Below are 57,671 nucleotides of genomic sequence, written 5' to 3' on the forward strand. Positions count from 1 at the left end.
TCAAGGTGCCAAAGGAAAGGCCCTTGATCAATGCGTAATTTGGAGGAGCTGTGGCCAAAGTGACCGCAATACATAGGGCTACCGAAAATATGAACATAAAAATGGCCATGTGGGCAAAGTTCACGGTGGCGAACTGAAATAGGAAGCCTGATACTTCTTCACCCGAGTTGATTTGGGGCTGATAATAAATTTCGGACCCCAAACGGAGTACCAAAAGCACCAAACCTGCCAAAAGTGTAGTGATAGCCGCTTTTGAATTGACCCGTTTCCAGATGATTCCCAAAAGGAACACCGTGGTCACCGGGGGAGCAATATAGGATTGTACGTTCTGAAGGTATTGGTACATGACCCCACCCCCGATTTTGTCCATGATGGGAATCCAAACAATGCCGAGCACCACAATGATTCCCGTGGCAATTTTACCAATGGTGAGCAATTCCCGTTCAGATTTTTCGGGACGAAGTTTTTTATAGATATCGATGGTGAAAATGGTGGAACATGAATTGAACACAGAGGCCAGGGAGCTCATCAATGCGGCCATAAGTCCACCGGCTACCAAGCCCTTCAACCCAACGGGAAGAAGGGTCTTTACCAACATGGGGAAGGCCCTGTCGGCACGTTCCACGTTGAATACTTCAGGGTTTTGAATGGTCAGGGCAAAGGCAATGATACCGGGGATCAAGAAAATCAGGATGGGCATCAATTTTAGATAAGCGCCAAAAATGGCCCCACGTCTACCTATTTTAATGTTGTTGGCAGCTAAGGTTCGCTGTACAATATATTGGTCGGTACACCAATACCAGATTCCCACAATGGTTCCTCCTATCAAGAGACCGGTCCACGGAAAATCTGGATCGCTCATGGGGCGCCACATATTAAAATGGTCTGGGCTAACGGAGGTCACGGTTTCCCGTAGCTGTCCCCAGCCTCCAACTTCCTGAAGGCCCAGATAGGTGATGATCAAGGACCCCAAGATCAAGATCACGGTCTGTAGGGTTTCCGTATAGATTACCGCTTTCATTCCACCGACCACGGTATAGATTCCAGTAAAGACAACGACCCCAATGGCCCCATACCAAAACGGAATCCCAAGCAGTTCGGAAACCACAATCCCCCCTGCATAAATGGTCACGGAAACCTTGGTGAGCACGTAGGCGACCAAGGAAAATATGGATAGGAACCAGCGTGATCGGCTATCAAAACGTTTTTCGAGGAATTCGGGCATGGTAAAGGCCCCGCTTCGTATGTAAAATGGGAGAAACAACCATCCCAGCAGTAGAACGATCCAAGCATGAAGCTCGTAATGGGCCATGGGCGTGCCCGATTCAAATCCGGTTCCTGCCAAGCCTACAACGTGTTCCGAGCCTATATTTGATGCAAAAATGGAGGCTCCGATAACGAACCATCCCACATTTCTACCCGCCAAAAAATAGTCCTCGGTGTTTTTATTCTTCTGGGCCACCACCCAAACGGCCACTCCGATCAGGGCCAAGAAGTAAATGCCCAGAACGATCCAGTCGGGCCTTTCTAAAACTGATTCCATAATAAAATTGGTTTGTTTGCTTAGTTAGTTATATGTATTGATTGATTATGTTCTCAAACAATTCCTGTTTTCCACTACGCTTTTTGATCTCTGGGTTTTTTGAAGCGTGTGCATGTAGATCTAACAAGGAAAGCGTACCGTCTTCAAAGGCTTTTCCGGTGCCGGAATCAAACGAACTGTATCGGTCCCTCCTCATGCTAATATAATTGGAATTTTCCAATATAGCGTTGGCGGCCAGTAAGGCCCTGGCAAAAGCATCCATTCCGCCTATGTGGGCGTGGAAGATATCTTCAAGGTCGGAGGAGTTTCTTCGGATTTTAGCATCAAAGTTAATTCCACCTCCTTGAAATCCACCGGATTGCAAGATGACCAGCATGGCTTGGGCCAGCTCATACACATCCACAGGGAATTGATCGGTATCCCATCCGTTTTGATAATCGCCCCGGTTGGCATCGATGCTGCCCAGCATCCCATTGTCTGCCGCCACTTGAAGTTCATGTTCAAAAGTGTGCAGGGCCAAGGTGGCGTGGTTGACCTCGATGTTAAGTTTAAAATCATCCAAAAGATCATATTTGGTCAGGAAACCGATGACCGTGGCCGCATCAAAATCATATTGGTGTTTGGAAGGTTCCATGGGCTTTGGTTCAATAAAAAATGTTCCCTTGAACCCTTGTTTTCTGGCATAGTCCTTGGCCATGTGTAGAAATCGGGCCATGTGGTCCTGTTCACGGCCCATATCGGTGTTCAATAAGGACATATATCCTTCACGACCTCCCCAGAACACATAATTTTCCCCATTGAGTTTGATGGTGGCATCCAAGGCGTTTTTCACTTGTGCCCCGGCATGGGCCACTACATCAAAGTCGGGGTTGGTGGCCGCTCCGTTCATGTATTTGGGATTGCTAAAGCAATTTGCGGTTCCCCACAATAGCTTTACCCCGGAAGCCTTCATTTTTTCTTGGGCGTAATCGGTAATGATTTCCAATCGTTTTTCTGACTCGGCCAATGAATTCCCTTCGGCAATCAGGTCAAAATCGTGGAAACAATAGTAGGGAGCCCCAATTTTGGTAATGAATTCAAAAGCGGCATCCATTTTGTCCTTGGCCTGTTGAATGGGGTCTGCACTGGTCAACCAAGGGAATTCTTGGGTAGGCGCTCCGAAGGGATCGGCCCCTACACCGGTGAAGGTATGCCAATAGGCAATGGCAAACTTAAAATGGTCTTTCATGGTCTTGCCTCCCACTAATCTGTTCTCATCATAATATTTAAAGGCCATGGGATTGTGGGATTCCTTTCCTTCAAACTGTATTTTTCCAATTCCTTTGAAAAACTCTGTATCTCCTTTTGTGATCATAATTTTATATTGTTCAATGTTCTAGATATGTTTTTAGTTCCTTTTTCCAGTTCTGATAGGCTTCCTGATAGTTTTCAGTGTTAGCGTCCGGTTCGTAGGTCAATTGAACGACATCCGTTGCCGTGGCTTCCGTGATGCTGTCAAAATTCCCATGGGCATAAGCTGCCGCCCTAGCTGCGCCAACAGCTCCCGTGGTCTCTACAATATCTATGCGGCTACTGGTCAGTGAGGCAATGGTCTTGGAAAATATACCCGCCCGAAAGAGATTGTCATTGCCTGCTTTGATTGAGGTGATGTCTACCCCATCATTTTGTAGGATTTCCATGCCATACACAAAGGAGAATGCAATGCCCTCCAAGGCCGCCCTGAAAATATGGGGTGCTTTGTGCAGGTTAAACCGAAGGTTGAGGATTCGCGAGCCTTTCCCAAAATTGTTCAGCATACGTTCCGTGCCATTCCCGAAGGGAAGAATGCTCAATCCTTGGGCTCCAATGGGAATGGATTCCGCCATTTGGTTCATTTGGTGATACGAAAGACCTTGGGTCAGTTCGTTCCTGATCCAGCTATACTGAATTCCCGTACCGTTGATACAAAGTAATTTGCCAATCCTTTGGTCTTTGGATGTATGGTTCACATGGGCAAAGCTATTGATGCGGGTGTGCTCTTGGGTAGTTTCTTTATCGGATAGGGCGTAAACCACTCCTGAAGTGCCTCCGGTTGCGGCTATTTGTCCGGGTTCCATGACATTGAGGGAGAGGGCGTTGTTGGGTTGGTCCCCTGATCGGTAAAGAATGGGAATGCCCTCGGGAAGTCCGGATTCCAAAGCGCCTTGTTTGCTCACAAAACCCTGTTCCGAAAAAGTGGGACGTATTTCAGAGACCAGGGAAGGGTTGATGCCTGCTTCCTCCAATAGCCATGTGGCCACTTCATTGGTTTTGAAATCCCATAAAATTCCTTCGGAAAGCCCAGATGGGGTAGTAACGCAAGAGCCGGATAATTTTAGGGCAATGTAATCGCCGGGCAACATGAACTTATGGATCTTTTTAAAGATTTCAGGTTCGTGGTCCTTGACCCATTTTAGTTTGGAAAGTGTGAAATTTCCAGGGGAATTGAGGAGGTGTTCCACACATTTTTCCTTACCGGCCTTGTTGAAAAGCTCTTCTCCAGCTTCCACGGCCCTACTATCACACCAAATAATGGAAGGCCGGATAGGTTTGTGTGCTTTGTCCACTACCACCAAACCGTGCATTTGGTAGGATATCCCAATCCCTTTGATGTCTTCTTTGGAAATCCCATTTTTGGAAATCAGCTCACGTACCGCGGTACAAAGGTGTTTCCACCAAAGCTCGGGATCTTGCTCACCCCATCCGGGGTTGGTGGCCAGAATGGGCATTTCCTTTTCAGGTTGTTGTACAACATCCACCACACTTCCATCTTCATTTTGTATCAAGGCTGCCTTGATGGATGAACTTCCAATATCAAAACCTAACCAATATTTAACCATGTTGTTGTCGAGCGCTTCAATTATTCAATTAAAATAGCATTAAAAATTAAATGTCATTCAAGAATCGTGATCAAGGGTAATTTAGGATGGAACAGGAATAATTTTTTGCTAACGATTATTTAAACTAGAAAAGTGTATCATTTTCCAATAAAAGTGAGTAATTTGAAACTTTATTTTATTATTTGTAAACATTGTGACAGCTCAAAACACCTTTAAAAGAAAATCTTCCCTGGTCTTTGTCCTGCACGCTTCCCTAGCTGCTTTTGGCACCTACTTTTGTATGTATGCCTTTCGTAAGCCTTTCACCGTGGCAACGTTTGATGGGTTGGCTTACTTTGGGGTAGATTACAAAATATTGTTGATCATTGCCCAGGTTTTGGGATATGCCCTTTCCAAATTTATTGGAATCAAGGTAATTTCCGAATTGAAACCCAACCGAAGGTTGCTGCTTTTGATTTCCTTGATCTTTCTGGCCGAGATGGCATTGATTGGGTTTGCAACCCTACCGGCCCCCTATAATATTGTTTTTATGTTTTTGAACGGCATTCCCTTGGGAATGGTTTGGGGCATTGTGTTTTCCTATGTTGAAGGAAGAAGGTTCACCGATGTTTTAGGGGTGATCCTGTGTGCGAGTTTTATCGTCTCGAGCGGTGTGGTAAAATCCGTTGGGCTCTATGTAATGAATAATTGGGGGGTAAGTGAGCTATGGATGCCTTCGGTGACCGGGGCACTTTTTGTACTTCCCCTGTTGTTGTCTTCTTATTTTTTACAGCGGGTACCGCCACCCACAGCTTTGGATATGGAGCAGCGTACCGAACGTATTCCCATGACCAAGCAAGATCGGAAAGCCCTTGTGAAGAAATTCTTTTTCCCGCTTTTGTTGGTGGTCATCTTTTATACATTCCTGACCGCGTTTAGGGATTTCCGAGACAATTTTGCCCGGGAATTGTGGGACAGTATGGGGTATAAAGGGGATATTTCCGTCTTTTCCACATCGGAAATCATCATTGCCATTATTGTGCTCTTGATCATAGGCTCCATTTTTTATGTGAAGGATAACTTTAGGGCATTGTTGACGTATCATTTACTGTTGATATTGGGAACCGTGGTGCTGGGTATTTCCACCCTCATGTTTCAACTGGGCATGATGAACCCTTTTGTTTGGATGGTCTGTACCGGTTTTGGACTCTACATCTGCTATGTGCCGTTCAATTGCTTGTTCTTTGATCGTTTCATTGCGGCCTTCAAGATAAAGGGCAATTCAGGGTTCTTGATTTACATTGCCGATGCTTTTGGATATGTGGGCAGTGTTTTGGTGCTTCTCTATAAAAACTTTGGTCAGGCCAACCTTTCATGGCTTAACTTCTTTGTATACGGTACCTACGCCGTGGCCGTGATCGGTATTTGTATATCAGTGGTGCTTTTTGTCCATTTTGGGGCAAGGCATAAATCAGAAAAATTGAACCAGGAATTGGATTATGGACAATAAATATGATGTAGTTGTTGTAGGAGGTGGTATTTTGGGCACGTTTCATGCCTATCATGCCATGGAATTGGGGATGAAGGTCTGTTTGGTTGAAAAGGATAATTATCCCAAGGGCGCCACCACTCAAAATTTTGGACAGGTAGTTCCATCCGGGATGAACACCAAATGGCAAAAGTATGGGCGGGAAAGCCTTCGGATCTATAAAGAGATCCAGTCCCAGTTTGACATCAGCATTCGTCAAAATGGAACCGTGTACCTGGCATCCAATGAAGAAGAAGAGCAATTGTTGGTAGAGCTACGGGCCATCAACAACAACAATGAATATAGTTCCAAGATGTTGACGAAGAGCGAATGCTTGGGGCGGTATCCCGGATTGCGTAGGGATTATGTAAAAGCCGGACTTTTCTTTCCGGATGAGGTGACCGTTGAGCCAAGGACCATGATCCATAGGCTTCAGGAATATCTGGTGTCCCAAAAAGGATTGGAGATCAAAACAGGATTTTTGGTTTCTTCCTGCGAGAGAACGGGGAGCGGGATAGAAGTACAGAGCTCGTTGGGGCAAAGTATCTTTGGCAAAAAGGTTATCATTTGCAACGGCAGCGATTTTAAGAATCTTTATCCAGAATTGTTTGCCCAAAGCGACTTGGAAGTTTCCAAGCTTCAGATGATGCAGACCAAACCCCAAGAAAATTATACCTTGAAAGGGTCCATTTTGACCGGATGGTCCATCAGAAGGTATGAGGCATTTTACGAATGCCCATCCTATCACGAAATAAAGGCCAAGGAACTACCGGATACGCCGCAGAAAAATTGGGGCGTGCACATTTTGTTCAAACAAGCCTTGGATGGCTCGGTGATCTTGGGAGATTCACATCAATACGCCGATGCCGCACATGCGGACGATCTAGGCTATGACCTTGATATGGATATTGATAACTTTATGGTGGAGGAAGCCAAAAAAATCATTCAATTGCCCAACTATGAAATTCAGCGTAGGTGGTACGGAATGTATTCGCAATGCAAGACCAGTGACATTTTCAAAAAGACCATTGATGAAGATATCCACATTGTTACCGGTATTGGAGGTAAGGGGATGACAGGGAGTGCCGGCTTTTCAAAAAAGAATATTGCCAAAATTTTAAATCGATAGAAATTGCTTATGAAAGATATGAAACTTGTTGTGTTTGATATGGCCGGAACTACGGTGAACGAGGACAATGTTGTTTACAAAACAGTACAAAAGGCACTGAACAATGCCGGGGTGGATGTTACTTTGGACCAAGTGTTGGAACATGGGGCTGGGAAAGAGAAATATCAAGCCATTTTGGACATTGTTGAACAAGTAAATGCCACCGTGGATGCCAAGGAAGTACATGCGCGTTTCAAGGAAATGCTCAAACAAGCTTATGCCGAGTTGGAGGTGACTACTTATGAAGGGGTGGAACAGCTTTTTGAAACCTTGCGTTCCCATGGGATCAAAGTGGTGTTGAACACGGGGTACGACTCCAACACCGCACAATCATTGTTGCAAAAATTGGGTTGGATGCCTGGAAATCAAATAGATGCACTGATCACGGCCGATGATGTGGAAGTGGGAAGGCCTTCTTCGGAAATGATCGATAAGGCCATGGCCCTATTCAATATTACCGATCCGGAGCAGGTACTGAAAGCTGGCGATTCTGAAATTGACATTGAGGAAGGTAAAAATGCCAACTGCGGGATTACCGTTGGGGTCCTTACCGGGGCACAGACCCGGGAACAATTGGAGAAAGCCAACCCAACCTATATCCTGGACTCATTGAGTGATCTGCAAGAAATCCTGTTCAAGGATTAAATAAAGAAATAAACGACCAACATCTTTGAAGGTACTTTGCCCCTGTTGATGGGAACATGGGGGATTCTTCCATCGAAAAATATGGAGTCCCCTTCCTTTAAAAGTACTTCTTGGTCCCCAATGACGTAAGCACACTCACCGGTAAGAATGTATTTGAATTCAAAAGCATCTGTGATTACCTTTTCCCTTTCGGAGTTGGGCTGTACCTCCAAGAGTACACTTTCAAAACCAACGGAGTTCAATTGTTTGCCAAAGATGTAATTGTAGGTAAACCCAATGGCTTCGTCCTCTTTTTCAATAATGGTCTGTTCTTCTTTCCGTGATACCAAAAAGTTGTGCCCATTGACCTTGGGCATACCATCGAAGAAATCGATCATTTCGGTTTCCAAGGCGCCCACAATCTTTAAAAATACGGGCAAGGAAGGGATGGTCCTGCCATTTTCTATGCGTGAAATCAACCCAGCGGTAACTCCAGCTTGGATGGCAACATCACTGATCGTCTTTTTGTTGCCTCTCCGTATTTCCTTGATGCGTTTGCCAATGCCTATCAGATAATCATCCATGATAACTTAACCTCGTGTGTTTTAGTATTTATAATATTTTGGAAAAAGGAACAAATAAAAGTATGTTTCTTAACCTATTGTTAAACAGTAATATATTAAGATGTTCACTTGGTGCAAGATACCATAAAAATTGAATATTTGTAAATAATGTTTAGCTAACATTATGCCGATTCTTTTAACCTTTCCATATCTTTTTTTTAATCTGTTCAACTGCGTGCCTTAACGCTTGTGTTGGATATTTGTTGATAAATAATTAACCAAATTTTACAAATATTCAACAAATGAAAAAAGCATTCGTAGCGTTTATACTTGCCTTTACCGTAAGTATTGTCGGCTATTCCCAAACCACATTTTCAGGTACGGTTGTGGATGAAAACAGTGTACCGTTGCCTGGGGCATCGGTTGTTGTTAAAGGTAGCACCGTAGGGGTGGCTGCAGATTTTGATGGAAACTTTGAAATTGGAATTCCCCAGGAAGGTGGAATTTTGGTGGTTTCCTATATAGGGTATATTGCCCAAGAATTTGATCCTTCCGGAAAGACCATGGCAACCATTATGCTACAACCCGATTCGCAGCAATTGGATGAAGTAGTGGTTACGGCTTTGGGTATCAAAAGGGAAACCAAAAAATTGGCCTATGCCGTTCAAAAAGTTTCCGGGGAAGAGATTTCTGAAGCAAAGGAAACCAACGTGGTGAACTCACTTGCCGGTAAAATGGCGGGGGTTCAGGTCACTGGAGGGAATTCCGGTGTGGGGTCTTCCTCACAGATCATCATCCGTGGGGAAAATTCATTGAATCCCAGCCCCAATGCCAACTCTCCTTTATTTGTGGTGGATGGTATTCCTATTAATAATAATGTGAGCAGCCGTGGTTCCGAAGGTAACATGGAAGTGGATTACGGTAATGGCGCCATGGACATCAATCCCGATGACGTGGAGACCATGACCGTATTGAAAGGTCCCAATGCAACCGCACTTTACGGTTCAAGGGGTGCCAATGGGGTTGTCCTTATCACTACAAAATCAGGAAGAGGCGCAAGAGGTATCGGTGTTTCATATACCAATAACACCACCTTTGAGGATTTGTTGACCTTGCCTAAATATCAAAACAGATACGGACAGGGATCTGGTGGACAGTTTGCCTTTAATGATGGAGGTCAGAACCGTTCCTTGACCGGAGGAATCAATGACCATGTGGATGAAAGCTGGGGTCCTGCCTTGGATGGACAATTGATTCCACAGCACGATAGCCCAACCACTAGCGGATTGCGTGCTGGGGATGTGCATGTACGTCCTAGAAATCCTGATGGCACTTTTGCGGATGAAATCATTGCGACTCCTTTTTCACCGCATTCAAGCAATATTGATGACTTCTTCAGAACCGGCTTTACCATGAGCAACAACATTGCATTGACCGGCGGTAATGAAGATGGTAATTTCAGGGTGTCTTTCACCGATTTGCAGAGCGAGAGCGTTATTCCAAACTCCAACTTTAAAAGACGTTCCTACCAAGTGAACGGAACCTATAACCTGACTGATTGGTTGAAGGTGACGGGATCCATGAACTACATCAATTCCAATTCAAGGAACCGTCCCAACAACTCTTATGGAACGGAAAACGTAATGTACCTATGGATCTGGTTCGGTCGTCATATAGACATGAACGGACTAAGGGATTACTGGCAGCCCGGTTTGGAAAATGTACAACAGTACAACTACAACTATAACTACCATGACAACCCGTTCTTTACGGTTTTTGAAAACACAAACGCCTTTAACAAGGACCGTGTGATCACCAACTTGCGGGCCGATTTGAAGTTGACCAAGGATTTGAGCTTTATGTTGCGCTCCGGTTTTGATTATTCCAATGAACTGGATATGCGTAAAAGGGCTTTTTCAACCCAGCGATTCCCAAATGGGCAGTATCGTGAGGACTACATCTATGCTTACGAGCAGAACACGGATTTTCTATTGGCCTATAACAAGGAGTTGAACGAGGATTTTGACTTTGGAATCTCCATGGGGGCCAACCATCGTTCTGCAAAGAACAGGTATCAGCGTATCAGTGCCAACTCATTGTCCATTCCCGGCATCTACAATTTTGGTAACGCTGCCGAGCCTTTGACCCAGAGCGATTACGATAGCAAGTTTACGGTGAACAGTCTCTATGCCTTTTCGAACGTTTCCTATAAGGACTATGCCTTCTTGGATGTAACGGCCCGTAACGATTGGTCGTCCACTTTGCCTGATGGAAACAATAGCTATTTCTACCCTTCGGTCGGAATGAGTTTCATCCTTTCCGATATGTTTGAGATGCCAAAAGCCATCAGTTTTGCCAAAATCCGTGGAGGATGGGCCACAGTGGGGAACGATACCGATCCTTACAACTTGGCTGCCACCTATGGATTTGGAAATACCTTTAATGGATTTTCCAGGGCATATTCGCCTTCAGAATTGAAACTGTCAGACCTAAAACCGGAAAGAACCAACTCCTTTGAAGTGGGTGCCGATCTACGATTCTTCCAAAGTCGTCTAGGTCTTGATGTTGCGGCGTACAAATCGGTTACCGATAACCAGATTCTTTCCCTTCCAGTTTCCAATACTTCAGGATATGGATCAAGGATCATCAACGCCGGTGAGGTGGAGAATAAAGGTATTGAGGTTACATTGAGCGCAACTCCTGTAAAGACCAATAGCTTTAGCTGGGATACCAACATCAACTTTACCGCCAACCGTGGTGAGGTAAAGGAACTTACCGATGGACTTACCAGTTATTTGGTAAAAGAGAACTACCTACAAGTGGTGGCCGAAGTTGGTGAGCGAATGGGCGATTTATACGGAACCGGATTTGAGCAGGTTACCGACAAGAGCAGCCCATACTACGGGCAGTGGATCATAGATGAGAGTTCTGGTTTGCCCATCCGAAGCAATGAACTACGGAATCTTGGAAACTACAATCCAGATTTCATGGTAGGTTTCCAAAACAGCTTCCAGTATAAAAACTTCAGGTTCGGATTCCTTTTCGATTGGAGACAAGGTGGGGTGTACCACTCTAGGACCGTTGCCATTGGAGGAACAACAGGAATGTTGGATTTTACAGTGCCAGGACGTGAGACAGGAATCGTTGCGCAAGGTGTGATTGACAATGGGGATGGAAGCTATACGCCCAATACGCAGAGTGTGGCCGCATCCAATTACTATTCCCATGTCTACAACAGAAGCAATGAGCAAAGCTCAATGTTCGATGCAACCTATGTGAAACTTCGCGAAGTGAAATTGGGATATACCTTCCCAAGTAAATTATTGGAAAGAACACCGATTAGGTCAGCTACCATTTCACTGGTTGGCCGTAACCTCGCTTTGTGGACAGAAAACGACCACGTAGATCCTGAGACCATTTCTTTCTCCGGAGGCAATATTGTGCCCGGTGTAGAAGACATGGCCCTGCCCAGCACCAGAAGTTTTGGACTGAACCTTAATGTAGAATTTTAAATAGTCAAGACGAAAAAAAGATGAAGACATCAAACATCATAGCGTCAATATTTCTAGCGGGAACCTTAATGGTGTCCTGTACCGAAAACTTTGAAGAAATCAATATGAACCCTAATGCCCCGGAGCAGGTAAGTGCCAACTTGTTGGTATCCACCGTGACCTCGGAAATTACCAGAACACTTACAGAAGAGGGCTACAGCGATGGAAACACCATTACCCAATTGATGGCCAAGAACAACTTTCCTGGGTTTAGCCAATTTGATTGGGGAGATCAAGGCATGTGGAATTTCTTCTACAATTACCTGCCGGAAATCAACGATATTTTGGAAATATCAAGGGCAGAGGGCACACAAAATGCAACATATGAAGGGATAGCCCTTACCATGAGGGCCCTTAGTTTTGCCAACCTGACCGATTTGTATGGATATGTTCCTTACTCTGAAGCCATGTCTGGTAAGTCAGATGGAATATTTACTCCGGTATATGATGATCAAGAGACCGTTTATAATGGGGTGTTGCAAGATTTGGCCGATGCAGATGCTGCACTGGCCAAAGGAGAGGCAATTGCAGGTTCTTCAGGAGATGTCATCTTCAACGGGGATGCTACCAAATGGAGAAGATTGGCAAACTCATTGAGACTGCGCTATTTAATGCGGATTTCAAAACGTAGGGATGTTTCTGCTGACATGCAGTCCATTGTCAATGCAGGAAACTATATCGATTCCAATGAGGACAATGCCACATTGGTGTACAGCGGAACTTCCAACACCGATTCTTGGCCCCAAAGCACGGGCCGTATTGGAGGCTTTGATGAGAAAAGCTTGTGCACCACCTTGTTGGACTATTTTGAACGCTTCAATGACCCACGTTTGGACATTTGGTTCGATAGAAACAGTGATGGTGATTGGGTAGGTATCCCTATTGGCCTGAATCAGGACAACGCCCGTGCCTATGATGACGAGTTCAGTCCAAGTAGATTGGATGTGGAGTTGTTTTACTTTTCTGCCACTCAAGCTGAAGCTTTCATCATGAAAAACTCAGAAGTACAATTTATTTTGGCGGAAGCTGCCGAAAGAGGCATAATTTCCGGAAGTGCGGAGAGCTATTATAATGAAGGTATTAGGGCAAGCCTTTCCTATTGGGGTGTTGATGATGCCGACATTGAAGCCTATTTATTGGAATCCGAAGTGCAATATGATGGTACCTTGGAACTTCTGTTGACCCAAAAGACCATTGCCCTTTGGAATGTGGACTATCAAGGTTGGATGGATTACAGAAGAACAGGCATGCCTGCATTGGAAACAGGTCAAGACGATTTGAACGGAGGATTGTATCCCGTTCGTTTCCTTTATCCTTCATCGGAACAAACCCTGAACAAGGCCAATTATGACGGTGCCGTAAGTGCCATGGGCGGAGCGGGAGACAACATAAATACCAAAGGCTGGTGGGAAACCGGAACCCGATATTAGTAGAAAAATTCATTCATTTCAGCGAGCAAACGGTTGCCCCTTGAACGGGGCAGCCTTTGCTATTTAAGAGTTATGACCATGATAAAAAAAGCACTTTGTTTGGTTCTGTTGGCCGTCTTGGTTTTTGCCTGTGACAAAACGGATAAAAAAGGATTCACTATAGATCACGTGGTTGTGATTGGAGTGGATGGGATGAGTCCGGATGGCATCCAAAACGCAAATACCCCCATGTTGGATTCCATGGTTCAAAATGGAGCCGCAACCATGCAGGCAAGGTCGGTTCTCCCTTCGAGTTCCAGTCCCAATTGGGCCAGTATGATTATGGGTGCCGATACGGAGCAGCATGGGATCACTTCCAACGGATGGGAAAAATTTGACCATCAATTGCCCCCGGTCGTGGCCACCAAGAACGGTACTTTCCCTACCATTTTCACTTTGTTCAAGGACCAACAACCAGAAGCCCATGTGGGTGCCATTTACGATTGGGACGGTTTTGGACGATTGTTTGAAAAGGACGATGTTGACTTTGATATCAATGGCGACCACGAAGACGGGACTACCACAGATGCAATAACCTACATCAAGGAACACACGCCCAAGTTTACGTTTGTACATCTGGACCATGTGGATCATGCTGGGCATAGTATGGGCCATGGCAGTGCGGAGTACTACACTTCTGTTGCAAAAGCAGATTCCCTGATCACTGAAATTGTAAAGGCCACCAAAGATGCCGGGATGTTTGAAAAGACCCTTTTCATTGTATCTGCCGATCATGGAGGATTGGGTTACGGACATGGTGGGGAGAGTTTGGCCGAAATGACCATTCCCTTTATCATGTATGGAGCCGGGGTGAAGAAAGGCTATGAAATTGAAGAAACCGTATACCAATACGACAATGCCCCCACGGTGGCCTACGCCATGGGACTGCAAACACCACAAGCATGGATTGGCAGACCTGTAAAAGGGGCTTTTATAGGAAATAAAAAACCCAAACTGACCTACAAGCGAAAAGAGCAGATTACCCAACCAAAGATTCTTCCCGATGCGGGCCATTATGAGCCGGCAGGCGGAGTTTTCAAAGCCGATTCCGTAGCAGTGGTGATACAAAACCCGAACAATGGTGGGGAAATTCGCTATGTGCTGGGGGGTGAGGTGCCAACGGCAACCAATAGCTCGGTGTACCAAGACACCTTTTATCTGAAGGAAACGACTGTCCTGAAAGCTGCTGTTTTTCAAAATGGAGCCATGGCAAGCACCATGGCCGAGGCCAATTTTAGAATTGTCCCAAAAAGCAAGGAAGACCCCGTAAAGTTTCAGATATTCTATGGGGGAAAAATGGAGAAGCTTCCGGATTTCTCAACCCTAAAACCGGTTAAAGAGGGGTATGCAACGGAGTTCTCCCATAAGCAAGCCTTGAGTCCGGATATCCAACAAGATCAGGTGGCCTTGGTGTTGATAAGCTATTTGGAAATCGAAGAGGAAGGAAAGTATCGCTTCTTTACCAATAGTGATGATGGTAGCAAGCTTTACGTGGATGGAATATTGGTAGTGGACAACGATGGGGACCATGGCGTTATGGAACGTAGCGGAACCATGGAATTGACCAAGGCACGTCATGAAGTGCGTGTGGAGTTCTTCAATGGCGGTGGCGGCTACCATTTGGATGTAAAGTATCAAGGGAAAGATGTTCCCAAGCAGATTATTCCTGCAAATAAATTATACAGAGTCGAGTAATAGATGTTCCACAACCTTAAAAAGTTAGGTTTTTTGATGTTTGCCCTGTCCGTTTGGATTTCACATGGACAGGACACGCAATTACCTGATTGGAAGCCCGGTTTTTTGGATATCCACCACATCAACACGGGTAGGGGAGACGCCGCTTTTATGGTATTTCCGGATGGCACAACATTCTTGGTGGATGCCGGCGATATGTCCGAAACCCACCCAAGGACCACATCCCGTAGAAATGCCAAGTTGGTTCCCAACCGGTCAAAAACTGCCCCTGAATGGATTGTGGATTATGTGGACCAATTCATACCTAAAAACCAAAATCGGCAGTTGGATTATGCCTTGATTACCCATTACCACGATGATCATTTTGGGGAGGTGGATTCTTTGCGAAAAGTGGCAGCCGGCGGGTATCAGTTGACCGGGATTATGGCAGTGGGTTCGTTGTTGCCCATCAAAAAACTGATTGATCGCGGATTTGATTTCCCCTTGGATTTAAAGGATGCCAAGGTGCAATCCAGGGAGCGTTTCTCCAAGGATACATACGGCATGGTTCCAACCTTGAAGGAATACTGGAAGTATATTGCCCATCAATCCAAAGAAAACGGATTGGAAAATGAAGCCTTGAAAGTGGGAGCCGTGGACCAAATCGTTTTGAAGTACAATCCAAAGGATTATCCTGATTTTTCCGTTCAAAATATTGCTTCCAATGGAGTAATCTGGACTGGAGAGGATACTAAAACCCATTCTCTTTTTAAGGTAGGTGAGTACCCCGGCGAAAACCCCTTGAGCAATTGCATCAGGATAGATTATGGGAAATTCAACTATTTTACCGGAGGGGATATTGCGGGAATCGATGGGTTTGGGCAAACGGACCTCAACGCCCTTGAATCACACGTGGCACCCGTCATTGGCCCGGTGGATGTGGCCACGTTGAACCATCATGGCAACCGGGATTCCCAAAATCCCTATTATGTCCGTACCATTAGGCCGCGGATTTGGATCCAACAAAATTGGACAGCGGACCATCCGGGGGAGGAGGTGCTGCGAAGAATCACCTCAAAACAACTTTACCCTGGTGAGCGGGATATTTTCTCCACCATTATGCTTCAGGGCACCAAGGATGTCATAGGAGGCAGGGTAGATCAATACAAGAGTCAGGAAGGACACATTGTGGTTCGGGTGTATGATAACGGAAACATGTACGATATTTATGTGTTGGACGACACATCCGAAGAACGTAAAATACGAGCAAAATATGGACCATACAAAGCAAGATAAACACAGCGGGGAATATGTTGTGGAAGGAGACATCAACCTAACCTCGGCAAGGGGAGAATGGATAGAAGGGGATGTGAACGAACAGACCAAGGAACTTTTGGAAAAGGATGCCAAGTACTTTTTGCATCAATCCATGTCCACGCCCTGTTTGGATGTCTTGAAAAACTGTGAAGGCTCATATATTGAAAGCATTTCAGGTAAAAAATACCTCGACTTCCACGGAAACAATGTGCATCAAATTGGGTTTTCCAACCCCAAATTGGTGGGTCGGTTGACGGAACAATTACAAGGATTGACCTTTTCTACCCGAAGATATACCAATGAGGTGGCCATACAATTTGCCGAAAAGTTGACCTCGGTCTGTCCAAAAGGCCTCAACAGGGTGTTGCTCACCCCAAACGGAAGCTCTGCCATTGGCATTGCCTTGAAATTGGCACGGGCCGTTACGGGAAAGCACAAGGTGGTTTCGTTTTGGGATTCCTTCCATGGGGCTTCACTGGATGCCATCAGCGTAGGGGGCGAATCGGTTTTTAGGGAGCACATGGGGCCTTTGATGCCCGGTGTGGAACGCATTCCACCCCCCATAACTTATCGGGGTATTTTTGAGGGGAATGAGGACAAGGCTTTGGAGTATTTGGAGTATGTCCTTTCCAAAGACAACCAGATAGGGGCCTTGTTGGCGGAGACCATCAGGAACACCGATGTGCAGATTCCTTCGGAAAAATTTTGGAAAGGGGCCCGAGGGCTCTGTACCAAGCATGGGGTGTTATTGATTTTGGATGAAATCCCAATCGCCTTGGGAAGGACCGGAAAAATGTTTGCTTTTGAACACTATGGCATCGAACCCGATATCCTTTGTCTTGGCAAGGGATTGGGAGGAGGGATCATCCCCCAGGCTGCCATTGTAACCCGGGATGAATACAACACTTTTGGACATATCTCCTTGGGGCATTATACCCACGAGAAAAGTCCGCTGGGGGCTATGGCCGGCCTAACGGTTCTTGATATTATCGAAGAAGAGAACCTTTTGGATAAGGTAAAGACCCACGAAGTCTTTCTGAAGAATGCACTCTACAAACTGCACCGAAAATATTCCCTGATCGGGGACGTAAGGGGCATGGGCCTACTTTGGGGCATAGAATTGGTAACGAACAGGACCACCAAGGAAAAAGCCGTTGCGGAAGCCGAGGAGATCATGTACGAATGTTTAAAAATGGGATTGAGCTTTAAGGTTTCCAAAGGAAACGTACTGCAATTATCCCCCCCATTGACCATATCACAAGAAGAACTGGAAAAAGCCTTGGAAATATTGAACGAGGCCTTCCTTAAAACCAACGCAATCGTCTAATGAAAAAAATCAACCAACTTTTATTCTACTTTTTTGTGGGTACGGTCATGGCCGTGGCCCAGGAACAACCCCAAATTTTGGTGCAGCCTTATTTGCAGGATGCACAACCCAACTCCATCATCATCAAATGGGAGACCAGTAGCGGAGAGGAAAGTATTGTGGAATGGGGAACCACGGAAAAATTGGGTAAGAAGGCCCAAGGGATAGCCTATGACATCAACTTTTCGGATACGAGGATCCATGAGGTGAAGTTAACCGGTCTGCAACGGTTCACCGAATACTACTACAGAGTAAGGACGGGCAAAACAAAATCGGATATTTTTCAATTTAAGACCCCACCTTTTGCCAGTGATGAGGAATCGTTCAACATTGTGGCCATGAGCGATATGCAATACGACAGTCAAAATCCCAACAAGTTTTCCGAAATGGTGAATGAAGGGGTGATACAGTACTTGGAACAGGAATTTGAAGGCAAGTTGCCCGAAAATTTGGCCTTGGTGATGATTCCCGGAGATTTGGTGGCCACAGGAAGCAACTACAGCCAGTGGAAGAACCACTTCTTTGATCCGGCCCAAAAACTTTTTGCGCAGGTTCCCGTATATCCTGTTTTGGGCAACCATGAGCGGAACTCCGTTTTCTATTTCAAATACTTTAGTCTTCCCGAGAATGGCACTCCGGCCTATGCCGAACATTGGTGGTATAAAGACTACGGCAATACCCGGGTGATTGGTTTGAATTCCAATGAGGGTTATCGGGATTTAAGGGAACAATACGAATGGTTGGAAAATCTCTTGGCCGAAACCGAGAAGAATGATGCCATTGACTTTGTTTTTGCCCAATTGCACCATCCCCATAAATCGGAACTTTGGATTCCCGGAGAGGAAGAGTCAACCGGAAAAGTAGTGAAGATGTTGGAAGCGTTTTCAACTAAGACCGGAAAACCCAGTATCCACTTTTTTGGCCATACACACGGCTATTCCAGGGGACAGTCACGCGACCATAAGCATTTGTGGGTCAATGTAGCCTCAGCAGGTGGAGCCATAGACAACTGGGGTGAGTTTGAAGGTAGGGATTATGACGAGTTTACCGTGACCCAGGACGAGTATGGATTTGTAATGGTTGAAGTGGATGGTAACCGGGAAGACCCCAAATTTACCATTAAACGCATCAGTAGGGGGAATGAAGAAGATTTTAGGGACAACGAACTTCGTGATAGCATTACCATCTGGAGAAAGGAACGAAAACCAGTTGCACCCATGCCTTTGACCCCAAAAGAAGATCAAGAGGTAAGTATTGAAGGGACCACACTTAAAGCCGGAGCGTTTGAAAGTAGTCATCAGGGAACCTTCCATGCGGCATCGCATTGGCAGGTTTCAGAAGCCAAGGACTTTGAAAAGTTGGCCTTTGAAAGCTGGAAGCAGAATGAAAACTGGTACTACAAGGAAAACAGACAAAGGGATGATGACCTTACGGATGAAAAGACCAGACGTCTAAAACCAAATACCACGTATTTTTGGCGAGTAAGATACCGGGACCAAAACCTGAATTGGAGCGACTGGTCCGAAATAACATCCTTTAAAACCAAATAAAACATGAAGAACAGGATTTTGCTTTTGATCACGGCATTGATGGCCATGCATATGGGGAATGCCCAAGATTCAAACAACACCAAAGTAATTTTGATTACGTTGGACGGTTTCCGTTGGCAGGAGCTCTTTACGGGAGCAGACTCCCTTTTGGTAGCGAACAAAGAATATGTACATAATCCGGACATGCTGAAAGAAACTTACTGGAGGGACACCCCAAAGGAGCGAAGAGAAGTGCTTTTGCCATTTGTATGGGGTCAGGTGTCCAAAATGGGCCAATTGCACGGCAACCGGAATTTGGATAGTAAAGTGAACCTTACCAATACCATGTGGTTCTCCTACCCAGGCTATAACGAGATACTTTCTGGAACTGCCGATGATGCCCGAATCACCAGTAACGATAAGATAAACAACCCCAATACCACCATTTTGGAACGGTACAATAATTCGCCCAAAGGGAAGGGCAAGGTTGCCGCATTTGGGAGTTGGGATGTGTTTCCGTACATCATTAACGAAGAGCGATCAGGGATTCCAGTAAATGCCGGTTTTGAGTCGGCCACCGAAAACCTGAATGAACGCGAGAAATTCCTTAACCAATTGCAACAGCAGATTCCCAGTCCTTGGGGCAGTGTTCGGTTGGATGCCTTTACCCATCATTATGCCTTGGAGCACATGAAGAAGGAACATCCTAATCTGGTCTATATTTCCTACGGGGAAACCGACGATTTTGCGCATGATGGGGACTATCAGTCCTACTTGAAATCGGCCCACAACACCGATGCCTTGATCAAGGAACTTTGGGAGTTTGCCCAAGAAGACGAATTCTATAAGGGCCAAACCGTCTTTTTGATCACCACCGATCATGGTAGGGGTACCCAACCCTTGGATACTTGGAGAAGTCATGGAAGTAAGATCAATGGGGCAGGTCAAGTTTGGTTGATTGCCTTTGGAAAAGATGTCAGAGCATTGGGAGAGATGGAAAATGAACAGTTATACTCCAATCAGATTGCCCCCACGGTGCTACAGCTCTTGGATACTCCCATTACAAAGGATGTAAAAGGAAATCCTTTAAAATTATAAGAACGTCAGTTTTATTTTCAGTTAATTAGTTTGAGTTAGTTTGTCAGGGCCCGCACAAAGTGCGGGCCCTTGCTTTTTATGGATTTTCATCTTGGCCACGGTCATGGGTGTTTTTACCTAAAATGGTTACCTTAGAGGGGTATAACTATCATATGAAAGAAGAACTTTTAGGAATATTCAGTTCCCATTTTGAGCAACCCCTTATTGATGAGATTATTGAAGTGGGCAAGTGCATGGAAGTCCCTGCTGGCGAGACCATCATGGATATCGGAAACTATATCAGAAGTATTCCATTGCTGCTTTCCGGAGCCATTAAAGTATTGCGGGAAGATGATGAGGGAGATGAATTGTTGCTCTACTATCTGGAACAAGGGGAGACCTGTTCCGTGACCATGGCCTGTTGTATGGGTCACACCCAAAGTGAAATTAGGGCCATTGCCGAAACCGATGCCAAAATTATGATGGTGCCCGTCCAAAAAATGGAAGAATGGATGGCCAAGTACAAAGGATGGCGCAATTATGTGTTCGAAAGCTATCATAACCGATTGAATGAACTGTTGCAGACGGTGGACAGTATTGCCTTTAAAAATTTAGATCAACGTTTGGTGGACTATCTCAAAAAGAAGATTGAGGTGACCAACGACAATCAGATACGAAGTACCCATCAAGAGATTGCCTATGACCTGCACACCTCTAGGGTAGTGATATCACGCTTGTTGAAAAAGCTCGAGAAAATGAAGAAATTGGTCCTTCACCGGAACTATATCCAGATTTTGGATCTATAGGTCTGTGCCTTTGGTTACTGTAAAGCAATACACGGAACCGTATTTTTGTTCAAAACCAACCCTATGCTTAAACGGTTTTTTCCCTTTTTATCGTGGTTGAAGACCTATAATCGTTCTCTTCTTTATGGGGATCTCATTGCGGGACTCACCTTGGGGGTCATGTTGGTGCCCCAGGGAATGGCTTATGCCATGATTGCCGGAATGCCACCCATTTATGGACTTTATGCAGCATTGGTGCCGCAGATTGTCTATGCGTTGACAGGTACATCACGCCAACTGGCGGTGGGTCCGGTGGCCATGGATTCCTTGTTGGTAGCGGCTGGCATAGGGGCGTTGCAACTGGTAAATATTGAAGACTACATTGCTGCGGTACTTTTCTTGACGCTTCTTATTGGTTGTATACAGTTGCTTTTGGGCTTTTTGCGAATGGGCTTTTTTATCAATTTTCTGTCCAAACCCGTTATTAGCGGATTTACTTCCGCTGCGGCCATTCTCATTGGATTGGGGCAACTGAAGCATATTTTTGGGGTTCAGATTTCGCAATCCAGTAAAATACACCAGCTGTTGGGAAATATTTTTGGCAGTTTGGGGCAAATCAACCTTTATGCATTGGGATTGGGGGTTGCCGCCATTCTCCTTATCCTTTTCATGAACCGCATCAGCAAAAAAATACCCACGCCCTTGATCATCGTTATTGTGGGGATCTTGGCCGTTTTGTTTTTGCATTTGGACACCAAGGGAATCCAAGTGGTTGGGGAGATTCCAAAAGGATTGCCCAAATTCCAAAGTCCGGAATTCCAATGGGAAAAAATGGGGCAATTGTTGCCCATTGCCATTACCGTGGCCCTGTTTGGGTTTATGGAATCCATTTCCATAGCCAAAACCGTTGAAGAGAAACACCACGAGTATGAGTTGGATGCCAATCAGGAGCTTCGGGCCTTGGGCCTTTCCAATCTTTTGGGATCTTTTTTTCAATCGTTCTCCGTATCGGGAAGTTTTTCAAGAACCGCGGTCAATGATCAGGCGGGGGCAAAGACGGGCATGTCGCTTATATTTAGTGCTTTGCTGATTGGGGCGGTGCTTTTGTTTTTGACTCCCTTGTTCCACGATTTGCCCGCTGCGGTGTTGGGGGCGATTATATTGGTATCGGTTTTTGGATTGATCGATATTAAATATCCCGCCATGCTTTTCAAGAGCAGAAAGGATGAATTCATGTTGTTGGTCGCTACTTTTTTATTGACCCTTTTCATAGGATTGATCGAAGGAATTCTTTTGGGGGTGTTGCTTTCCCTTTTGTTGTTGGTGTACCGCATTTCCAACCCCCATATAGCCATTTTAGGTCGAATCAAAGGGACCAATTATTTCAAGAATGTGGACCGATTTGCCCAAGAGGTCGAAGTGGATGCTGACAAGCTCATCATTCGGTTTGATGCCCAACTCTATTTCGGGAACAAGGATTATTTCAAAAAACAACTCTATCAACAAATAGCAAGAAAGGGAGATGCACTACGGTATATCATCCTCAATGCGGAGGCCATCAATTATATTGATAGTAGTGCGACGACCCTTTTGGAACGCATTATTTTGGATTTGCGCGAAAGTGGTATCCAATTGTTGATAACGGGCGCCATTGGTCCAACGAGGGATATTTTGTACCACAGCGGACTTATCGATATTATTGGGGAGGAAAACCTTTTCGTCCAGACGTTTGAAGCCGTGGACTATTGCTCCGATCAAAAGGAACGAACGGGAATTCAGAAAAGGATCTCACTCCAATCCAAGACAAAGAGTTTGTAACTTTGGTAACTGTAGGGGTAAAAGTAGTCATGTATTTTTGACAAAAACCAAGAAAAAATGAAAATAGAACAGATATACACCGGATGTTTGGCCCAAGGGGCGTACTACATAGAAAGCGAAGGCGAAGTGGCCATTGTGGATCCCCTTCGGGAAGTAAAGCCATATATTAAAAGAGCCAAGGAAAGCGGTGCTACCATAAAATATATTTTTGAGACCCATTTCCATGCCGATTTTGTAAGCGGGCATGTAACCCTTTCCAAGGAAACCGGTGCGCCCATTGTATATGGTCCTACGGCAAAACCATCGTTCGATGCCATCATAGCCGAAGATGGGCAGGAATTTAAACTGGGCAAAGTCACCATCAAAGTGTTGCACACTCCGGGGCATACCATGGAGAGCACCACCTATTTGTTGAAGGATGAAAACGGAAAGGACCATGCCATTTTTAGCGGGGATACTTTGTTCTTGGGTGATGTAGGACGTCCGGATTTGGCCCAAAAAGCGGCACATATGACGCAGGAAGAACTGGCAGGCACCTTGTACGACAGTCTTCGAAACAAAATTATGCCCTTGGCCGATGATGTCATTGTATACCCGGCACATGGAGCGGGTTCTGCCTGTGGTAAGAATATGATGAAGGAAACCGTGGACACCTTGGGCAATCAGAAAAAAATGAATTATGCCCTACGGGCAGATATGACCAAAGAGGAATTCGTTAAGGAAGTCACTGACGGGTTGTTACCTCCTCCCCAATATTTCCCGTTGAACGTGAAAATGAACAAGGAAGGATATGAAGATATCGATACCGTATTGGAACGGGGAACACAGAGTTTGAGTCCGGATGCCTTTGAGGTGGCGGCCAACGAAACAGGCGCCGTGGTCTTGGATGTTAGGAATCAAGCTGATTTTGCCAAAGGCCATGTGCCACGATCTATTTTCATTGGATTGGACGGGAGTTTTGCCCCATGGGTAGGTGCTTTGATCGCCGACGTGGAACAGCCCATTCTTTTGGTAGCTCCCGAAGGACGTGAGGAAGAAACCATAACCCGACTTTCAAGGGTTGGGTTCGATGGTACCTTGGGATATTTGAAAGGCGGATTGAAAGCCTGGGAAGCAGCGGGTAAGGAAGTGGATACCGTTACAAGTGTTTCTGCCGATGAGTTGAAGAAAGCCATAGAGGAAAATGCACCTGTATTCGATGTTAGAAAAGAATCGGAATACAAAGCAGAACATGCCGAGAATGCTATTTTGACCCCCTTGGACTATATCAACGATCACCTATCCGAGTATCCAGACAAGGAAACCTTCTACATCCACTGTGCGGGAGGATATAGAAGTATGATAGCGGCCTCTATCCTGAAGAGTAGGGGAATACATAACCTTATTGATGTAGCTGGTGGTTTTGCTGCCATGAAGACAGCGGGGATTCCCGTAACGGATTACGTTTGTCCAACTACTTTAAAATAACAATATGCGAAAAGCACTAAAATTTACCCTCTTTACTTTTAGTTTTTTATGGATGATGTCCTGTCTTCCACAACAAGAAGAAGTGGTAAAAAAAATAGATAAAGCCACCGTCCAGACTGAAGTAATAGGTAAGGATGTTCAGTTGGTGGATGTAAGGACTCCAATGGAATACCAAGAGGGTCACATAGATGATGCGGTCAACTTCGATATTAGCAATGCGGAAACCTTTGCTTTCCAATTGGAAGGACTGGACAAGGAAAAACCTGTTTATGTCTATTGCAAAAAAGGGGCGCGGAGCAACAAGGCCGTGGAAATTCTCAAGACCAAAGGGTTCACTCAGATTTATGACTATTCCGGCGGGTATGACGATTGGGAGAAAGAGGACTAATTGCCTTTTTCGTTGTGTAACCCGCGTTACTGACCATAGCTTTTATCCCCTGTATTTTTGAGGACATAAAATCAGGATAAAATGTCAATATTTAGTTTTTTGTTCCCAAAGGGAAATCAATCCGATGCCATCCAAATTTTGGATAGGGATACTTATAAAAGTGCCATAGCCAAAGCCAAAGTACAATTGGTGGATGTGAGAACGGCTGGGGAGTTTAGGGCAGGACATATTAAAGGAGCTCGCAATGTGGACTATTTTCAATCTTCGGCATTTGGTGAAGCCTTTTCAAAAATGAAGAAGGATGAACCCGTATACCTCTACTGCCAGTCAGGAAATAGAAGTCAAAAAGCGGCCCGGAAACTTGTGGACATGGGCTTCAGTGAGGTCTATGATCTAAGAGGGGGGTATCGTATGTGGTAATTTAAATTGACTAAAATGAAACCAACGGCTATCGTCTTATTTGTTCTTGTAGGGATACTTTCCTGTAAACAGCAACCAAAAACATCGGTTGATGGGGAATCCAATCACCCAGATTATATGGAAATAGGAAGGGAATATGCCCAAGAGACCCAAAAGGTTTTGGGCAAGAACTTAAAGACCACCATTCAGAACGAAGGCGTGGCCCAAGCCGTTGTTTTTTGCAATGAACAGGCCTATCCATTGACCGATAGCATGGCCACCCACTACAAGGCCAAGATCAAAAGAGTTTCGGACAAACCCCGTAATCCGTCCAATAAGGCCAATCCAGCGGAATTGGCCCATATCAATACCTTTAAGGAAAAAGTGGCGAAAGGTGATTCCATTATTCCCATTGTGGAGCAGGAGAATGGAAAAGTTCATTTTTACGCTCCCATTATCACCCAGAGTCTGTGTTTAAATTGCCACGGAACTCCTGAAAAGAACATTGCGCCGGATGTTGTTGGGCATCTTTCCGAGCTTTATCCGCAAGATGAAGCGATAGGATATGATGTGGATCAGGTTCGGGGAATCTGGAGTATTGTCTTTGAAGCAGAAAAACGTTCTGAATAAATCAGCCGTTTCTTTTTGATTTGGTAAACCCATGGACCAACTGTCCCCAAAATCCCTTGGGTAGGGTTTCATCACCTGGGAACCCCAACCGTATCTTTCCACCACTTTCCGGAACATAACTGGTACGGAAAATATAATCCCAAAGACTGAGGCTTATTCCAAAATTCATCCCATAGGGATGCTCTTTGGGAAGATCATAGGCATGATGGTATAAATGCATCACGGGATTGTTCAAAATGTATTTCAACGGTCCCCAGGTCAGTTTTATGTTGGAATGGTTAAAATGTCCAATGGCAATGGCCGCAAAATGTACTAGATACGCTTGTTCGGGTTCAAATCCGCCAAGTATCATGACCCCCAAGGTCTTTAAGGGTTTGTAGAGGATGTTTTCCATCCAATGGTATCGCAGATGCGCGGCAAACCCCATTTCCTTTACGCTGTGGTGCACCTTGTGAAATTCCCAAAATGCCGGCACTCTATGGAGTAGCACATGGGTGAACCACTGCACAAAATCGAGCACAACAAAGAAAACCAGCAATTGGACCCATTGGGGCCATAGGGTCACATCCACTAGGGCCAGACTTTTGGAGCTGATTCCCATATCCAAAAAGAGTACCCCGAGCACTTTGTACACCCCACTGATGACGATGGCAAAAATGAAAAAGTTGAAGAACATGTAAAAGGCGTCCAACCAAAAGTCCTTTCTGAAAATGGACTGTTCTTTCCGCCATGGGAAAAGGATTTCCAGTGCCCATACCAAAAGTGAAATGGCGATGAGCCCCCAAAAATAGTTGGTGTACCACGGCACTTGGAACAAAATGGATTTCCATGTCCATTGAGCCGTCCCCAAAAATCCGTTCAGCAAAGCATCTAGATATTCTCCCATGATCAATTTAGTTCATACCATTCGGCAACTTCCAAATTCTGCCGCCTTCCCTTGTCGGTAGGGGCGTAGTTTTTGGACAGATAATTTAAAATAAGCTCTTCATTTACACCCAAATCCCATAGGTTTTGGGTTTCTTGCATCCATACAATGGTGGCTTTCCAGCCCTCCCGGCTCATTCGATTTTGGGTGACCAATTTTGCGGAATGACAGGCAGTACAATTCTGTATGGTAGCCTGCATCCCTTCATCATCAATAAAACCAGTGGCCACATGGATGCCGTTCTCCACTTTGTCGAAATCCTCAACGGAATCTTCCACCGGGATTTCTTCCACATGCGATTTTGGTTTGCTATTGGCAAAATAGAACAGCCCTCCGAACAAGACCAACATCAGTAATAAGAAAGAAGCGAGGATTTTGGTCAGTGCCTTGATCTGCTTTTTAAAGTTGTCTTTCATCCTCAAACAATTTTTACCGCTATTCTATGACAGGCATTGTTGAGGTATCCCTTGGGGTTCCAACCGGGCAGTACCATGGGTTGCGATTTCCCTTGGGAATCCGTGGCTCTGGCCCAAACTTCATAATATCCTTTTTGGGGAAATGGAATGGTAACGTTGAAATGCTGCCAGGCCAACCGGTTGGTTGGTTTTTTCAAGCTGCAGTGGTGCCATGTGCTCCCAAAATCTATGGAATACTCCATTTTGGAAACCTCCAGTTCCCCGGCCCAAGCGTGGCCATTCATCTTCAGGGTCTGTCCTTGTTTGATTAGGGCACCGCTTTTGGGATACGTGATCAAGGACTTTATGGGCATGGATTCAATGATGCACATATTTTCATCATCCACTTTAGTGCCAGGGGCAACCGTTTCGCAAGGCACGCGATACGAACTTCCTCCCATTTTTTCCCCATCATGTACTTGGTTGCGTACACTGATACGGGTCAGCCATTTCCCCGATGTGGAAGCCGGCCATCCACCGCATACCAACCGAAGCGGGTAACCGTGCGCCAATGGAATATCCTGGCCATTCATGGAGAAGGCCAACAGGGTTTCATCTTGTAAGGCCTTTGCCAAGGGAACACCTCTGGAAATGGGTTCTTTTTTAGGGTCACCGCTCAAATGGGTGTCGGCCGCATGATACCCAATGTATACTGCATCAGGATTTACACCCACGTCTTCAAGAACATCACGGAGCCGTACCCCGGTCCATTCGGCACAAGAGACTGCTCCAATGGTCCATTGGTTTCCTTTTGCGGGCGGATTGAACTCACTTCGTCCATTCCCACCGCATTCCAGCGTAAGTTGATAGGTGTGCTGTGTAAATCTGCGTTTGAGTTCATCCAGGGTATACGTTTTTGGATTTTTTACCGATTCCCCGTCTATGGTCAAAGTCCATTTGGAAACATCAATATTCTGAGGGATTTTTCCATTGTTCCGGATGAACATGTATTGGTTGGGCGTAATGTCGTCATTCAACAAATGGGCCTTGGCCTCCATGTTCCAGGGCTTGTCGTTCAAGACCACCATTTCCTTGTCCTTGTGGAACAATTCAAAAGGGTCAGGGTCCTGTAGGCCCAACGGGAGGTAGTTTTTTGGCATGTTATGGCCAAAAACAATGTCGGCTCCCAAAATGCTGGACATGGTGACCAGTGATAATCGATACGTAAAATCCCTTCTATCCATAAAAAAACGAAACTTAAATCTAGCATAAAAATAAATAGAACTGTGTAACCCAGGTTACCGAATGTCCTACGGATTTGGTTTAAATTTGAGAGATGGAGCTGGAATAATGTGAAAATAGGTCTTGGACCTAGAATTACTTAGGTATTTGAAAACATAATACAGATTCATATGAAAAAAAACATGGGCGGTCTGGACCGCATAATTAGATTGATAATAGCCTTGGTGGTGGTTGCCCTATATTATTTTGGGGTCATTACGGGTACTTTGGCCTATGTACTACTGGCCTTGGCTGCCATATTTGTTTTGACAAGCTTTGTTAGTTTTTGTCCTTTGTATGTGCCCTTTGGAATTAAGACATGTAAAGCCAAGGACTAGGTTTTTTCTTGATTGGTTGATGACAAAAACCACCCATTTATGGGTGGTTTTTTTATGGGTTTTGGCGAGGATTTCATAAACAGGTTCTAGGTGTTTTATGGATAATGTAACTTTTGTTACACTTTTTTTAGGATATCCATAATATTTTACAGGATAAAATGAAAATAGTGTAAGGTATGAAATCACATTATCAAGTCTTGATCATAGGGGGAGGCACGGCAGGAATCATGACGGCGGCCCAGCTTTTGGCGAAGGACAAAAAATTGGACGTAGCCATTATAGAACCCAGCGAAACGCATTATTATCAACCGGCATGGACCTTGGTGGGTGCCGGGGCCTATGACTTCAACAAAACAGCAAAACGTATGGCCGATGTAATGCCCAGCGGAGTAGATTGGGTCAAGGACAAGGCCATGGGATTTGATCCCATGCAAAATAGTGTATCCACCGAAAGCAATGGGGACATTACTTATGACTTTTTGGTCGTTGCCCCAGGATTAGTCATGGAACCCGGTATGATCAAAGGCCTGCCAGAGGCCTTGGAACTCGGTGTGGCCTGCAGCAACTATACGGACCCGGAACATACATGGAACACCATTAAAAACTTCAAAGGGGGCAATGCGCTCTTTACGCAGCCCACTACGCCCATCAAGTGCGGGGGAGCACCTCAAAAAATTGCTTACTTGGCGGCCGATTATTTTAGGAAAAACGGACTTAAGAACAAGGCCAATGTCATATTTGCCACCCCGGGAACCGTAATATTTGGGGTAAAGGAAATCCGGGAGACCTTGATGAAGGTTATCGATCGCTACGGTATTCATTTTAAACCATTTTATTCGCCCAAGGAGATTGATGTGGAGAACAGAATAGTACACTTTAGCCATACTGCACCCGAAGAAAACCGATGTGTCATTAACGAGGATAATGAATTGGGGGAACAAATGGTAGGTGATGTGGATATCAGTGTCCCGTTTGATATGTTGCACCTGGCCCCTCCCCAAGCTGCCCCTAGATTTGTAAGGGATTCTGTTTTGTCCAATGATGCGGGTTGGTTGGATGTGGACCATCATTCCATGCAGCACAACACATATCCCAATATTTTTGGATTGGGCGATGTAGCCGCCTTGCCAACGGCCAAAACTGGTGCCGCCGTTCGAAAGCAAGTGCCTGTGGTGGTTGAGAACATCATGAAGTTGATGAACCATAAACCTGCAGACAACCATTCCTATAATGGGTATTCATCCTGCCCGTTGGTAACGGGTTATGGTAAAATGACCTTGGCAGAGTTTGACTATAACAACAACTTCATCCCTGATCCCAAATTAAAACGCATGTTGGTATTTAATAGCGATAAGGAACATTGGAGGTTATGGATGCTTAAAAAACACGGTCTTCCTTATTTGTATTGGAACAAAATGCTCAAAGGGAAGAATGTATAGCCTCGTGCAAAGAATGTTCCCTTTTATGAGAATTGTCATAATTTATAGAAGATAAAGCCATTACATTTGGTGGTATTAAATGCACACCTATGAAAACTTTTTTGGCACTTCCCTTGGTTTCTTGGGACAACGGTATAATCATGATCGCTGTATTTGGTGCAGTGGTAGTGGGTTTGGTTCTTGCTGTTCTAATGATGATGAATAGCGGAAAAAAATAGAAAAACCTTTAATGATTCACAGTTTTAACGCAATGATTTCTGCTATTGTGTTAAAACTGTTTTTTTGTAACATGGGTAACTTAGAAAGATAGTTTTCATGGGTATTTTTGAAATACAAAACCATATCCATGGAAACCGAAATTCTCGCCCGGATTCAATTTGCCTTCACCGTTGCCTTTCATTATATCTATCCGCCTTTGAGCATAGGCATCGGCCTGTTGTTGGTCATTTTTGAAAGCATTTATATTAGGACCAAAAATGAGACCTATCATAAATTGGCCCGTTTTTGGACCAAGATTTTTGCATTGACCTTCGGTATTGGTGTTGTCACCGGGATTGTAATGGAATTTGAATTCGGCACCAATTGGGCCGTGTATTCTCGCTATGTAGGTGATGTGTTCGGTAGCGCCCTGGCTGCGGAAGGAATATTTGCCTTTGCCTTGGAAAGCGGTTTTTTGGGGATATTGTTGTTTGGCTGGAACAGGGTGAAACCTTGGGTGCACTTGGTGTCCACCATAGGGGTTTTTCTAGGTTCCATGTTCTCCGCTATATGGATTGTGGTGGCCAACAGCTGGCAACAGACCCCTGCCGGATTTCACATTGTGGGTGAAGGGCTGGAAGCCCGTGCAGAAATAACCGATTTTTGGGCCATGGTATTTAACCCATCCAGTGTGGACAGACTTACCCATGTTTGGCTCGGTGCTTTTTTGGCCGGCGCCTTTTTAGTGTTGAGCGTACATGCCTATTACCTCATTAAGGGGAAGTATGTGGAAATCTCCCAAAAAGCCTTTAAGATAGCTTTGGTAGTGGCCACCGTATTTTCGTTGGGACAACTGTTTACGGGGCATCAGTCAGCAGATGGAGTGGCCAAGAACCAACCCGCTAAATTGGCCGCACTCGAAGGCCACTTTGAGGCATCCGCTCCTGCAGACATGTACATAATGGGTTGGGTGGATAAGGAAAAACAAGAGGTTAAGGGAATAAAAGTACCGGGGGGGCTATCTTTTTTACTGGAGTATGATTTTGAAGCCCCAGTGACAGGCCTTAACGCATTTCCAGAAGATGAACGTCCCTCGCAGATCAATGCCGTTTTTCAATTTTATCACATCATGGTGGCCATAGGTATGGCTTTGATTTTCCTTACGGTATTGGCTACTGTAATGTGGTGGCAAGGTAAACTCTTTACTAAAAAATGGCTACTCTGGATTTTTGTTTTTGCAGTTTTTCTCCCCCAGATTGCCAATCAGGTAGGTTGGTTTGCAGCCGAAATGGGAAGACAGCCTTGGGTGGTGTATGGCCTTCTGAGGACCAATGAAGCATTCTCCCAAGCCGTTTCGGAAAATCAGATTTTGTTCTCTTTGGTTTTGTTCTTTTTGGTCTATGCCCTGTTGTTTGTGCTGTTTATTTACCTATTGCACAAAAAAATCAAACATGGTCCCTATGAAGAAGCAGAAACTGATGATACACCCTTTGGGGGAACACTAACCCATATAATGAATTGATATGGAAACGTTTTTAGGATTGGATTATCCCACATGGTGGTTTTTGGTAGTAGGTGGACTTTTTTCGGGGTATGCCATATTGGATGGTTTTGATTTTGGTGCAGGTGCCTGGCATCTCTTTTTAAAGAAAGAGAACAGCCGCAGAATTGCGTTGAATGCCGTTGGCCCGGTTTGGGATGGCAACGAGGTTTGGTTGGTAATCGGTGGTGGGGCGCTGTTTGCAGGGTTTCCCGTAATGTATGCCACCATGTTCTCTTCTTTATATATTCCTTTTATGTTGTTCTTGTTGTTCATCATATTTAGGGCCATTTCCATTGAGTTTAGGGGCAAGGAGCCCATGCTTTGGTGGAGAAGACTTTGGGATGTTTGCTATAGCATCTCCAGTATTATGCTGGCTTTTTTGTTGGGAGTGGTGCTTGGAAATGTCTTGCAAGGAATAGCCATCGGGGAGAATTATCAATATCAGGGTGGGGTTCTTTTCGAGTTTTTAAACCCCTATGCCTTGATGACAGGGTTTACCACCTTATTTCTTTTTATGACCCACGGGGCCATATTCCTTCTTTTAAAAACCGAGGGAAGGTTGTTTGCCAAATTGACAAGGCTATTGAAAACGGGAATGATTTTCTTTATTGTGAGTTTTTCCATAACAACTTTGTACACGTTGATTTATATCCCACATCTCTCCGATGATTTTAAGAGCAATCCAACCTTGTTCGTAGTGCCTCTGCTCACTTTTCTGAGTATCGCCAACGTACCCCGACTTGCTGAAAAGCGAAAATATAAATTGGCGTTTCTTTTTTCCTCTTTGACCATTGCATTTTTGTTGGTTTTGGTGGCTGTGGAGCTGTATCCTGTTTTGTTGCGTTCCACCATAGACCCACAGTATAATATTGATATCTACAATGCGGCCTCTTCCACAAAATCCTTACAGATAATGCTTACCATTGTGGCCATAGGTACTCCACTGGTTCTTTTCTACACCATATTTGTGTATAAGACTTTCTGGGGAAAAGTAAAACTGGACGAAACAAGTTATTGAACAGAGAACATTTTCAAAGTACAGGTCCTGCATTCGTGGGACCTTTTTTAGTTAATGTTTTGTTTAAAGAAGAGACAGGGTAACCAATGTTACTGATTTTGATGAGTACTATGCTGACTTTTAGAGGAAAAAGCTATGAAAGCACGTATAATAGTACTTGGTCCCGTTTTGTTCTCCATCCTATTGGTTTTTGGGATGCTATCAGGGTGTTCAGATTCAAGTGATGAGCCCATTGATACACAAATCAATAATGATGATACAACCCTAATTTCTGAAGAAGATGAACAAGCCCTATTGTTCATGTTGGAAGAAGAAAAGTTGGCAAGGGACACCTATCAGTTTTTGAACGACTATTGGGACATGGTCCAGTTTGAAAATATAATGCAGAGCGAACAGTCCCATATGAACGCCGTGGAAACTTTATTGAAGGCCTATCATATTCCATATGAAATTTTGGAAAACGGCAAATTCACTAATGAAGATTTACAGGCATGGTACGACAAGTTTGTGGAAGAAGGAGTGGTTGATGAGGTAGCAGCCCTTACCATTGGTGCCACCATTGAGGATTTGGACATTGTAGATCTGGACGACCATATCCAAGCGACTTCCAACCCCTACATTATCGAAGTGTTTTCAAGTTTGCAATGTGGTTCACGAAACCACTTGCGAAGCTTTGTCCAAAGCATTGAAAATCTTGGTTCCACGTATGAACCGCAATTCCTTTCCCAGGAAGCATACGATGCTATTTTGGAAGGGTCGCATGAACAGTGTAACTAAAACCCTTACAATTATTTAGCGTCTATTTTTCCAATGTGACCTAGGTCACTTTATATCTGAAAACCTAAAGGTAACTTTGGGTAAATCGTAAAGAAAATGGCCAAAATAGTTGTTTTGGGAGCTGGTATTGCGGGTCATGTGGCAGCCTCCCATCTTAGAAGAAAGCTCAATAAGGAGCATGAGGTTGTGGTGGTTTCCCCCAATAGCAATTACCAATGGATTCCCTCCAATATTTGGGTGGGGATCGGTAGAATGAAACCACAGGATATCCTATTTCCATTGGCGCCTTTATATGCCAAAAAGCATATCGATTACAAACAGGCAAAAGCCGTTAGTTTTCATCCTGAAGGAGATCAAGATCAGAATAGGCCCTATGTATTGGTTGAATACGTGTCTGAAGGGAACAAAGGGAACAAGGAAAAAGTAACCTATGATTACTTGGTCAATGCCACGGGGCCAAAGCTCAATTTTGAAGCTACGGAAGGACTCTCCCCCGGGAAGAACAAAGCACATTCCGTTTGCACCTATACCCACGCCCAAGAAGCGTGGAATGCATTGGAGGAGGTCATAGAACAAATGAAGCAAGGTAAGAAAATCAAAATATTGATTGGTACAGGCCATGCCAAATCCACCTGCCAGGGCGCTGCATTTGAGTATATCTTAAATGTGGAGCAGGAACTTAGAAGACACAACGTAAGGGATAAGGCAGAAATCACATGGATTTCCAATGAGTTCAACCTAGGGGATTTTGGAATGGATGGTATGTTGATGAGCTACGGAAGCAACATCATGAAATCCAGCGAAATGGTGGGAATGGTCTTTGAAGATAGAAACATCTCGTGGATTTTGGGTGCCGGGGTCAATAAGGTCGAAGATGGGGTGGCCCATTACGAAAATTTGGACGGGGAGCAGAAACAGGAAAGTTATGACTTTGCCATGCTCATTCCCTCTTTTTCGGGCCATGGGTTTAAAGCCTATGATAGAACTGGGATGGATATCACGGATAAACTTTTTAAGGGATTTATGATCGTGGATGCGGACTATACCCCCAAACCCTATGAGGAATGGAGTGTACAAGACTGGCCGGAGACCTATCAAAATCCATTATATCCCAACATTTTTGCTCCCGGCATTGCCTTTGCGCCACCCCATAGCATTTCAAAACCCAGAAAGAGCAAAAATGGCACGGATATTACCCCTGCTCCGCCAAGAACAGGAATGCCATCCGGAATTACGGCAAAATTAGTGGCCGATAACATTATAGAAATGATCAAACAATCCAATAAGGAACTTCACCATAAAGGATCCATGGGCAATATGGGAGCCGCATGTATTGCATCGGCAGGGTTTGGAATGACCACGGGAAGTGGTATAAGCATTACTACCTATCCTATCGTCCCCGATTATCAGAAGTATCCGGATACCCATGGAAGAAAACTGGGGAAAACCTTTGGTTCCATTGGATTGGCAGGACACTGGTTGAAATTGGCCCTGCACTATGCCTTTATATACAAAGCAAAAATGAAACCCCTTTGGTGGTTGATCCCAGAATAGAAAATTATGACACGAAGAATATCTAAATACAAGCGATTTATGATGATGAACCCCATTGTCCAGTTTTTTAAGTTCATCTATTTGAGCATTAAAGTATTGCTGGTGGTCGCAGGCGGACATGGGGGAACCCGAAGCGCTTAGCATATAACCGTTTCTTTTTTATGGGCCTTGGTGCAATCCTATGCTAATGGAGTAAGGATGTGTCAGGGCTTTTTTATGGTGTGGAAACGGCACATTTTTTCTTGGTAACCAAGGTTACTGTGTAGGGATTTTAACGAATCTATTTTTGACACAAATTAATTACGCATATGAAACGATTATTTGTTCTAATACTATTCTTTTCTGCACAGCTACAGATTCTTGCCCAAGATCATGTGCGGATTTCTTTGGAGGATGTCCAGATGAGGGTGCAAGAATCCAACGCCAACATTAAAGTATCCGAACAGGAGGCCAAGATGGCCAAGTATGATTATAGGTTCTCCAATTCCATCTTTTTGCCACAGATTGCGGTATCACACACGGGAATGGCAACCACGAATCCATTGATGGCTTTTGGCTCTAAATTGAACCAAGAGGTTTTGACCCAGGCAGATTTCAATCCAGCCTTATTGAACGACCCCGATGAGATCAAAAACTATGCAACAGTGGTGTCGGTGCAACAACCCTTGATCAACCTGGATGGGTTTTACCAGCGTAAAGCGGCCAAAACTACCATGGAGGCCAAAGAACTCCAGGCGATGAGAACCCGGGATTATTTGGATTTTGAGGCCCAGAAAGCCTATGGACAACTGCAATTGGCCCATCGTGCCGTGGCGGTGTTGCAAAAAGCACATGAAGCGGCAAATGCCAACCTGAATATGGCACAGAACAGCTATGACCAAGGATTACTTCAAAAAGCAGATCTACTGGAAGTGAAAGTGCGGGTGACCGAAGTTTCCGATCAGTTGAAAACAGCCAAGAGCAATGTCCAAAATGTATCGGACTATTTGGCTTTCTTGATGAACGAACAGGGAAATGTGGTCTATGAACCCTCCGAAGAACTGGTTCCGGATAATCTTGATGAAAACATGGATGTTTCCTTGGAAAACAGGGCCGATGTGAAAGCCATGGACCTAGTGTCCGAAGCCTACAAAGCGAACATGAGGGCAGATAACATGACCTTTTTGCCTAGGCTCAATGCCTTTGCCAGTTACGAAATGTACGACGACCAGATTTTTCAGGCAGACGCCAAAGGATATATAGTCGGGGCAAGTTTGAGCTGGGACGTGTTCAAAGGCTCCCAACGATTTGCCAAAGCAGGAAAAAGCAAAACAAACTATGAAAAAGCAAAACAAGAATACGAACAGTACGTCGCCAAAAGCACTATGGAGTTACAACGCACCAAACGGATGGTCGAAGATGCGCAAAGCAGGCTCCAGACCTCAAAATTGGTTATGGAACAGTCCGAAGAATCATTGAGGATACGTACCAACCGATTTGGGGAAGGCTTGGAAAAAACAACCGATTTATTAATGGCCGAGGCCACCTATGCCGAAAAGCAATTGGCCTACTATCAGACCATTTTTGAATACAATCAAGCCCAATCCCTACTCACATTTTTAACCAAAGAATAATTGTAACATGAAAAACACTACGATATATAAAAGTTTCATTTTAACTGCATCCTTGGGTCTTACCCTAATGGGCTGTGGAAGTGATAAAAAACAAACTGCGGATACAACCGTAGCAGTACCGGTAACCGTTGCCGATGTGGATACAGGAAATAGCTCCACCATTTTGGCCGGAAGTGGTCAAATTACAGCCGTAAACAGTGCCACCTTGAGTACCCGAATGATGGGCTATGTAGAGTCCCTTCCTGTGAAGATAGGTCAGAAAGTAAACAAGGGAGACCTGCTTATTTCTATCAACAATGTGGATCTACGGGCCAAAAAAGCGCAAGTGGAAGCTTCCATTACCGAAGCTACGGTAGCCTTCAACAATGCGAAAAAAGACTACGAAAGATTCCAGAACCTTTTTAAAGAGAGCAGTGCCTCACAAAAGGAGCTGGATGATATGACTGCCCGTTACGAAATGGCCAAAGCCAGATTGGAAGCGGCCAATCAAATGAAGAACGAGGTGAATTCCCAGTTCGCCTATGCCAACATTAGGGCGCCTTTCAATGGGGTGGTCACCAACACCTATATCGATGAGGGAGACATGGCTAACCCCGGGGTTCCCTTAGTATCGGTGGAATCCCCAGGAACAGGATTTGAGGTGGAGGCCAAGGTGGCCGAAAACAATATTTCTTCCATTGAAGTCGGAACTAAGGCGCAGATTTTAGTGAAAGCGTTGGATACCACCCTTACAGGTGAAGTATCCGAATTGAGTGCTTCGGCACAAAATACAGGAGGACAATATATAATGAAGGTGGCATTGGACAAGACAGAAGCCAAGATTTTGTCAGGCATGTATGCAACCATAAGGCTGGAGACGGAACAAAAAGGTTATGGGAATGACTTGGTTGTGGTTCCGTCGAAGGCCCTGGTGCATAAAGGTCAATTGACTGGGGTATATACCTTGGGTCAAGATAATGTGGCCTTGCTTCGCTGGTTGCGTTTGGGCGAAAATTATGGTGATGAAGTAGAAGTGTTATCCGGATTGTCCAAAGGAGACCAATACATCGTATCAGCCGAAGGAAAGCTGTACAATGGCGTTAAAGTAAGCATTCAATAACCCTAAAAAGCTAACAATGAAAGACGGACTAGCAGGAAAAATAGCCAAAGGGTTTATCAGCTCCAAACTAACGGTGCTCTTAATGATCGTTTTCATGGTCATTGGAGTGTACAGTTCTTTTTTGATCCCAAGGGAAGAGGAGCCACAGATTGATGTACCCATGGCGGATATTTTTGTGGGATACCCTGGCGCCAGCCCAACTGAGGTGGAATCCAGGATCACAAAACCGCTTGAAAAAATTATATCGAACATTAAAGGCGTAGAGTACGTGTACACCACTTCCATGCAGGAGCAGGGGATGGCCATTGTGCAGTTCTACGTTGGGGAAGATATCGAAAGATCATTGGTGCGCTTGTATGACGAAATCAACAAGCACATGGATCAAATGCCAAACGGGGTTACCATGCCTTTGGTGAAAACCCGTGCGATTGACGATGTGCCCATGCTTGCTCTAACCCTTTGGAGTGATGAATACGATGATTTTCAGCTACGAGAGATTTCTGGAGAACTGATCAATGAGGTTGAAAAAGTAAACGGGGTTTCCATCACTAAAAAGATTGGTGGAAGAAACCGTCAGCTTCGTGTGGTGGTGGATAAGGATAAAATGGCCGAATCAGGTATCGATATGTTGGCCGTGGCCCAAATGATCCAAGCTAACAACCAACAAATGGATGCTGGGAATTTCCTGTCCAACGATACCGAGTTCCACATCAGCACAGGCAACTTTTTGGAAAGCAAGGAAGATCTGGAAAACTTGATCGTGGGCACCAAACAAAATCAACCTATTTATCTAAAACAGGTGGCAACAGTTTTGGATGGTCCAGAATTGCCCAAAAATTATGTTTCCCTAGGATTTGGAGCTGCAAGCGAGAAGTCAGAAACTTTCAAATCTGAATATCCAGCGGTAACCATTTCCATTGCCAAAAGAAAAGGCGCCGATGCCATGAAGATTGCCGATGTGGTGTTGGACAAGGTGGAGCATTTAAAATCAAATTTGATTCCCGATGATGTACATGTAGAGGTAACCCGTAACTACGGTCAAACAGCATCGCAAAAAGTATCTGAATTGTTGATGCACTTGATTGGTGCAATCATTGCCGTGACCTTTGTGGTGATGTTGGCCATGGGTTGGAGAGGTGGATTGGTAGTGTTCCTTTCTGTACCAATAACATTCGCTTTGACCTTGCTCAGCTATTACATGCTCGATTACACTTTGAACCGAATCACTTTGTTTGCTTTGGTGTTTGTAACGGGTATTGTAGTGGACGACTCCATCATTATCGCGGAGAACATGCACCGCCACTTTAAGATGAAACGTTTGCCGTTCAAAGATGCAGCACTCTATGCCATCAATGAGGTAGGAAACCCGACCATTCTGGCCACCTTTACGGTAATCGCATCCGTATTACCCATGGCATTTGTATCGGGATTGATGGGGCCTTATATGTCCCCAATGCCCATCGGAGCATCCATTGCTATGTTGTTGTCCCTGTTTGTGGCCTTGACCATAACCCCTTATTTGGGATTCATCTTCTTGAGAGAAAAGGACAAAAAGAAGAACACAAAAGAAAAAGAGGCGGTCGAAATTCAAGACACCTTTATTTATAAAGCCTACGAACGTTTCGAAAAACCACTGATTGAAAGTAGAAAGAAGCGATGGGTATTTATTGGTATTACTGTGGTCTTGTTATTTGCTTCTGTGGGGATGTTCTTCACGAAATCGGTAGCCGTAAAAATGCTTCCTTTTGATAATAAGAACGAATTCCAAGTGGTGATTGACCTCCCTGAGGGATCTACTTTGGAACGTACTTCAGCAGTTGCCAAAGAAGTAGGGGCATATTTGTCCACTAGGCCCGAAGTGGTGAACTATCAAACCTATGTGGGTACTTCTGCACCCATAACATTCAACGGATTGGTGAGACATTATGATTTACGAGGAGGAAGCAATATGGCCGATATTCAGGTAAATCTTACCGATAAGCATGATCGAAGCGAGCAAAGTCACGATATCGCCAAGTTATTGCGACCTAAAATCCAAGAGTTGGGCAAAAAGTACAATGCCAACATCAAGATTGTTGAGGTGCCACCAGGACCTCCTGTGCTTTCAACTATTGTTGCTGAGGTGTACGGGCCCGATTACGATAAGCAGATTGCATTGGCCGATGATGTAAAAGGCATTTTGAACAATACCACCGATGTTGTGGATGTGGATTGGATGGTTGAGGACGACCAAGTGGAATACGATTTTGTGGTAGATAAAGAGAAAGCGATGCTTTATGGTGTAACGCCACAACAAATTGTTCAGGTGATGGCCATGGCTTTCCGTGAGCAGCCCGTTTCCCACATTTATCGCGAAGAAGCATTCGACCAAATCGGAATTGTGTTATCCGTTAGTGAAAAAGACAAATCGAGCTTGGATCAAATTCAACAATTAAAAATAACATCCCAACAAGGGAATATGGTGTCCGTGGGTGATTTGGTTTCCATAAAAGAGGGAACCAAAGCCAAGAGCATCTATAGAAAAAACCAAAAGCGAGTGGTTTATGTGATGTCCGATATGGCTGGTGAACTGGAAAGCCCAGTGTATGCCATTTTGGGCATGACGGATAAGTTAAATCAATTGGAGCTACCTCAAGGCTATTCCATTAACGAGCTCTATATGGAGCAACCCCAGTATGAGGATGACTATACGGTGAAGTGGGATGGGGAATGGCAAATAACCCTTGAGGTGTTCCGTGATTTGGGAATTGCATTCCTTGGTGTAATTGTGATCATTTATATGTTGATCGTAGGATGGTTCCAAAACTTTAAAGCGCCAATGGTGATGATGGTGGCCATTCCACTTTCCTTGATCGGAATTGTGTTGGGTCACTGGATGTTGGGCGCATTTTTTACCGCAACCTCCTTTATCGGGATGATTGCCCTGGCGGGAATCATGGTGCGGAACTCGGTATTGCTTATCGACTTCATCAACCTTAGGTTGAATGAGGGAGTTCCCCTAAAGCAAGCCGTAATTGAAGCAGGTGCCGTGCGTACCACACCTATTTTGTTAACGGCAGGAACCGTTGTTATTGGAGCTTTTGTGATCTTGTTCGACCCAATTTTCCAAGGGTTGGCCATATCACTCATGGGAGGAACCATAGTGTCTACCGTATTGACGCTGTTGGTGGTGCCATTGGTGTATTATATGATTGAACGTAAAAATTATAGTTAACATGAAAATGATCATTGTTACCACGGTAGAGGAATACAAAAAGGATGTCCTGAAGATTTTTAAAAAGGCAGGTGTTGAAAGTTTTAGCGGTTCCGATATCGATGGATACAAAGGAGCCGCCCCATTGATGTATACCAGCAGTTGGTTCCCCAGTGAAAAAGGTGGGGCCGCTTCCAATATGTTTTTCTCGTTCACCGAAGGGGAAAAAGTGACCGAACTGTTCAAACTCTTGAAACAGTTTAATGAGGAGAGTGAGACCACCAACCCCATAAAGGCGGTGGAAATCCCTATTGAAAGAACCGTTTAAAATACTTAAAATGAGAAATAGAATTGTAAGAGGAGTAGCAGGAACATTTATATTGATCAGTTTGATTTTGGCCATTTATGTGAACATCAATTGGCTTTGGTTTACTGCGTTTGTTGGTGCCAATTTGTTGCAATCATCATTAACCAAATGGTGCTTGTTGGAAGATATCCTGAAAAAGTTCGGCGTTTCCGACTCGGACAAGAGTTGCTGTTGAAACCGTAGGTTTGATATTTAAGGCATTTTCTCCACCTTTGTCATAAATTGGAGAAAATGCTTTATCAAACATGGCCTTGGTATGTATCGGGCCCCCTTATAGCCCTGATCATGGCACTGCTCATTTTAATGGGCAAACGTTTCGGAATGTCTTCCAACCTAGAGACGTTTTGTTCTATTGGTGGGGCGGGAAAGTTTTCGGATTACTTCAAAGTGGATATTAAATCCAAACGCTGGAACCTATTGGTGGTTCTGGGCTCCGTTATAGGAGGATTTTTGGGAGCACATTGGTTGTCGCCCAACCCCACAGTGGATATTTCACCCAAAACCGTAACCAAACTTCAAGAATTGGGGTTTGATAGCGCCGGAAAAGCCTATTTGCCCCCGGAGCTTTTTAGTTTGGAATCGTTGTCCGACCCAAAAATTTGGATCATTCTGTTGATTGCAGGTTTTTTGGTGGGCTTCGGAACCCGTTATGCCGGTGGGTGTACTTCTGGACATGCCATCTCCGGTCTCAGTAATCTGCAACGACCTTCGCTCATAGCGGTCATCGGATTTTTTATTGGTGGACTGATCATGGTTCACTTGTTGTTCCCCTTAATTTTCGCATCATGAAGAACTTGGCATATATTTTAATCGGTACTTTTTTGGGAATTGTCCTTTACAAATCGGAAGCGGCCTCTTGGTTTAGGATTTATGAAATGTTCCAATTCGATTCTTTTCACATGTATGGCATAATCGGTTCTGCTTTGGCCGTAGGGGTTATTTTGGTCTTATGGATCAAAAAATCAAAAGTGAAATCCTTTTCAGGAGAACCCATTAGCATACCCGACAAAGAGAAATCCTTTACCCGATATATTGTGGGAGGAACGCTCTTTGGATTGGGTTGGGCGTTGGCAGGGGCATGCCCTGGACCGATGTATGTTTTGGCGGGTGCCGGTTTTTGGCCCATACTTATAGTTATAGTTGGGGCGTTGTTCGGAGCCTTTATCTATGGTGTTTTGAGTGATAAATTGCCACATTGAGGTTGATTTAACGGAATATTTGGGCAAAACAACGAGTTTGGATGGCATCTCAGAAGTAGGGCTTTAGCTTTGGAGCACCCAAACCTACTTATAGTCCCAAGATGAAGCTTACCGTTTGTATCATAGACGATGATTTAGTGTCCCAGTTTGCGACGCGTTACTGCATACAGCAATCCCAAGGAGATTTTGATATTATTACCTGTGCCAGTGGAGAGGAAGGCCTTTCCGTGTTTCTGGACTTGGTAGAGAATAATGGAAGTCTGCCAGATGTGGTCTTTTTGGACTTGGTCATGGAAGGAATGAATGGGTGGACTTTTTTGGAGAATATTCAAAATCTCTTTAAAGGACATGTACTTCCCAGGGTCTACATACTGTCAGCCTTTTCCAATACGTTGGACAGGACCATTGCCAAGGGGAATCAACTCATTTCAGGGTATATAGACAAGCCACTTTCCCGTTCTTTTTTGGATAAAATCTTACAACAGGAACGAAAGAGGGCCGGTTTTTCCTCCTAGAAACTGTTTGTGCGCTCTTCATATACTAAGACTTTATGTTGAGTAAAGGCCAATTGGTAGTGCAAAGTTTTTCAAAAAAACATATTTTTGCAGTCCATTTTCAGGAATGGCCCCGTAGTTCAATGGATAGAATAGAAGTTTCCTAAACTTTAGATGCAAGTTCGATTCTTGCCGGGGCTACAAAGTAGCCGCGCAAACATCCAAAGTGTGCAAAGCGAAGCTTTGGAATCGAAGTTTATGCCGTACCCTGATATGGTGATTCTTGCCGGGGCTACTTTTTGACTTCCGAATGATTCAATTCATCATTGAAAATTAAATATTTTTTGATTTTAATTGAATTCCTTTGTAAATAGCAGATGTTTCTTTTTACATGAACCTTAGAACAGAACAAAAGGTCAAGTTTTGGTTGTTCATAATAGCCAAGACCCTGGCGATTATACTAGTTGGCTATAAGTTGATTGATCTGTTCATGAACAAACAAGAACAAGAAACAAGTCCAATTGAGGAAATCGAAAAAAGCGTGAATGTAGACACTTTGGTTAGAGATTCTACTTTAATCATTGATTCGACGCGCCCTACCCAGGATTTAAAGGGCAAATCTGTTGAGGAAGGTTTGATAAAGGAAAATCCTAAAGTCTTTGTTGATCATAAAAAAATCGTCCAAGTGGCAAATATCATGAATGCCCCTGTAGTGGATAATGATGTGGTACTGTCCATGTTACTAGGCGAAAAAATACTCTTAGAGGAGGATGTTGACTGGGAAAAGCATGCGGAGTTTCACCTTAAAAGAAGCAAGCTATATGCAAAACGAACAGATCTTAGGAGTAAGCTTTTACGCATGCAATTTGCTTTGTCAGAGAATGTAAAAATGCCAAAAGAGCAATGGGCAGGGTACTATAAGGACTGGATTCTTGAAAATGCCAAACATCCGACTAGAGATGTTTCAGTAATAATTGAGCCTAATCGGGTCAAGAGTGAAGAAGGTCAGGTAATGATTGATCTTGGAAAACTGAGGAATACGGGTTTTGCAGAAGAAAATCTGGGCAATCTTTTAGGGTCAAAAAAAATTGACCCAAAGCGTACTTCGCTAATGGTGACCGATTCGCCTGGTTTTATGGGATATTATGTATATCAAAACGATAAGGCGTATGCACAGGTCAAGATAGAGAATATAGAAAAGCCTATTTATGAACTCAGGTGGAAGCTAAAACTGGAAGTTGATAATATTGATATGTCTCATTACAACGACATGAAGTATTTATTTTACCATGTCCGCCCAATAGCTTTGCAATATAAACACCCTACTGATGAGGATTGGAAAACAGCAAAAGACTTTTTAATCCTAAATCATTGGGAAAAGGAAAGCAAGAACATAGTACCGGTGGCAATACATTCAAGTAAAGCATTTTTTAATTATGATGTCTTATTGTCCATGGTATTGTCCAATAAATTGGTTTCCATTGAAGACATTGACTGGAAATTTTTTGCATTTAGAAATTTTTCCAATGCCGCAATGGATAAGACCAAGAAAAGTGAATATCAATACCCCAGAATATTTGCGAATGATTTTTACGACAACTATAAGCCCACTACTTTTCCTGAAGGCATTTTTGAACATTACAAGAATTGGGTGGTAAATAGTTCCGATACAAGCATCAAAAGTATTTATCAGCCTGTTTCCAAACTTAAAACAAAGGAAGGTTTCAAAGCCAACAAGACCCAATACACTTTTACCATAGGAAACAGAGTGAGTTTTAGATATTCTGTGTCATCAAATATTATTGATTTTAAGGGGTTGGACCCCAAAAAAGTAAGTCTCAATACCCTGGATGGGAATGGAAGGGAACTTTTTTTTAAAAATATATTTTTTGTTTATCCAGAAACAGCCAACCTTGGTATTTCGGTGGAGTTGCCAGATGATTTAAAAATAGAACCCTATGATTTCTCGAAAAATTGGAGGGTGGAGTTGAACCTTGACCGTATAGAGTTTGATAAAATCAACAATCAAGGATATGTTTTCTGCTATGTGAAACCCAAGGCCATACACTATAAGACCTATGATGGTAACTGGCATGTCTCCGAGAATTTTGAAATGACACAACTCTGAATCAATTTGTGTCCAAGATGTCGGGTAATGATACCTGTTCCCACCCCTCAAGGGCGTCACTTATTAGAATATTAAGGGTCAGCTCCCTGTAATCTATAGGCACAAAAAACAATCCGATACCACCAAAAAAGCGATAGACAAAGGAAGCCAATTTTTGCTTTTTTTCAAGTCTATTGATTTTCCTTTCCAAGTCGGAAATAATTCTGTCCCTTAATAGTAGCTCGTCCTTGACTTCGTTCTTAAAATGTTCAAATTCTTTTAGCAGACCTTTACTGAACTCATTATCTCCCATACCCTTTATTGTATTTCTGCTCTTTTTGCAAAAATCTATCTGAGCATCCAAAAACAAGATTTTTTCAGGTTTTGGATTAAAAATAGCATCCAAAATGGCATCAGTGGGGCGATGTGCCGAATAGTGTTCGTTGATCTCGTCCTGTCGATCAATTTGATTGGTGACCAAATCCCTGAATTTGGAACCCATGCCAAATACATATTTGACAATGGCATCCAGGGTAATTTTACTTGGGATATGGATTTTTGTACTGAGATGTTCTGTATTCTTCAATTGTTCCCGTAGCACCAATGCCCGGTTCAGGGACCTTTCAGATATGGAATATGCATTGTCCTCTAAATAATCCACAATTTCCTTGGTGTCTACCAAACCGTTGAAACGTTTGTGCAAACCATCTATAATATAGATGTAATGGGGGACGTGTTTTCTGTCAAGTTTGGTAATGGCCACAAACCAAATGTAGCTAAAAAACCTATAAAATCCCTAGAGAAACCAAGTCATGTCCGGACATGTCATGACATGACTGATCAGTGTTGCAAAACCTTTGTTTGTTTGTGGTACAATTGTTCGGATCGGGCTCATGGATGAACAATCGTAATTGAGAGGCCTCTCATTTTTTAAAAGGAATCATTAACGGATAAAATTTAAAAAATGGGAAATTTATTTAAAGCAATGGTGTTGCTTCTTATTCTGGGAAGCACACAGGTTTCATGTACAAAAGAGAGTATTAAGGAAGAGATGGATTTATATGAACAAGCAACGGAGGGGGATGATGAAACCCCTAGCGAAAAAAAGGGGGATCCAAATCAATAACAGTTAAACATTAAATCATTAATTTAAAGCCGCCCATAATTGGGCGGTTTCTTAATGTAACCATTCCAGTCCAATGTGTTCATCCCACGGTTCTTTAAAATTGTTTTTACCCATTCTGGTCTTTAGTTGGGTCACTGGGTGTAAACAAGACCTGAAGAACAGCACTAACTCCGCTGTCGAGGTTTTGTTTGAAAAAAGCAAAGGGGAGAATATTGACCCCAAAACCCGATTGGAATATTTAAATACCGCACTTGGCAAAATTTCCGAAAAGGACTTTGACTCGTTGGCCTTGGCCATTTTATACAACAAAAGCTACGGGCACTATTTATTGGGGCAATTGGATAGTTCACATTATGTTGATGTGCAAACATTGAAAAGAGCAATTCAACTGGATAATACATTCTACATTGCGCGAGCTGCTAGGGATATTGGAATATACTACGATAACAAGCAGGTGTACGACAGTGCATTTTTCTATCACAATGTTTCAAAGAACCATTTTCTTTATGTGAAGGACAGCAATCAGGTAGGTCGTAGGTTACTTCGTTTGGGAATTATTCAAAAGAACAAAAATGATTTTTTTGGGGCCAAGGAAACCCTTGTGGAGGCACTTCAGTTTTTGGGCGGGGAAGATGCCAAATATATAGCGTCCGTTCAAAATGAGTTGGGAACGGTAAATCGCAAATTATCCAACCATGAAGATGCCATAAATTACTTTCAGAAAGCCATAGCAACAACTTCTTCGGATGATGACAAGGTTGCATACAAAAACAATTTGGCAACCGCATATATAGATGTCAAGGATTATACATCATCTATGGATATATTGGAAAAGTTATTGTCAGATTCTGAACCCTCCCAGAATGCTGTGCGCTATGCCCGAATTCTCCACAACTATACATACGCAAAATGGAAGAACGGCAGTGTTGATGTTGAGAAAGGCTTTAGTGAGGCATTGAAAATCAGAAAGAACCATAAGGATTATCGAGGGCAGATTTCCAGTTATACGGACATTGCTGATTTTTTTTTGGAAAAGGAACCGACAATGGCCCTTAGGTATTTGGATACGGCCATTACTTTATCAAGAAAGTTGCAGATACCCCAAGGAGAGTTGGATGCCTTAAGCCTTCAAATAAAGTTGAATCCCCAAGAGATCAAATATAAGAGTCGATACATTACACTTAGCGATAGCATATACGGACAAGAGCTAAGGGTAAAGACCCAGTTTGCCAAATTAAAGTATGATGACCACCAAGAGAAGGAACACATAGCCCAATTGGAAAAAGACGCCATTGAACGTCGGGCTTATGTTGCGGAACAAAAAAACCAGAAAATAATTTTGTTATCGTTGAGCGGTATGCTTTTAATTGGGGGAATTTCATTGTTTCTGGTTCTTAAACAAAAACAAAAAAACAAAACCTTACAAGAGGTTTATAATACAGAAAGAAGAATTTCAAAAAAGATACACGATGAGCTGGCCAATACTATCTATGGGGTTATGGCCAGTGTGCAATATTCCCCTGATCTTAAAAAGGAATTGTTATTGGACAATTTGGACGTTATCTATCATAAAACAAGGGATATTTCCCATGAAACTGCAGATGTAAAGACAAATAATTTTAATGAAGAATTGAAAAAACTCATTTCTTTTTTTCAAACTCCGGAAGTAACAATTACCATAAAAGGAATGAAAGAGGATCTATGGGAAAACATAACTGATTCCAAAAAAATCGCTATCCATAGAGCATTGAATGAACTTTTGGTGAATATGAAAAAACATAGCGGGTCCACCTTGGTTGTCTTGGATTTTGAACGTCAACAAAAGGTCATGAGGATAAGCTATAAAGATAATGGTGTTGGATTTCAGAAAGGCAGAAAAAGGGGTTTGGGTCTGGAGAATACGGAAAACCGTATTCGCGGCATTGGGGGAACGTTTATTTTTGATTCTGAACCAGAAAAGGGAATGAAAGCCACCATCCTTTTTCATGTATAAGTCTGGATAATGTTCAAAAAAGTACTGGTTGTTGAGGATTTGGATAGCATTGGTTTTGGAATTGCCCAGATGCTCAAACAAGAAGCTAAAATAAAGGATGTTGTCCAGTCCCTATACTGTGATGATGCCCACTTGAAGTTTTTAAGGGCCCAAAAAGATAACGTGCCTTTTGATTTGGTCATTACTGACCTCTCCTTTAAGGAAGACCATCGAGGCAGTGTTATAAAATCCGGGGATGAACTGGTGAGGACTTTAAAGCTCTTGGATCCTGATCTAAAGGCGATCATTTATTCCGTTGAGAGTAGATACAATACAATTAAAACTTTTTTTGACAAGTCACAAATAGATGGCTACGTGTTAAAAGGCAGGTATGGGCTTAAGCACTTGGTGGAAGCATTAGGTGCAATAAAGAACAATACTGTTTATTTGTCTCCTGAATTGGCCAGTAATGTTAATCAAAAGGAACTTTTTGAAATTGAGGATTTTGATATAGAATTAATGTCCAGTTTGTCAAATGGTCTTACCCAGTCAGAAATATCTTCCCTATTAAAGAAAAAAGGAATATCCCCAAACAGTATGAGCTCCATTGAGAAGCGATTGAATAGGCTAAAATTGGAATTAAAGGCAAATAACACAATACAGCTTATAGCAAATGCCAAGGATTTAGGGCTTATTTAGTTGAATATACTTACGTAATAAAGAGCTTCTGGGCATTTAATCGATTTTCCATTTCCATTCATCTAATTTTCTATCACAGATATAGTTATTACGGGAACCCGTAAGGATATCAATCCAAGCTGGGTTAGGTTTGATGGAATCAAATGCAATAAATGAAAAATACGCACCTCGTCTTACTTGGATGGATTTTTTTTGTCATCCCCATTATATCCATGGCGCAAAACAAGGATTTTAGTTTAGACGCTCCGAACAATAATTTTTTACCCATAGAACTACAGACCTATCAAGGGTTGCCCCGCTTTGGTGTCCTAAACGGAATGGGGAAGGATAACCCTGGTATGGGGTCCAAGGAACTATCATACCAAGATATCACTAGATGGAATTACAAGAGATATTTCAGCTTGGTTGAACTTTTCTTTTTTGAAAAGTTTTATGACAAATTAAATTCAGATAACCTCTTGACCAATTATGGGCCCGCTAGTATTCAGCTTCGCAATGACAAGGATCAATTATACAATTATATCGCTCAGGAACACTTGCTTAAGATAGCTCCCATTTTATGTGCTGATGAGACATTTGCCAAATATTTTAAAAATCATGAAGGTAAATCTGTCTATCTCAATTTTAGTCGGATTTGGGGAGGTAGGGGTTCAGATGAGTTTAGGCAACTAGAATTGTTCAAGGACTTTACTGTCAATCATTTAAAAACATTAAGGGATTGGTCCATAGGTTTTTGGGAAAATGATTCTTTGGAAGCTTATTTGGTGTCGGTGATTGACATCTCCTCTAAATATGACTTTGTAAAGGAAGGTCTTTGGTCAAAAATTCGACAAGATGCCATTACCCAAACATTAAAGGAAAGCATTACAGACCTTAACTTTAATTTCCACGGTTATAGTAGGCACGGCTCCCCAACAAGTATCAAGGATGTTATATATATAGGCCGGAACAGTTATGAGCGTAATAGCGGCTATAAGCAAGTTCTGATACCTATGAGTTCTGAGGAAGCAAAGAGTATCCAGAATGAATATGGAACTTATCCACATCTTTATCTTGTTCAGAAAATAAAAATTGAATTATTGAAAATATCCTCCAGAGGAGTAAGCGGGCAGATAGATTTATCTTATTCCATAGCAAGTCCTAGTTTGGATATTTTTCTTGATCCTGGTCTTAAAAATAAAATCACCTCCCTCAATTACAACAATGATTTTTAACAAGCAAAATATGTGTAGCAAAAGGATTCTTGGCATAGTAGCATGTTGTTTTATGATTGGGATTCAGACTTCTGATGCCCAATTTTTAAAAAAATTGAAAGATGCCGCCAAAAAGGAAGTAAATAAAGTCGCTGATGGACTTACCAAAAAAAAGAAGACAAAGTCTAATGAAGACACCTCTCTGGAAGAAGAAACAAAAAAAGAAGAGAGGGTGAAATTAGGGCAAATTTCTACAAAGGAGATACCGCAGGGGTTATCCTTTGATGCTCCTAATGAGTCTTTTAGGTCATTTAGTGTACAAGAACATAATGGTTTGCCAAGATTTGGGGTATTGGATTCATATGGTTCGGGATCAAAAACTAAACTCCCATGGGGTTATACGACCTATACAGACATACTACTGTTAAAATATGGTGACATATTAAATCTACCATTGATATTAAACACTACATCTTCAGAGACTTTCTTGAAGTATTTCTGCAATGATGAGAGAGGGGACTGTAACGATCAAAATCGAAATGCCATCTTAAATTCCCCCAACTTAAGATCTAGAGGTGGCGTAGCAAGAAATTGGGGAGGGTATGGTGCCAATCAATTTGAAAAAGAACGCAAAAAAAATGATTTCATGGAAAAACATGCTCCTACTTTGGTCGATTGGAGTAAAACATTTTGGAAAGATGATACACAAATGGCCTACAATGTAAGCTATGTCCGTTTAACATCAAGTAATCCCTACGATTTTGAAAGAAAGGGATATTGGGTTAACAATCCTTTAAAGAGTGGACCCAATCTTAATTCCCAAAGATTTGTATGTAGGTATTTCCCCATAAATAGATATGAAAAGAATCCTGATAACGAATCTATATATGTTTTATTGAAAATGGATGAAAGCACAGCAGAAAATCTGATAAATGAAAAGACTTCGGTGTTGTATGCCGTTATGAAGATTAAATTATCATTTACCCAAGTTGAGGAGGCAAATCGGGAAGTTAACATGAGAAGCAAGCGAGTAATGTTTAACTATTGTCATGAAAGCCCTGTAGTGGAATTTTACAAAGATGAGGCTCTGACCCTTAAAGTAGGAGAGCTGTCTTACGAAGATGAGGATATTGAATTTAGCAATATTCCTCCCTTGTACATGAGTAAAAATTAGCTATACCTTAAAAAATATGGAAATTAAAAAAACTATACTTAGAACAATTTTTGCTTTTTTAATTCTTAACTCCATTCCTTCAAATGCCCAATTCTTTAAAAAACTTAAAGAAAAAGTAAAAAAAGAAGCCGGCATTTTAACAGAAGAAATTATTGATGAGAGACTTAATGGAAAAGATAAAGAACCCAGTCCTTCAAAAGAAAATGAAAAACAAAAATCCATCAACGATTCTGCCGATAGTCCAAGAACAGATAATAAGGGAGAAGATGGTCATGTTAAAATTAAAGATGGAATTTTATTTAAATCTCCGAATGAGAACTTTATAAATTTTGAATTACAATCTTACAAAGGCTTGCCCAGATTTGGAATGTTGACAAAAGACCTAGATTCTTCATCCGAGAAAGAATTGGAACGGTACTATGAAATATATAGTTCTTTGATAGAGCTTAAATATCTAAAAGACATAAGTATAGATGAACTCAGGGCGGAAAACTTGGGAATCCATTCTGATCAGACCATTAATGGTGTTAAAAGGGTAACCTATCTTTCGTCAACCCAAGAGACTTTTCTTAAATATTTTTGTAATGAAACTATTGGTTCTTGTAAAACGTTCCCATACAGAATAGTTGGGGACATGGATAGGACCCCTGGCTCAATGGGGGGTTCCAAAAATGGGGTAATGGGCCATTGGGGTGGGAAAAATGCTACGGAATTCCAGCAAAAAAGAAGTTTTGACTCTTTTTTACAGGATGATTACAACACCCTAAAAGAATGGAGCGAAGACATATGGGCAGATGGATTCGAAATCGGCTATTTGGTAAGTAGTGTGACTCTTGATCGTAGAAGGTATGACTTCAAAAATCAAGGTTACTGGCTTAATATAGGCTTAAAAAGTAATGAGTTAATAAATTTGTCAAACAATACTTTTTCACCATTACAAATCATAGTCAGATATATTCCTGACCAAAGATTTGAAAAGGAACCTGAGGCTCAAAAAGGTAACGTGTTTTTCAAGATTGCCCCGGAAAAAGCTGAAGAATTGGAAGAAAGAAATATTGATAGGTTTTTCGTCGTGCAAAAAATTAAACTTGGGTTCTACAAAAGGGAAAAAACGTACAACAAAAGATATAGAATTCCTCATAAGTTTCAATTCAAATACAATGTAGAAAGCCCTATTATAGAATTGTATGAAGATTTAGGGTTGACTAAAAAGATGGGAGAGGTATCTTTGGAAGAAGGGCTTTTTAAATAACTACTATGGGTTTTACTGGACTTTTAAATGTCTCTTTGTACTTATTGAGGATGTTTCAAAAAAAGTCATGTGCTAAATATAGGGCTTAGCTTGGCAAAGCATAAAAAAATATGAGAATCATACTTCAAATTTTAATAATCCTTTGTGTGTTCAACTATGATTTGGTGAGTGCCCAGAACTGTGATTCCATGGAGGAGTGGAATGCTATAATAGAAAAAGAATTTCCAGACCTAAATACAAGCCGTGTCAGGTCCGGTAGTCAAATCAGTAATAGGATACTTTACAACTTATATTCTGATAAATACTTTGTTCCTTTTGCAAATAGATCCTTTGGCAAGTTTAATCTAACGCTGGGTACGTCAAAATGGAAAAAACTCAGAAACTGTAGGTCTAAAAAAAAGTATGAGAGTTTAGAGCATATAGGATGGTTGCACCATTTCGGTTTAGAGCCATTGTGGAACCAAAGAGTCACTGAAAGGGTGAAGACCAAAAGTGCCGATTTGAATAAACTGCGAATTGAATATTCAGATTTGGTACATAAGTTAAAACTTGGCAGTGCATCTTTTGATGACATCATTAAATACGAAAGTAGTGCGAAAACCAAGTTTGGCATGCTCATGCCTTCAGAAATAGAGTACCTTCTGAATTTAATAATTGAACAAAAAACAATTGTCGCGGATAGGACACTGTTGTCTAAGGCAAATGAGTATGCTTTAAAGGATGTAAGTGCTACATCACTTCAACAGCTCTATAATTTTAGGACCTCTTATAGCATGATTTACAATAGGTCCAGTAATATGACCAAGGAGAATGTAAATAAAATTATAAATGAGAGAATAGGTTCAATTTTAACCTCAATTATAACACAGGAGAGAATTGTTTTGAAACAAATAGGGATGGATGAGGGTTCCTTTGACAAAACAGCCTCCTTTTACAATGATTTCCAAAAATCCTACTCTAATTTCTTGAACTACCCAATAGTCAAGGAATTACAAAAGGAAATAATAAACAGAAGAACTGCAATTGTCTCTAACATTCATCCTTATATTTCAAATAGGATAAATCAGTCAACAACCTTAAATGAGTTGGACAAGATTGAATTACACTATTTGAAACATGTGAACCAAGACAACACTATCATTTCCTTAAAAAAACAACTGGAATCCAAAGAAGCATCCATCAAAGAAGAGGAACGAAAGATAGCTTTAAGTCTCAAAAAGGAGGAAGAAGAAAAAAATAGAATCCGCAAAAATAATGCGGTAAAGAGATTGTTGGCCAATAGTCAAAAAACAATATCACAAATTGATTTTATGGCTATTAAAAATGATTTAAGAAACAATACAAATAAAATAGCGTATTACTCAGATAGGGATATTGATGTCAATAGAGTTTTTCAAGAATATCTTAAAAATTTAAAGTTGAACCCGATTTATATTGGGGATAAATTGCGGGATAATAGTTTGAAAATCATCGAATATGAAGCTGTAAATAACAATATAAAGTTCAGAACTTCTCAGGGAATTGATTGTTATTGGGATAGTACTAGTGGAGTGGTCACCTTTAACAAAAAAAATGTAGTGGATAAAGTAGTTAATTCTACGGCATGGAGCATAGCTCAAAGATGTACATCAGTTAAGAAGATATTGGAAGAAGTAAAGTCGTTCAAGTTTAAAGTTGTAGGGGTGAAACTTCATGAAGAGTTGGGGATTCCCATTTCGTGGGATACAAGATTGGTTGAAGAAATTTGTGGGCAGAATGCTATTTATTCTGATTGTAGAACTCCATGCAATACATGGTTAAGAAAAGGATCTGATAATTTTTTCTTGGCAGTTGGAAAGTGAGTCTAAATCGTCAAAATTTTTAAATACCGAAAGGTACTTCTACCTTGATGTTCATTGTCTCTTGGGTCATGGGATGAAGAAATTCAACCTGTTGCGCATGTAAACAGAGTCGTTCTGAAGGGGTGCCGTATAAATTGTCTCCCACAATGGGCGCATGTAGCCCTAGTTTATATGCACAGTGTACCCGCAATTGATGCGAACGCCCCGTTATGGGATTCAATTTGATCAAGGTTTGGGAGGTGGTCTTTTTTATGACCTCATATCGTGTCAAAGCAGGTTTGCCGTGTTCATAATTTACCATTTGCATGGGTCTGTTATTGATATCCAGGATAAGGGGAAGTGCAATCTCCCCAGTGTTTTCTTCAATAGGTTTTTCTAGAAGTGCAAAATAGGTTTTGTGAATGGTACGCTCCAAGAATTGTTGTTGTAACAGTTTGTGCGCTTTTTTGGATAGGGCAACGATCATAACTCCAGAGGTGTCCTGATCCAGGCGATGTACGATCATTGGGCCGTTAGCGTTGGGGTATTGTTCCAGAATGCGCGATTTGACGGAATCTTTGATGTACCTGCCTGGGACGGACAACATGCCAGTGGGTTTGTTTACGACCACCAAATGTTCGTCCTCAAAAAGAATTTCCAGTTTCTTTCCCGCGCCAAAATTTTCCAGCAAGGGGTTAGGTTTTACAGGAATTCCTTTGAGCATATGTGCCAGAATAGGTCGGCATTTACCTTTACAGGCCGGGTAAAATTTGCCATGTTCCCGTATTTCCGAATTGGGAGATGGTCCCCACCAAAACTCGGCTAGTGCCACAGGTTTCATTTCTTGCTTAAAGGCGTATTGAAACAGTTTTGGAGCAGCACATTCTCCTGCTCCGGCCGGTGGTACATCCACCCCAAAATCGGTAAATACCGTTTTGACGGATTTGCCCTCTCCTTCCCCGTTCAAAAAAATGAATGACTTGAAAATGGCGTCCTGCAGCTCGGTGGATTTGGTTTTACGTAGGGTTTTGAGCGCTTCAATTTGTTCTGCGAATTTCCTATATGCAGCCAAGGCTTTTTCCAACCGCAAGTTCTCGGAACGGGTAAAACGTCTCAGGTCCATTCCTGCGTTGGTGCCTTGCTTTGTCAACTCTTCCAAGAGTTCTTGGCGTTCTTTTTCTGGAAGGTAAATTGACTCTTGTCTAAGTCTGGCACGTTCCGATTTGCTTTTTTTTGCCGCTTTCTTGGCCGCCAGAATATTTTCTTTAGTCTCTTTGGTTATCTTTTTTAGGTGTTGCTCGGCACTGATGAATCCATCACTTTCTTCCAACGCTTTAACCTCTTTGTTAATGGTGTTGATAGCGGCCATTTCTGGAAAGTTACCTCCTTTGGGCAATTGATGAACAGGAGGTACAAAAGGGAGTGTTTCCAACTCAGGTTGCAGCTCACCCGAATAAGCACTGAGGTAGCCAAGCACTCCGTTTTTGGTCTGTACCACTAGAACCCCTAACATACGTCCTGTGGGTTGATTCACCAATTCCGGCAAATTTTGATGCAATCTATTTTGAAGGTCTTTCGCCGCTTTCTTGGCTATGGCAATGGGCGTATAAAAATGGGGATATTCAAATGAATCAGGTATCGGGTCCTCCTCATTCGTTTTCAAATAAACTATTCTGGATTTCTTTAATGGCGAGCCAGTTGTCAATACCCTTTTATTTTCTAAGCTTTAACGGTAGTCCCATCAAAACTTGATTCTCCATGCAAATTTACCACTTAGAACCCTTTGTTCAACTGGCCGTTGTTCCAAATTCCCTTTTGTAAAATTTTGTGTTCCTTGTTGTAGTAGATGCCCATACCTTGACGTTTTCCTTGTGAGAAATCCCCCAGATAATAGTCCCCGCTGGGTTTATAGAATTCTTGGCCATAACCGGTATGCTGCTCATTTACTATGGTTCCGATATGTGCCAATCCCGATTTCCAAGAATAAGCCCCAACACGGTCTCTTTGGCCATTGGTAAAAAACCCAACGTAGCTATCACCATTGTTGAATTTATAATACCCAAACCCATTATTACAATCACCCACACAGTTTCCCCTTGCTATTTTGTTCTTATAGTCATTGGTAAGTAGATCTTGAACCAGTTTCCCCTTTTCAAATCTACCTGCCTGTAGAATTTCCCCGCCGTTCTTTACATATCCATATCCATTTTGAAAGCCCTTTTCCCATTGCCCAATGTAATAGTTCTTACTGTTGATCCATGTGTATATGCCAAATCCATCCCTAAGACCATTTACAAAGTTTCCTTGATAGTATCCTGAATTGTCTTTGTAGAACATGGTTCCCTGTCCATGCGGCTTTCCATCCTTAAAGAACCCCTCCACCGTATAGGTTTTATGATCAATTTTACCAAAACCGTTGGCGCAATCACCGGAAAGGCATTTTGAAGGATATGTATTGGTTTGGGCTGTCTGGGTAGTTTCACTGGTCTTGTTGCGTAAGGAGGTGATTCCTTTCAAGAATTCCATGGATTTTGACATTAAAATGGGGTCACTTAGTTTTGGTAGTCCGTCCAATTTTTCTTGGTTGGCCAAATACGCCATTTCCGGGGTGTTGGGTACAGTGCTTCCGGTCACTGTGCCATCCATATAGGTGATGGTCCGGTATTTGACCTCATCAATGTGCCATTTATATTTATTATCGGTAAAGTTCGATGCTTTCAGCTTTGTCCGTTCAATCCAGTTTCCACGTTCATCATAGGTGTATTTGTACAAGATATTCTCCCATATTTCTGACATACCCAATTCCTCTTCCAATACCTTTTTGTCATTGTATTTAAAATAACGTATATCCTTTTGATTATAGGATTCGTTTAGTTTTAGTCCATCGTAGGTGTAATTACTGGAGTAGAACACCGTGGCCTCTCCGTTGTTTGATTCTGCAAGTTCATATATGATCACATATTTTTTGTACTTGAAGATTGCCCCGTACTTTAAACCTCCAAGAACAATGTACTGCCCTTTATCGTTTTTCACGGATTCCGGTAGGTCGTCCGAAATAACACCAATAGGTGTTGTATAGATGTAAAGTTTTTTGTCGAGGCCTTCTTGCTCGTCGGATGCATTGAATTTTTTCTCAATGGCCTGTGCACCATCTTCAAGGTA

Annotated in this window: 50 protein-coding genes and 1 tRNA gene (2 of these 51 cut by a window edge); 41 read left to right on the forward strand and 10 right to left on the reverse strand. The window is 42.8% G+C overall.

Annotation, left to right across the window (positions count from 1 at the left end; all coding sequences use genetic code 11):
* The 3 genes in view from DN53_RS13830 to DN53_RS13840 are tightly spaced (at most 28 nt apart) and all read right to left on the reverse strand, a layout consistent with a single transcriptional unit that may run on beyond the window.
* A protein-coding gene (locus DN53_RS13830; protein ID WP_129655102.1) for a sodium:solute symporter crosses the window boundary here: on the reverse strand, positions 1-1,543 show its 5' portion. The gene continues 110 nt to the left of window position 1, outside the view; only the first 1,543 of its 1,653 coding nucleotides appear in the window; it begins with the start codon at positions 1,541-1,543; the stop codon falls past the left edge of the window.
* Positions 1,544-1,571: 28 nt separating this feature from the next.
* On the reverse strand, positions 1,572-2,897 hold the full coding sequence (gene xylA, locus DN53_RS13835) for a xylose isomerase (protein ID WP_129655104.1): 1,326 nt from the start codon (positions 2,895-2,897) through the stop codon (positions 1,572-1,574).
* A gap of 13 nt (positions 2,898-2,910) precedes the next feature.
* Positions 2,911-4,401, reverse strand: a complete 1,491-nt coding sequence (locus tag DN53_RS13840; RefSeq protein WP_129655106.1) for a xylulokinase — start codon at positions 4,399-4,401, stop codon at positions 2,911-2,913.
* 280 nt (positions 4,402-4,681) lie between these two features.
* On the opposite strand from DN53_RS13840, the gene DN53_RS13845 reads away from it, so the two are divergent.
* From DN53_RS13845 to DN53_RS13855, 3 genes are read left to right on the forward strand one after another with little or no spacing between them, the layout of a single operon-like run.
* Positions 4,682-5,890, forward strand: coding sequence for a DUF5690 family protein (locus DN53_RS13845; RefSeq protein WP_242502152.1), 1,209 nt, complete (start codon positions 4,682-4,684; stop codon positions 5,888-5,890).
* Complete coding sequence (locus DN53_RS13850) at positions 5,880-7,037, forward strand: TIGR03364 family FAD-dependent oxidoreductase (RefSeq protein WP_129655110.1); 1,158 nt, start codon at positions 5,880-5,882, stop codon at positions 7,035-7,037. Before DN53_RS13845 ends, DN53_RS13850 begins: the two co-directional genes overlap by 11 nt.
* Positions 7,038-7,046: 9 nt before the next feature.
* On the forward strand, positions 7,047-7,721 hold the full coding sequence (locus DN53_RS13855; protein WP_129655112.1) for a phosphonatase-like hydrolase: 675 nt from the start codon (positions 7,047-7,049) through the stop codon (positions 7,719-7,721).
* On the opposite strand, the gene DN53_RS13860 is transcribed toward DN53_RS13855, so the two are convergent.
* The gene (locus tag DN53_RS13860; RefSeq protein WP_129655114.1) at positions 7,718-8,284 is read right to left on the reverse strand and encodes a helix-turn-helix domain-containing protein; all 567 of its coding nucleotides are present in this window, start codon (positions 8,282-8,284) and stop codon (positions 7,718-7,720) included. The genes DN53_RS13855 and DN53_RS13860 overlap by 4 nt on opposite strands.
* Before the next feature lie 281 nt (positions 8,285-8,565).
* Between DN53_RS13860 and DN53_RS13865 the strand changes: the two genes are divergently transcribed.
* The 13 genes from DN53_RS13865 (at position 8,566) to DN53_RS13925 (ending at position 25,733) form a co-directional block, all read left to right on the forward strand.
* Positions 8,566-11,775 carry a SusC/RagA family TonB-linked outer membrane protein gene (locus DN53_RS13865; protein ID WP_129655116.1) on the forward strand — a complete coding sequence of 1,070 codons (3,210 nt, stop codon included), beginning with the start codon at positions 8,566-8,568 and terminating at the stop codon, positions 11,773-11,775.
* Positions 11,776-11,795: 20 nt separating this feature from the next.
* Positions 11,796-13,244 carry a SusD/RagB family nutrient-binding outer membrane lipoprotein gene (locus DN53_RS13870; protein WP_129655118.1) on the forward strand — a complete coding sequence of 483 codons (1,449 nt, stop codon included), beginning with the start codon at positions 11,796-11,798 and terminating at the stop codon, positions 13,242-13,244.
* A gap of 78 nt (positions 13,245-13,322) precedes the next feature.
* Positions 13,323-14,978, forward strand: coding sequence for an alkaline phosphatase family protein (locus DN53_RS13875; RefSeq protein WP_129655120.1), 1,656 nt, complete (start codon positions 13,323-13,325; stop codon positions 14,976-14,978).
* Between the two features lie 36 nt (positions 14,979-15,014).
* The gene (locus DN53_RS13880) at positions 15,015-16,253 is read left to right on the forward strand and encodes a ComEC/Rec2 family competence protein (protein WP_242502153.1); all 1,239 of its coding nucleotides are present in this window, start codon (positions 15,015-15,017) and stop codon (positions 16,251-16,253) included.
* Positions 16,231-17,601, forward strand: a complete 1,371-nt coding sequence (gene pbfA, locus DN53_RS13885) for a (R)-1-hydroxy-2-aminoethylphosphonate ammonia-lyase (protein ID WP_129655124.1) — start codon at positions 16,231-16,233, stop codon at positions 17,599-17,601. Before DN53_RS13880 ends, pbfA begins: the two co-directional genes overlap by 23 nt.
* Positions 17,601-19,190 carry a fibronectin type III domain-containing protein gene (locus tag DN53_RS13890; protein ID WP_129655126.1) on the forward strand — a complete coding sequence of 530 codons (1,590 nt, stop codon included), beginning with the start codon at positions 17,601-17,603 and terminating at the stop codon, positions 19,188-19,190. Before pbfA ends, DN53_RS13890 begins: the two co-directional genes overlap by 1 nt.
* Positions 19,191-19,193: 3 nt before the next feature.
* The gene (locus tag DN53_RS13895) at positions 19,194-20,267 is read left to right on the forward strand and encodes an alkaline phosphatase family protein (protein ID WP_129655128.1); all 1,074 of its coding nucleotides are present in this window, start codon (positions 19,194-19,196) and stop codon (positions 20,265-20,267) included.
* A gap of 152 nt (positions 20,268-20,419) precedes the next feature.
* Positions 20,420-21,052, forward strand: a complete 633-nt coding sequence (locus tag DN53_RS13900; protein ID WP_116216910.1) for a Crp/Fnr family transcriptional regulator — start codon at positions 20,420-20,422, stop codon at positions 21,050-21,052.
* Between the two features lie 63 nt (positions 21,053-21,115).
* The gene (locus tag DN53_RS13905; RefSeq protein WP_129655130.1) at positions 21,116-22,849 is read left to right on the forward strand and encodes a SulP family inorganic anion transporter; all 1,734 of its coding nucleotides are present in this window, start codon (positions 21,116-21,118) and stop codon (positions 22,847-22,849) included.
* Positions 22,850-22,906: 57 nt separating this feature from the next.
* Positions 22,907-24,316: an MBL fold metallo-hydrolase gene (locus DN53_RS13910; RefSeq protein ID WP_129655132.1), complete on the forward strand. Its 1,410-nt coding sequence runs from the start codon at positions 22,907-22,909 to the stop codon at positions 24,314-24,316.
* A 4-nt stretch (positions 24,317-24,320) separates the two neighbouring features.
* Positions 24,321-24,704: a rhodanese-like domain-containing protein gene (locus DN53_RS13915; RefSeq protein ID WP_129655133.1), complete on the forward strand. Its 384-nt coding sequence runs from the start codon at positions 24,321-24,323 to the stop codon at positions 24,702-24,704.
* A gap of 81 nt (positions 24,705-24,785) precedes the next feature.
* On the forward strand, positions 24,786-25,124 hold the full coding sequence (locus tag DN53_RS13920) for a rhodanese-like domain-containing protein (RefSeq protein WP_129655135.1): 339 nt from the start codon (positions 24,786-24,788) through the stop codon (positions 25,122-25,124).
* A gap of 15 nt (positions 25,125-25,139) precedes the next feature.
* Positions 25,140-25,733, forward strand: coding sequence for a Tll0287-like domain-containing protein (locus tag DN53_RS13925; protein WP_129655137.1), 594 nt, complete (start codon positions 25,140-25,142; stop codon positions 25,731-25,733).
* A gap of 1 nt (position 25,734) precedes the next feature.
* Here the strand turns inward: DN53_RS13925 and DN53_RS13930 are convergent, their stop codons facing one another.
* The 3 genes from DN53_RS13930 to DN53_RS13940 are packed head-to-tail and all read right to left on the reverse strand — an operon-like array spanning position 25,735 to position 28,297.
* Positions 25,735-26,619, reverse strand: a complete 885-nt coding sequence (locus DN53_RS13930; RefSeq protein WP_129655139.1) for a sterol desaturase family protein — start codon at positions 26,617-26,619, stop codon at positions 25,735-25,737.
* A 2-nt stretch (positions 26,620-26,621) separates the two neighbouring features.
* The gene (locus tag DN53_RS13935) at positions 26,622-27,074 is read right to left on the reverse strand and encodes a monoheme cytochrome C (protein WP_129655141.1); all 453 of its coding nucleotides are present in this window, start codon (positions 27,072-27,074) and stop codon (positions 26,622-26,624) included.
* Positions 27,075-27,076: 2 nt separating this feature from the next.
* Positions 27,077-28,297: a sulfite oxidase gene (locus DN53_RS13940; RefSeq protein ID WP_129655143.1), complete on the reverse strand. Its 1,221-nt coding sequence runs from the start codon at positions 28,295-28,297 to the stop codon at positions 27,077-27,079.
* A 168-nt stretch (positions 28,298-28,465) separates the two neighbouring features.
* Here DN53_RS13940 and DN53_RS13945 point away from each other — a divergent pair, with 168 nt between their 5' ends.
* The 18 genes from DN53_RS13945 (at position 28,466) to DN53_RS14020 (ending at position 45,294) form a co-directional block, all read left to right on the forward strand.
* Positions 28,466-28,672, forward strand: coding sequence for a YgaP family membrane protein (locus tag DN53_RS13945; protein WP_129655145.1), 207 nt, complete (start codon positions 28,466-28,468; stop codon positions 28,670-28,672).
* Between the two features lie 176 nt (positions 28,673-28,848).
* The gene (locus DN53_RS13950) at positions 28,849-30,111 is read left to right on the forward strand and encodes an NAD(P)/FAD-dependent oxidoreductase (RefSeq protein ID WP_129655147.1); all 1,263 of its coding nucleotides are present in this window, start codon (positions 28,849-28,851) and stop codon (positions 30,109-30,111) included.
* 89 nt (positions 30,112-30,200) lie between these two features.
* Entirely contained in the window at positions 30,201-30,329 is a 129-nt protein-coding gene (locus DN53_RS18130) for a hypothetical protein (RefSeq protein WP_262707913.1), read from the forward strand.
* Between the two features lie 128 nt (positions 30,330-30,457).
* Entirely contained in the window at positions 30,458-31,831 is a 1,374-nt protein-coding gene (locus tag DN53_RS13955; protein WP_129655148.1) for a cytochrome ubiquinol oxidase subunit I, read from the forward strand.
* Between the two features lies 1 nt (position 31,832).
* The gene (cydB, locus tag DN53_RS13960) at positions 31,833-32,870 is read left to right on the forward strand and encodes a cytochrome d ubiquinol oxidase subunit II (protein WP_129655150.1); all 1,038 of its coding nucleotides are present in this window, start codon (positions 31,833-31,835) and stop codon (positions 32,868-32,870) included.
* 135 nt (positions 32,871-33,005) lie between these two features.
* A complete protein-coding gene (locus DN53_RS13965) occupies positions 33,006-33,647 on the forward strand; it encodes a DUF2202 domain-containing protein (RefSeq protein ID WP_129655152.1) in 642 nt (213 codons plus the stop codon).
* Between the two features lie 96 nt (positions 33,648-33,743).
* Positions 33,744-35,201, forward strand: coding sequence for an NAD(P)/FAD-dependent oxidoreductase (locus DN53_RS13970; protein ID WP_129655154.1), 1,458 nt, complete (start codon positions 33,744-33,746; stop codon positions 35,199-35,201).
* Between the two features lie 6 nt (positions 35,202-35,207).
* The gene (locus tag DN53_RS18135; protein ID WP_262707914.1) at positions 35,208-35,342 is read left to right on the forward strand and encodes a hypothetical protein; all 135 of its coding nucleotides are present in this window, start codon (positions 35,208-35,210) and stop codon (positions 35,340-35,342) included.
* A gap of 167 nt (positions 35,343-35,509) precedes the next feature.
* Positions 35,510-36,814: a TolC family protein gene (locus DN53_RS13975; RefSeq protein ID WP_129655156.1), complete on the forward strand. Its 1,305-nt coding sequence runs from the start codon at positions 35,510-35,512 to the stop codon at positions 36,812-36,814.
* 7 nt (positions 36,815-36,821) lie between these two features.
* A complete protein-coding gene (locus DN53_RS13980; RefSeq protein WP_129655158.1) occupies positions 36,822-37,913 on the forward strand; it encodes an efflux RND transporter periplasmic adaptor subunit in 1,092 nt (363 codons plus the stop codon).
* A 16-nt stretch (positions 37,914-37,929) separates the two neighbouring features.
* On the forward strand, positions 37,930-41,127 hold the full coding sequence (locus DN53_RS13985; protein ID WP_129655160.1) for an efflux RND transporter permease subunit: 3,198 nt from the start codon (positions 37,930-37,932) through the stop codon (positions 41,125-41,127).
* 1 nt (position 41,128) lies between these two features.
* Positions 41,129-41,434, forward strand: coding sequence for a hypothetical protein (locus DN53_RS13990; RefSeq protein ID WP_129655162.1), 306 nt, complete (start codon positions 41,129-41,131; stop codon positions 41,432-41,434).
* A 10-nt stretch (positions 41,435-41,444) separates the two neighbouring features.
* A complete protein-coding gene (locus tag DN53_RS13995) occupies positions 41,445-41,648 on the forward strand; it encodes a YgaP family membrane protein (RefSeq protein ID WP_116216925.1) in 204 nt (67 codons plus the stop codon).
* 56 nt (positions 41,649-41,704) lie between these two features.
* Positions 41,705-42,262 (forward strand): YeeE/YedE family protein, encoded by a 558-nt coding sequence (locus tag DN53_RS14000; RefSeq protein ID WP_129655164.1) that lies wholly within the window; start codon positions 41,705-41,707, stop codon positions 42,260-42,262.
* Entirely contained in the window at positions 42,259-42,672 is a 414-nt protein-coding gene (locus tag DN53_RS14005) for a DUF6691 family protein (protein ID WP_129655166.1), read from the forward strand. Before DN53_RS14000 ends, DN53_RS14005 begins: the two co-directional genes overlap by 4 nt.
* A gap of 101 nt (positions 42,673-42,773) precedes the next feature.
* Positions 42,774-43,187 carry a response regulator gene (locus DN53_RS14010; RefSeq protein ID WP_129655168.1) on the forward strand — a complete coding sequence of 138 codons (414 nt, stop codon included), beginning with the start codon at positions 42,774-42,776 and terminating at the stop codon, positions 43,185-43,187.
* Positions 43,188-43,295: 108 nt separating this feature from the next.
* A tRNA-Arg gene (locus DN53_RS14015) sits at positions 43,296-43,367 on the forward strand.
* A gap of 289 nt (positions 43,368-43,656) precedes the next feature.
* Complete coding sequence (locus DN53_RS14020; RefSeq protein WP_129655170.1) at positions 43,657-45,294, forward strand: hypothetical protein; 1,638 nt, start codon at positions 43,657-43,659, stop codon at positions 45,292-45,294.
* Between the two features lies 1 nt (position 45,295).
* Here the strand turns inward: DN53_RS14020 and DN53_RS14025 are convergent, their stop codons facing one another.
* Positions 45,296-46,036 (reverse strand): hypothetical protein, encoded by a 741-nt coding sequence (locus DN53_RS14025; RefSeq protein WP_129655172.1) that lies wholly within the window; start codon positions 46,034-46,036, stop codon positions 45,296-45,298.
* A gap of 201 nt (positions 46,037-46,237) precedes the next feature.
* Here DN53_RS14025 and DN53_RS17965 point away from each other — a divergent pair, with 201 nt between their 5' ends.
* The 7 genes from DN53_RS17965 (at position 46,238) to DN53_RS14055 (ending at position 54,530) form a co-directional block, all read left to right on the forward strand.
* Positions 46,238-46,399 carry a hypothetical protein gene (locus DN53_RS17965; protein WP_165357434.1) on the forward strand — a complete coding sequence of 54 codons (162 nt, stop codon included), beginning with the start codon at positions 46,238-46,240 and terminating at the stop codon, positions 46,397-46,399.
* A gap of 73 nt (positions 46,400-46,472) precedes the next feature.
* Positions 46,473-48,392, forward strand: coding sequence for a tetratricopeptide repeat-containing sensor histidine kinase (locus DN53_RS14030; RefSeq protein WP_129655173.1), 1,920 nt, complete (start codon positions 46,473-46,475; stop codon positions 48,390-48,392).
* 9 nt (positions 48,393-48,401) lie between these two features.
* Positions 48,402-49,070 (forward strand): DNA-binding response regulator, encoded by a 669-nt coding sequence (locus DN53_RS14035; protein WP_129655175.1) that lies wholly within the window; start codon positions 48,402-48,404, stop codon positions 49,068-49,070.
* A gap of 317 nt (positions 49,071-49,387) precedes the next feature.
* Complete coding sequence (locus DN53_RS14040; protein ID WP_129655177.1) at positions 49,388-50,284, forward strand: hypothetical protein; 897 nt, start codon at positions 49,388-49,390, stop codon at positions 50,282-50,284.
* Complete coding sequence (locus DN53_RS14045) at positions 50,274-51,437, forward strand: hypothetical protein (protein WP_129655179.1); 1,164 nt, start codon at positions 50,274-50,276, stop codon at positions 51,435-51,437. Before DN53_RS14040 ends, DN53_RS14045 begins: the two co-directional genes overlap by 11 nt.
* A gap of 16 nt (positions 51,438-51,453) precedes the next feature.
* Positions 51,454-52,689, forward strand: coding sequence for a hypothetical protein (locus DN53_RS14050; protein WP_129655181.1), 1,236 nt, complete (start codon positions 51,454-51,456; stop codon positions 52,687-52,689).
* 110 nt (positions 52,690-52,799) lie between these two features.
* On the forward strand, positions 52,800-54,530 hold the full coding sequence (locus DN53_RS14055) for a hypothetical protein (RefSeq protein ID WP_129655183.1): 1,731 nt from the start codon (positions 52,800-52,802) through the stop codon (positions 54,528-54,530).
* Between the two features lie 19 nt (positions 54,531-54,549).
* On the opposite strand, the gene DN53_RS14060 is transcribed toward DN53_RS14055, so the two are convergent.
* Both DN53_RS14060 and DN53_RS14065 read right to left on the reverse strand, forming a co-directional pair.
* On the reverse strand, positions 54,550-56,172 hold the full coding sequence (locus DN53_RS14060) for an RluA family pseudouridine synthase (RefSeq protein ID WP_129655185.1): 1,623 nt from the start codon (positions 56,170-56,172) through the stop codon (positions 54,550-54,552).
* Between the two features lie 110 nt (positions 56,173-56,282).
* Positions 56,283-57,671, reverse strand: partial view of an MORN repeat-containing protein gene (locus tag DN53_RS14065; protein ID WP_129655187.1) — the 3' portion only. Its footprint extends 273 nt past the window's final position; the window shows 1,389 of its 1,662 coding nt (coding positions 274-1,662); its start codon lies off the right edge, out of view; the stop codon is at positions 56,283-56,285.

Origin of the sequence: Flagellimonas olearia (assembly GCF_004150225.1) — a bacterium.
Taxonomy (GTDB): Bacteria; Bacteroidota; Bacteroidia; order Flavobacteriales; family Flavobacteriaceae; genus Flagellimonas; species Flagellimonas olearia.

Coding starts and splice junctions, on each gene's coding strand:
- DN53_RS13995 (WP_116216925.1), top strand. CDS start 41,445: ATGAGAAATAGAATTGTAAGAGGAGTAGCAGGAACATTTATATTGATC.
- DN53_RS14005 (WP_129655166.1), top strand. CDS start 42,259: ATGAAGAACTTGGCATATATTTTAATCGGTACTTTTTTGGGAATTGTC.
- DN53_RS13875 (WP_129655120.1), top strand. CDS start 13,323: ATGATAAAAAAAGCACTTTGTTTGGTTCTGTTGGCCGTCTTGGTTTTT.
- DN53_RS17965 (WP_165357434.1), top strand. CDS start 46,238: ATGGGAAATTTATTTAAAGCAATGGTGTTGCTTCTTATTCTGGGAAGC.
- pbfA (WP_129655124.1), top strand. CDS start 16,231: ATGGACCATACAAAGCAAGATAAACACAGCGGGGAATATGTTGTGGAA.
- DN53_RS13880 (WP_242502153.1), top strand. CDS start 15,015: ATGTTTGCCCTGTCCGTTTGGATTTCACATGGACAGGACACGCAATTA.
- DN53_RS13965 (WP_129655152.1), top strand. CDS start 33,006: ATGAAAGCACGTATAATAGTACTTGGTCCCGTTTTGTTCTCCATCCTA.
- DN53_RS13850 (WP_129655110.1), top strand. CDS start 5,880: ATGGACAATAAATATGATGTAGTTGTTGTAGGAGGTGGTATTTTGGGC.
- DN53_RS13970 (WP_129655154.1), top strand. CDS start 33,744: ATGGCCAAAATAGTTGTTTTGGGAGCTGGTATTGCGGGTCATGTGGCA.
- DN53_RS13900 (WP_116216910.1), top strand. CDS start 20,420: ATGAAAGAAGAACTTTTAGGAATATTCAGTTCCCATTTTGAGCAACCC.
- DN53_RS13935 (WP_129655141.1), bottom strand. CDS start 27,074: ATGAAAGACAACTTTAAAAAGCAGATCAAGGCACTGACCAAAATCCTC.
- DN53_RS13845 (WP_242502152.1), top strand. CDS start 4,682: ATGTATGCCTTTCGTAAGCCTTTCACCGTGGCAACGTTTGATGGGTTG.
- DN53_RS14000 (WP_129655164.1), top strand. CDS start 41,705: ATGCTTTATCAAACATGGCCTTGGTATGTATCGGGCCCCCTTATAGCC.
- DN53_RS13975 (WP_129655156.1), top strand. CDS start 35,510: ATGAAACGATTATTTGTTCTAATACTATTCTTTTCTGCACAGCTACAG.
- DN53_RS18130 (WP_262707913.1), top strand. CDS start 30,201: ATGAAAACTTTTTTGGCACTTCCCTTGGTTTCTTGGGACAACGGTATA.
- DN53_RS13860 (WP_129655114.1), bottom strand. CDS start 8,284: ATGGATGATTATCTGATAGGCATTGGCAAACGCATCAAGGAAATACGG.
- DN53_RS13955 (WP_129655148.1), top strand. CDS start 30,458: ATGGAAACCGAAATTCTCGCCCGGATTCAATTTGCCTTCACCGTTGCC.
- DN53_RS14030 (WP_129655173.1), top strand. CDS start 46,473: ATGTGTTCATCCCACGGTTCTTTAAAATTGTTTTTACCCATTCTGGTC.
- DN53_RS13920 (WP_129655135.1), top strand. CDS start 24,786: ATGTCAATATTTAGTTTTTTGTTCCCAAAGGGAAATCAATCCGATGCC.
- DN53_RS13865 (WP_129655116.1), top strand. CDS start 8,566: ATGAAAAAAGCATTCGTAGCGTTTATACTTGCCTTTACCGTAAGTATT.
- DN53_RS13925 (WP_129655137.1), top strand. CDS start 25,140: ATGAAACCAACGGCTATCGTCTTATTTGTTCTTGTAGGGATACTTTCC.
- DN53_RS13945 (WP_129655145.1), top strand. CDS start 28,466: ATGAAAAAAAACATGGGCGGTCTGGACCGCATAATTAGATTGATAATA.
- DN53_RS14020 (WP_129655170.1), top strand. CDS start 43,657: ATGAACAAACAAGAACAAGAAACAAGTCCAATTGAGGAAATCGAAAAA.
- DN53_RS13910 (WP_129655132.1), top strand. CDS start 22,907: ATGAAAATAGAACAGATATACACCGGATGTTTGGCCCAAGGGGCGTAC.
- DN53_RS14045 (WP_129655179.1), top strand. CDS start 50,274: ATGATTTTTAACAAGCAAAATATGTGTAGCAAAAGGATTCTTGGCATA.
- DN53_RS13870 (WP_129655118.1), top strand. CDS start 11,796: ATGAAGACATCAAACATCATAGCGTCAATATTTCTAGCGGGAACCTTA.
- DN53_RS13940 (WP_129655143.1), bottom strand. CDS start 28,297: ATGGATAGAAGGGATTTTACGTATCGATTATCACTGGTCACCATGTCC.
- DN53_RS14055 (WP_129655183.1), top strand. CDS start 52,800: ATGAGAATCATACTTCAAATTTTAATAATCCTTTGTGTGTTCAACTAT.
- DN53_RS14035 (WP_129655175.1), top strand. CDS start 48,402: ATGTTCAAAAAAGTACTGGTTGTTGAGGATTTGGATAGCATTGGTTTT.
- xylA (WP_129655104.1), bottom strand. CDS start 2,897: ATGATCACAAAAGGAGATACAGAGTTTTTCAAAGGAATTGGAAAAATA.
- DN53_RS14040 (WP_129655177.1), top strand. CDS start 49,388: ATGGGGAAGGATAACCCTGGTATGGGGTCCAAGGAACTATCATACCAA.
- DN53_RS13950 (WP_129655147.1), top strand. CDS start 28,849: ATGAAATCACATTATCAAGTCTTGATCATAGGGGGAGGCACGGCAGGA.
- cydB (WP_129655150.1), top strand. CDS start 31,833: ATGGAAACGTTTTTAGGATTGGATTATCCCACATGGTGGTTTTTGGTA.
- DN53_RS13930 (WP_129655139.1), bottom strand. CDS start 26,619: ATGGGAGAATATCTAGATGCTTTGCTGAACGGATTTTTGGGGACGGCT.
- DN53_RS13840 (WP_129655106.1), bottom strand. CDS start 4,401: ATGGTTAAATATTGGTTAGGTTTTGATATTGGAAGTTCATCCATCAAG.
- DN53_RS13980 (WP_129655158.1), top strand. CDS start 36,822: ATGAAAAACACTACGATATATAAAAGTTTCATTTTAACTGCATCCTTG.
- DN53_RS18135 (WP_262707914.1), top strand. CDS start 35,208: ATGACACGAAGAATATCTAAATACAAGCGATTTATGATGATGAACCCC.
- DN53_RS13915 (WP_129655133.1), top strand. CDS start 24,321: ATGCGAAAAGCACTAAAATTTACCCTCTTTACTTTTAGTTTTTTATGG.
- DN53_RS13890 (WP_129655126.1), top strand. CDS start 17,601: ATGAAAAAAATCAACCAACTTTTATTCTACTTTTTTGTGGGTACGGTC.
- DN53_RS14010 (WP_129655168.1), top strand. CDS start 42,774: ATGAAGCTTACCGTTTGTATCATAGACGATGATTTAGTGTCCCAGTTT.
- DN53_RS13895 (WP_129655128.1), top strand. CDS start 19,194: ATGAAGAACAGGATTTTGCTTTTGATCACGGCATTGATGGCCATGCAT.
- DN53_RS14050 (WP_129655181.1), top strand. CDS start 51,454: ATGGAAATTAAAAAAACTATACTTAGAACAATTTTTGCTTTTTTAATT.
- DN53_RS13990 (WP_129655162.1), top strand. CDS start 41,129: ATGAAAATGATCATTGTTACCACGGTAGAGGAATACAAAAAGGATGTC.
- DN53_RS13985 (WP_129655160.1), top strand. CDS start 37,930: ATGAAAGACGGACTAGCAGGAAAAATAGCCAAAGGGTTTATCAGCTCC.
- DN53_RS13855 (WP_129655112.1), top strand. CDS start 7,047: ATGAAAGATATGAAACTTGTTGTGTTTGATATGGCCGGAACTACGGTG.
- DN53_RS13905 (WP_129655130.1), top strand. CDS start 21,116: ATGCTTAAACGGTTTTTTCCCTTTTTATCGTGGTTGAAGACCTATAAT.